The 56,949-nt window shown below is 67.5% G+C and carries 51 protein-coding genes (1 of these 51 only partly in view); 18 read left to right on the top strand and 33 right to left on the bottom strand.

Going from position 1 to position 56,949, the window contains the following annotated elements; translation table 11 throughout:
- The 7 genes in view from ACV229_RS25150 to ACV229_RS25120 are tightly spaced (at most 58 nt apart) and all read right to left on the bottom strand, a layout consistent with a single transcriptional unit that may run on beyond the window.
- Positions 1-1,064 carry the 5' portion of an HlyD family secretion protein gene (locus ACV229_RS25150; protein ID WP_448085812.1) on the bottom strand. 145 nt of this gene lie to the left of the window's left edge, so the window shows 1,064 of its 1,209 coding nt (coding positions 1-1,064); the start codon lies at positions 1,062-1,064; the stop codon falls past the left edge of the window.
- Positions 1,065-2,738 (bottom strand): efflux transporter outer membrane subunit, encoded by a 1,674-nt coding sequence (locus ACV229_RS25145; RefSeq protein ID WP_448085811.1) that lies wholly within the window; start codon positions 2,736-2,738, stop codon positions 1,065-1,067.
- 50 nt (positions 2,739-2,788) lie between these two features.
- On the bottom strand, positions 2,789-3,727 hold the full coding sequence (locus tag ACV229_RS25140) for a glycosyltransferase family 2 protein (RefSeq protein WP_448085810.1): 939 nt from the start codon (positions 3,725-3,727) through the stop codon (positions 2,789-2,791).
- Between the two features lie 22 nt (positions 3,728-3,749).
- Complete coding sequence (locus ACV229_RS25135; RefSeq protein WP_448085809.1) at positions 3,750-5,351, bottom strand: DHA2 family efflux MFS transporter permease subunit; 1,602 nt, start codon at positions 5,349-5,351, stop codon at positions 3,750-3,752.
- Entirely contained in the window at positions 5,348-6,652 is a 1,305-nt protein-coding gene (locus ACV229_RS25130; protein ID WP_448085808.1) for a glycosyltransferase, read from the bottom strand. The genes ACV229_RS25135 and ACV229_RS25130 overlap by 4 nt, the downstream gene beginning before the upstream one ends.
- A 16-nt stretch (positions 6,653-6,668) precedes the next feature.
- A complete protein-coding gene (locus ACV229_RS25125) occupies positions 6,669-7,238 on the bottom strand; it encodes a methyltransferase family protein (protein WP_448085807.1) in 570 nt (189 codons plus the stop codon).
- 58 nt (positions 7,239-7,296) lie between these two features.
- Positions 7,297-8,223, bottom strand: coding sequence for an alpha/beta fold hydrolase (locus ACV229_RS25120; protein WP_448085806.1), 927 nt, complete (start codon positions 8,221-8,223; stop codon positions 7,297-7,299).
- Between the two features lie 731 nt (positions 8,224-8,954).
- Here ACV229_RS25120 and betI point away from each other — a divergent pair.
- From betI to betA, 3 genes are read left to right on the top strand one after another with little or no spacing between them, the layout of a single operon-like run.
- Positions 8,955-9,539 carry a transcriptional regulator BetI gene (betI, locus tag ACV229_RS25115; RefSeq protein ID WP_448085805.1) on the top strand — a complete coding sequence of 195 codons (585 nt, stop codon included), beginning with the start codon at positions 8,955-8,957 and terminating at the stop codon, positions 9,537-9,539.
- 32 nt (positions 9,540-9,571) lie between these two features.
- Positions 9,572-11,041 carry a betaine-aldehyde dehydrogenase gene (gene betB / locus ACV229_RS25110; protein WP_448085804.1) on the top strand — a complete coding sequence of 490 codons (1,470 nt, stop codon included), beginning with the start codon at positions 9,572-9,574 and terminating at the stop codon, positions 11,039-11,041.
- Positions 11,042-11,057: 16 nt separating this feature from the next.
- Positions 11,058-12,758 carry a choline dehydrogenase gene (betA, locus tag ACV229_RS25105; RefSeq protein ID WP_448085803.1) on the top strand — a complete coding sequence of 567 codons (1,701 nt, stop codon included), beginning with the start codon at positions 11,058-11,060 and terminating at the stop codon, positions 12,756-12,758.
- Between the two features lie 180 nt (positions 12,759-12,938).
- Here the strand turns inward: betA and ACV229_RS25100 are convergent, their stop codons facing one another.
- The 4 genes from ACV229_RS25100 to ACV229_RS25085 all read right to left on the bottom strand — a co-directional run bounded on the left by ACV229_RS25100 (position 12,939) and on the right by ACV229_RS25085 (position 15,973).
- A complete protein-coding gene (locus ACV229_RS25100; RefSeq protein ID WP_448085802.1) occupies positions 12,939-13,520 on the bottom strand; it encodes a dual specificity protein phosphatase family protein in 582 nt (193 codons plus the stop codon).
- A 6-nt stretch (positions 13,521-13,526) separates the two neighbouring features.
- Positions 13,527-14,021 (bottom strand): hypothetical protein, encoded by a 495-nt coding sequence (locus ACV229_RS25095; RefSeq protein ID WP_448085801.1) that lies wholly within the window; start codon positions 14,019-14,021, stop codon positions 13,527-13,529.
- Positions 14,018-15,160 (bottom strand): MGDG synthase family glycosyltransferase, encoded by a 1,143-nt coding sequence (locus ACV229_RS25090; protein ID WP_448085800.1) that lies wholly within the window; start codon positions 15,158-15,160, stop codon positions 14,018-14,020. Before ACV229_RS25090 ends, ACV229_RS25095 begins: the two co-directional genes overlap by 4 nt.
- Before the next feature lie 180 nt (positions 15,161-15,340).
- Positions 15,341-15,973, bottom strand: coding sequence for a CGNR zinc finger domain-containing protein (locus tag ACV229_RS25085; RefSeq protein ID WP_448085799.1), 633 nt, complete (start codon positions 15,971-15,973; stop codon positions 15,341-15,343).
- Positions 15,974-16,157: 184 nt separating this feature from the next.
- On the opposite strand from ACV229_RS25085, the gene ACV229_RS25080 reads away from it, so the two are divergent.
- Together ACV229_RS25080 and ACV229_RS25075 are read left to right on the top strand one after the other, a co-directional pair.
- On the top strand, positions 16,158-17,012 hold the full coding sequence (locus ACV229_RS25080; RefSeq protein ID WP_448085798.1) for an alpha/beta fold hydrolase: 855 nt from the start codon (positions 16,158-16,160) through the stop codon (positions 17,010-17,012).
- 68 nt (positions 17,013-17,080) lie between these two features.
- Positions 17,081-18,052: a zinc-binding alcohol dehydrogenase family protein gene (locus ACV229_RS25075; protein WP_448085797.1), complete on the top strand. Its 972-nt coding sequence runs from the start codon at positions 17,081-17,083 to the stop codon at positions 18,050-18,052.
- Between the two features lie 48 nt (positions 18,053-18,100).
- Here ACV229_RS25075 and ACV229_RS25070 read toward each other — a convergent pair whose 3' ends face one another.
- From ACV229_RS25070 to ACV229_RS25045, 6 genes are all read right to left on the bottom strand, one after another.
- The gene (locus ACV229_RS25070; RefSeq protein ID WP_448085796.1) at positions 18,101-19,234 is read right to left on the bottom strand and encodes a hypothetical protein; all 1,134 of its coding nucleotides are present in this window, start codon (positions 19,232-19,234) and stop codon (positions 18,101-18,103) included.
- Positions 19,235-19,312: 78 nt separating this feature from the next.
- Positions 19,313-19,816, bottom strand: a complete 504-nt coding sequence (locus tag ACV229_RS25065) for an activator protein (RefSeq protein WP_448085795.1) — start codon at positions 19,814-19,816, stop codon at positions 19,313-19,315.
- A 115-nt stretch (positions 19,817-19,931) separates the two neighbouring features.
- Positions 19,932-20,756: an OmpW/AlkL family protein gene (locus ACV229_RS25060; protein WP_448085794.1), complete on the bottom strand. Its 825-nt coding sequence runs from the start codon at positions 20,754-20,756 to the stop codon at positions 19,932-19,934.
- Between the two features lie 75 nt (positions 20,757-20,831).
- Positions 20,832-22,085, bottom strand: a complete 1,254-nt coding sequence (locus ACV229_RS25055; RefSeq protein ID WP_448085793.1) for a DUF2957 domain-containing protein — start codon at positions 22,083-22,085, stop codon at positions 20,832-20,834.
- Between the two features lie 81 nt (positions 22,086-22,166).
- The gene (locus ACV229_RS25050) at positions 22,167-23,780 is read right to left on the bottom strand and encodes a DUF2957 domain-containing protein (RefSeq protein WP_448085792.1); all 1,614 of its coding nucleotides are present in this window, start codon (positions 23,778-23,780) and stop codon (positions 22,167-22,169) included.
- 699 nt (positions 23,781-24,479) lie between these two features.
- Positions 24,480-24,776, bottom strand: coding sequence for a cupin domain-containing protein (locus ACV229_RS25045; RefSeq protein WP_448085791.1), 297 nt, complete (start codon positions 24,774-24,776; stop codon positions 24,480-24,482).
- Between the two features lie 299 nt (positions 24,777-25,075).
- Here ACV229_RS25045 and ACV229_RS25040 point away from each other — a divergent pair, with 299 nt between their 5' ends.
- The 3 genes from ACV229_RS25040 to ACV229_RS25030 all read left to right on the top strand — a co-directional run bounded on the left by ACV229_RS25040 (position 25,076) and on the right by ACV229_RS25030 (position 28,347).
- Entirely contained in the window at positions 25,076-26,029 is a 954-nt protein-coding gene (locus ACV229_RS25040) for an ABC transporter ATP-binding protein (protein ID WP_448085790.1), read from the top strand.
- Positions 26,026-26,787, top strand: a complete 762-nt coding sequence (locus ACV229_RS25035) for an ABC transporter permease (protein WP_448074964.1) — start codon at positions 26,026-26,028, stop codon at positions 26,785-26,787. Before ACV229_RS25040 ends, ACV229_RS25035 begins: the two co-directional genes overlap by 4 nt.
- 141 nt (positions 26,788-26,928) lie before the next feature.
- Positions 26,929-28,347, top strand: a complete 1,419-nt coding sequence (locus tag ACV229_RS25030) for an MFS transporter (protein ID WP_448085789.1) — start codon at positions 26,929-26,931, stop codon at positions 28,345-28,347.
- Between the two features lie 131 nt (positions 28,348-28,478).
- On the opposite strand, the gene ACV229_RS25025 is transcribed toward ACV229_RS25030, so the two are convergent.
- Positions 28,479-30,014 carry a methyl-accepting chemotaxis protein gene (locus ACV229_RS25025; protein WP_448085788.1) on the bottom strand — a complete coding sequence of 512 codons (1,536 nt, stop codon included), beginning with the start codon at positions 30,012-30,014 and terminating at the stop codon, positions 28,479-28,481.
- Between the two features lie 371 nt (positions 30,015-30,385).
- Here ACV229_RS25025 and ACV229_RS25020 point away from each other — a divergent pair, with 371 nt between their 5' ends.
- Positions 30,386-30,820: a YciI family protein gene (locus tag ACV229_RS25020; RefSeq protein ID WP_448085787.1), complete on the top strand. Its 435-nt coding sequence runs from the start codon at positions 30,386-30,388 to the stop codon at positions 30,818-30,820.
- A gap of 95 nt (positions 30,821-30,915) precedes the next feature.
- Here ACV229_RS25020 and ACV229_RS25015 read toward each other — a convergent pair whose 3' ends face one another.
- The 3 genes from ACV229_RS25015 to ACV229_RS25005 all read right to left on the bottom strand — a co-directional run bounded on the left by ACV229_RS25015 (position 30,916) and on the right by ACV229_RS25005 (position 33,958).
- Complete coding sequence (locus ACV229_RS25015; protein WP_448085786.1) at positions 30,916-31,617, bottom strand: hypothetical protein; 702 nt, start codon at positions 31,615-31,617, stop codon at positions 30,916-30,918.
- A gap of 228 nt (positions 31,618-31,845) precedes the next feature.
- Positions 31,846-32,787, bottom strand: a complete 942-nt coding sequence (dsdC, locus tag ACV229_RS25010; protein ID WP_448085785.1) for a DNA-binding transcriptional regulator DsdC — start codon at positions 32,785-32,787, stop codon at positions 31,846-31,848.
- A 115-nt stretch (positions 32,788-32,902) separates the two neighbouring features.
- A complete protein-coding gene (locus tag ACV229_RS25005; RefSeq protein WP_448085784.1) occupies positions 32,903-33,958 on the bottom strand; it encodes a D-serine ammonia-lyase in 1,056 nt (351 codons plus the stop codon).
- Positions 33,959-33,962: 4 nt separating this feature from the next.
- Between ACV229_RS25005 and ACV229_RS25000 the strand changes: the two genes are divergently transcribed.
- The 3 genes from ACV229_RS25000 (at position 33,963) to ACV229_RS24990 (ending at position 36,622) form a co-directional block, all read left to right on the top strand.
- Positions 33,963-34,250 (top strand): hypothetical protein, encoded by a 288-nt coding sequence (locus ACV229_RS25000; protein WP_448085783.1) that lies wholly within the window; start codon positions 33,963-33,965, stop codon positions 34,248-34,250.
- Positions 34,251-34,723: 473 nt separating this feature from the next.
- Positions 34,724-35,536: a DinB family protein gene (locus ACV229_RS24995; RefSeq protein WP_448085782.1), complete on the top strand. Its 813-nt coding sequence runs from the start codon at positions 34,724-34,726 to the stop codon at positions 35,534-35,536.
- A 186-nt stretch (positions 35,537-35,722) separates the two neighbouring features.
- Positions 35,723-36,622, top strand: coding sequence for an alpha/beta hydrolase (locus ACV229_RS24990; protein ID WP_448085781.1), 900 nt, complete (start codon positions 35,723-35,725; stop codon positions 36,620-36,622).
- 130 nt (positions 36,623-36,752) lie between these two features.
- Here the strand turns inward: ACV229_RS24990 and ACV229_RS24985 are convergent, their stop codons facing one another.
- Both ACV229_RS24985 and ACV229_RS24980 read right to left on the bottom strand, forming a co-directional pair.
- Positions 36,753-36,983 (bottom strand): hypothetical protein, encoded by a 231-nt coding sequence (locus tag ACV229_RS24985; RefSeq protein ID WP_448085780.1) that lies wholly within the window; start codon positions 36,981-36,983, stop codon positions 36,753-36,755.
- A 490-nt stretch (positions 36,984-37,473) separates the two neighbouring features.
- Positions 37,474-38,385, bottom strand: coding sequence for a hypothetical protein (locus ACV229_RS24980; protein ID WP_448085779.1), 912 nt, complete (start codon positions 38,383-38,385; stop codon positions 37,474-37,476).
- 79 nt (positions 38,386-38,464) lie between these two features.
- On the opposite strand from ACV229_RS24980, the gene ACV229_RS24975 reads away from it, so the two are divergent.
- Entirely contained in the window at positions 38,465-38,803 is a 339-nt protein-coding gene (locus tag ACV229_RS24975) for a helix-turn-helix domain-containing protein (RefSeq protein WP_448085904.1), read from the top strand.
- A gap of 310 nt (positions 38,804-39,113) precedes the next feature.
- On the opposite strand, the gene ACV229_RS24970 is transcribed toward ACV229_RS24975, so the two are convergent.
- The 9 genes from ACV229_RS24970 to ACV229_RS24930 form a co-directional block, all read right to left on the bottom strand.
- On the bottom strand, positions 39,114-39,551 hold the full coding sequence (locus tag ACV229_RS24970) for an ExbD/TolR family protein (RefSeq protein ID WP_448085778.1): 438 nt from the start codon (positions 39,549-39,551) through the stop codon (positions 39,114-39,116).
- A complete protein-coding gene (locus tag ACV229_RS24965; protein ID WP_448085777.1) occupies positions 39,548-40,315 on the bottom strand; it encodes a MotA/TolQ/ExbB proton channel family protein in 768 nt (255 codons plus the stop codon). Before ACV229_RS24965 ends, ACV229_RS24970 begins: the two co-directional genes overlap by 4 nt.
- Before the next feature lie 14 nt (positions 40,316-40,329).
- On the bottom strand, positions 40,330-41,151 hold the full coding sequence (locus ACV229_RS24960; RefSeq protein ID WP_448085776.1) for a TonB family protein: 822 nt from the start codon (positions 41,149-41,151) through the stop codon (positions 40,330-40,332).
- A gap of 136 nt (positions 41,152-41,287) precedes the next feature.
- Complete coding sequence (pqqE, locus tag ACV229_RS24955) at positions 41,288-42,427, bottom strand: pyrroloquinoline quinone biosynthesis protein PqqE (protein WP_448085775.1); 1,140 nt, start codon at positions 42,425-42,427, stop codon at positions 41,288-41,290.
- A 1-nt stretch (position 42,428) separates the two neighbouring features.
- Positions 42,429-42,710, bottom strand: coding sequence for a pyrroloquinoline quinone biosynthesis peptide chaperone PqqD (pqqD, locus tag ACV229_RS24950; protein WP_448085774.1), 282 nt, complete (start codon positions 42,708-42,710; stop codon positions 42,429-42,431).
- Positions 42,707-43,426, bottom strand: a complete 720-nt coding sequence (pqqC, locus tag ACV229_RS24945; RefSeq protein WP_448085773.1) for a pyrroloquinoline-quinone synthase PqqC — start codon at positions 43,424-43,426, stop codon at positions 42,707-42,709. The genes pqqD and pqqC overlap by 4 nt, the downstream gene beginning before the upstream one ends.
- A gap of 2 nt (positions 43,427-43,428) precedes the next feature.
- Positions 43,429-44,352 (bottom strand): pyrroloquinoline quinone biosynthesis protein PqqB, encoded by a 924-nt coding sequence (pqqB, locus tag ACV229_RS24940; RefSeq protein WP_448085772.1) that lies wholly within the window; start codon positions 44,350-44,352, stop codon positions 43,429-43,431.
- Positions 44,353-44,425: 73 nt separating this feature from the next.
- Positions 44,426-44,500, bottom strand: a complete 75-nt coding sequence (pqqA, locus tag ACV229_RS24935; protein WP_006485436.1) for a pyrroloquinoline quinone precursor peptide PqqA — start codon at positions 44,498-44,500, stop codon at positions 44,426-44,428.
- Positions 44,501-44,826: 326 nt separating this feature from the next.
- The gene (locus ACV229_RS24930; protein ID WP_448085771.1) at positions 44,827-46,857 is read right to left on the bottom strand and encodes a sigma-54-dependent Fis family transcriptional regulator; all 2,031 of its coding nucleotides are present in this window, start codon (positions 46,855-46,857) and stop codon (positions 44,827-44,829) included.
- 348 nt (positions 46,858-47,205) lie between these two features.
- Here ACV229_RS24930 and ACV229_RS24925 point away from each other — a divergent pair, with 348 nt between their 5' ends.
- Positions 47,206-48,213: an alpha/beta fold hydrolase gene (locus tag ACV229_RS24925; protein WP_448085770.1), complete on the top strand. Its 1,008-nt coding sequence runs from the start codon at positions 47,206-47,208 to the stop codon at positions 48,211-48,213.
- Between the two features lie 180 nt (positions 48,214-48,393).
- Here ACV229_RS24925 and ACV229_RS24920 read toward each other — a convergent pair whose 3' ends face one another.
- Positions 48,394-50,784 (bottom strand): TonB-dependent receptor, encoded by a 2,391-nt coding sequence (locus ACV229_RS24920; protein WP_448085769.1) that lies wholly within the window; start codon positions 50,782-50,784, stop codon positions 48,394-48,396.
- A 439-nt stretch (positions 50,785-51,223) separates the two neighbouring features.
- On the opposite strand from ACV229_RS24920, the gene ACV229_RS24915 reads away from it, so the two are divergent.
- The 4 genes from ACV229_RS24915 to ACV229_RS24900 all read left to right on the top strand — a co-directional run bounded on the left by ACV229_RS24915 (position 51,224) and on the right by ACV229_RS24900 (position 56,660).
- Positions 51,224-52,945, top strand: coding sequence for a methanol/ethanol family PQQ-dependent dehydrogenase (locus ACV229_RS24915; RefSeq protein WP_448085768.1), 1,722 nt, complete (start codon positions 51,224-51,226; stop codon positions 52,943-52,945).
- Positions 52,946-53,064: 119 nt separating this feature from the next.
- Entirely contained in the window at positions 53,065-54,273 is a 1,209-nt protein-coding gene (locus tag ACV229_RS24910; protein ID WP_448085767.1) for a c-type cytochrome, read from the top strand.
- Positions 54,274-54,370: 97 nt separating this feature from the next.
- Positions 54,371-54,685 (top strand): high-potential iron-sulfur protein, encoded by a 315-nt coding sequence (locus ACV229_RS24905; RefSeq protein ID WP_448085766.1) that lies wholly within the window; start codon positions 54,371-54,373, stop codon positions 54,683-54,685.
- A complete protein-coding gene (locus ACV229_RS24900; protein WP_448085903.1) occupies positions 54,651-56,660 on the top strand; it encodes a sigma-70 family RNA polymerase sigma factor in 2,010 nt (669 codons plus the stop codon). The genes ACV229_RS24905 and ACV229_RS24900 overlap by 35 nt, the downstream gene beginning before the upstream one ends.
- Positions 56,661-56,949 lie beyond the last annotated feature (289 nt).

Genomic DNA, 56,949 nt, shown 5'->3' with positions numbered 1-56,949 from the left:
ACCGTCACCCGCATCGACAGCCCGACGCGCAGCGGATGCGCAGCGAGGTCGTCCGGCTCGATCGAGATCACGACGGGCACGCGCTGCACGACCTTGATCCAGTTGCCGGCCGCGTTCTGCGACGGCAGCATCGAGAATGCACTGCCGGTCCCAGCCGAAAAGCCCTGCACGTGGCCGCGATAAGCGACGCGCGAGCCGTAGAGGTCCGACACGATCTCGACCGGCTGCCCGACGCGCATGTGCCGAATCTGCCCTTCCTTGAAGTTCGCTTCGACCCACAGCCGCTTCAGCTGCACGATCGACATCAGCGGCACGCCGGGCCCGACCTGCTGCCCGACCTGCACCGCGCGCTGGCCGACGGTGCCGTCGACCGGCGCGACGATCGTCGTGCGCTTCAGGTTGCGGTACGCGAGCTTGAACTGCGCGGCGGCCTGCACGACGGCCGGGTTCTCGTCGACCGGCAGCTTGCTGCCGAGCGCGCGCGCCGCGTCGAGCTGTGCTTGCGCCGCCGCGAGATTCGCCTGCGCGCCGGCCGCTGCCGCACGCGCGCGCGCCAGCTCCTCGGGCGCGACGATCTCGACCGATGCGCCCTCGCGCGCCGCGAGCGCACGCTGCGCGAGCGACAGGTCGGCCCGCCGCGCATTCACGGCCTCGACGTACATCGTGGTCGAGATCTTCGCGTTCGCGACCTGCCGCACCGCCTGCGCGAGCTGCGCCTTCGCCTGCGCGAACGCGACGGAGGCTTCCGCGTCGTCGAGCCGCACGAGCGTCTGCCCCGCGCGCACCGGGTTCGTGTCGCCGACCAGCACGTCGGTGACGGTGCCCGGAACCTGCGCGGCCACCTGCACGATGCTGCCGGCGACGTACGCGTCGTCGGTGTCCTCGTAGTAGCGGTCACTGAGCAGCCAGAACCCGAGCCACACGAGCGCGGCCAGCAGCACGGCCGCGAAGAAGACCAGGAAGCGCGTGCGGCGCGTTGCGCGGCGCGCGTCGAGCGCGCCGGGCGTGGATTCGGCCTGCTGCAATGCAGGCTTTGGAGCGGTGTGGAGGTTGTCGTGGTGCATTCAGTTGCTTTGCGTGACGATCAGACGGTCGTGCTGGAACTGCGGTATCGCCGGGATGTCGGCGACGCGCGGAGCGCCGGGGGGTGTCGACGGCGCGCGCGTCGTCGCGTGCGCGGCCGTTGCAGCGCTGCGTTTCGCCCGTGCTCCCGGCGTCGCGCGCGTCGCCAAAGCGGATGCCGATGCGGACGTCGATCCGGCATCGAACCCGCCGCCGAGCGCGCCGATCAACCCGACACGCAGCGCGCGCTGCCGGCCGAGCAGGTCGATCAGTTGCGCGCGCTCGTCGATCAGCGTCAGCTCCGCGACATCGACATCCTTCTGCATCAGCACCCCGCGCCGGTGCCGGTCGGCCGCGATCTGCACGATCGTCTGCGCGGCATTCGCGGCGTCCTGCTGCTGCGCGACGAGCGTCTGCGCAGTCTGCAGCGACGTGACGAGCTGCGCGACCTGCCCGAGCGCATCGTCGACGGTCTTGTTGTACAGCCCGATCGCAACGTCCGCCTGCGCGACGTCCGCACCGAGCTTCGCCTTCAGCCGCCCGCGATCGAAGATCGGCAGCGAGATCGCGGGACCGACCGAGCCGGCCAGCGCGTCGCGCGAGAACAGCGACGCGGGCGTCAGCGCGAACACGCCGCCGAGCGCGACGAGGTTCACGTCCGGATAGAACTGCGCGCGCGTCGCGTCGGCATTCGCATACGCGGCCTCGACGCGCAGCCGCGCGGCGACGATGTCGGGCCGGCGGCCAAGCAGGTCGGCCGGCAGCCGCGCGGGCAATGCTGCATCGCCGATCTTGCCGACGCGCGGACGCTGCAGCGCGAGGCCGCGTTCGGGACCGCGCCCCGACAGCACGCCGAGCTGCAGTTGCGCGAGCTTGATCTGCTCGTCGCTCAGCGCGATCTGCTCGAGCAGCCGGCTGCGCTTGATCGACGCGTCGCTCGCGTCGTACGCGTTGTCGAGGCCGCGCGCGGTGCGCTCGCGCAGCACGGTCGTGATCCGCTGGCTGATCTTCAGCTTCTGCTGCAGCAGGTCGCGCGCCGCGTACGCCTGGTCGAGCTGGCAATAGACGGTGACGATCGCGACCGACAGCGTGAGCCGCACCTGGTCGGCCTCGACGCCAGCCGCGTCGCGCAGCGACAGCAGGCTCTTCGTCGCGGCCTTGTTCTTGCCCCACAGGTCGAGCTGGTAGTTCAGCCCGACGAACAGTGACGACGGCGACACGACCGGATCGCCGAAGATCTGCACCGGCACCCGGTAGCCGCCGACCGATACGTCGGCGATGTCGCCCGGCCTCGGCATGCGTGCGCGGCTGACCGTCGCGCCGGCCGTGCCGGTCAGCCCGGTCAGCGCGTCGAACTGCTGGAGCTGCGCCTGCGCGATCCGCAGCCGCGCCTGCGCGACCTGCAGGTCCGGATTGTTCTTCAGCGCGTCCGCGATCAGTTGATCGAGCTGCGGGTCCTGGAACTGCCTGACCCAGTCCGGCGCGGGCCACGCGCCGTTCGCGCCCTGCCCTGCCGTCTGCGCGAGCGCATCGTCGGCCGGCGCGCGCAGCGACAGCGACGGCAGGAACCCCGACGGCACGCAACCGCCGAGCGCCAGCATCGCGGCCAGCGCGGCGACTTTCACACCGTGCGCCGATCCGATTGCCCGATCGATCACCCGATGCGTCTTCAACATCAGGGCCTTCAACATTGGGGTCGTCAACATCGAACGTCGCATCGCCGCCCTCACCCTTGCCGCACGCGTTGCATCCGCGCGGCCAGCCGCGGTCGCGCGCTTTCGAGCGGGCCGAGGCGGCCGAACAGCCCGTCGGCGATGCCGAGCAGGATGCCGTTGAGCTTCGCGCGCTTGTCCCGCTCGACGAGCGCGATCTGCACGATCTGCCACAGCGTCAGCAGGTTCGGCACGATCGCGACCGGAAAGCGCAGCCCGTACTGGATCCCGAGCTGCACCGCATTGCGCGCGCTGTAATAGCGCCGTTGCCACGGATGATTCATCGACGTCATTTCGAATGGGCCGAACGCATGGCGTTGCTTCACGCCGATCCGGTGCGGCAGCACCAGCGACGGCACGACATAGAGCGGCACGTTGCGCGCGAGCGCGCGGAAGCTGTATTCGGTGTCGACGTGATCGATGAACAGCGTCTCGTCGAACGGGCCGAGCGTGTCGTACGCGTCGCGCGACACGACGCAGCCCGACGAGATCAGGAACGCGCAGCGCTGCATCGCGGCGCCCGGCTCGATCGGCAGCCGGCGCAGCGTGATGCCGTTGGTCGACAGTTCCGGCAGGAAGCTGCGCGCGTTCTCGTCGAAGATGCGCGGCCCCGCGAGGAACGCGCGCGGCGCGAGACCGGCGCAGACGTCGCGCATCGTCGGAAAGAACGCGGCCGGCACCGCCGAATCCTGGTCGAACAGCGCGACCGCATCGATGCGCTCGCGAAACAGTGCCGCGAGCCCCGCGTTGTACGCGCCCGCGATGCCGCCGCGATTGCCGTGCTGCAGCAGCGCGATGCCGTCGTGCGCGCACGCGTCGCGCGCGCGCGGGTCCGGCTGCGGCGTGTTGTCGACGACGAGCAGCGCGTCGCATGCATGCCGCAACGCGCCGAGCGCCGCGAGCTGCGCGTCGGTCGGGTGGTAGAGAATCACGAGCGCGCCAAGTGCCGCCATGTCGCCTCCAGAAGGCCGGTTCCTAATGTCCGAAGGACGCCGCGGCGCCCCGCTTCGGCCGCGTCAGCCACATCATCGCGGCGAGCACCAGACACGTGATGCTCGCCATCCAGAACATGTCGCCGGTGGCCATCATGTACGCCTGCTGCATCACGATCTGGTGCAGCGTCGTCAGTTCGCGCGTGCCGCCGATGCCCATCGCGTCGAGCGTATGCACGAAGCGCTGCGTGTTCGCCGACGCGTGCGTGACCGCTTGCGACACGACGTCGTAGTGAAAGGTCGCGCGGTTGTCCCACAGCGTCACGCTCATCGCGGTGCCGAACGCGGCCGACAGCGTGCGCAGGAAATTCGACAGGCTCGATGCGGCGGCGAGCTTGTCGTCGGGAATGCGCGACAGCGTCGCCGCGGTCAGCGGAATGAAGAAGCACGGCAGCCCGACCCCCTGGATCAGTCCCGGCGTGACGATCTGCGCGAACGTCATCTTCAGCGTGAAGTGCGCGTCCCACGCGAGCACGCCGGCGAACACGAGAAAGCCGAACGTCGCGAGCACGCGCGCATCGAAGCGGTGCGCATGCAGCCCGACGAGGATCGAGAACACGAGCGCGAGGATGCCGAGCGGCGCGGTCGCAAGCCCCGCGTGGAACGCGTTGTAGCCCATCACGGCCTGCAGCCACAGCGGGAACACGACGCCGACCACCGAGAAGCTCATCATCCCGAGCGAGATGATCAGCACGCAGAACGAGAACGTGCGGTCGCGAAACAGGCTCAGCTCGACGACCGGATGCGCTTCGCCCGCTTCCCAGATCAGCAGCGACACGATCGCGAGCCCCGCGACGACCGCGAGCGTGACGATCAGCGGCGAGCCGAACCAGCCTTCGTCGTGGCCGAGGTCGAGCATCGCCTGCAGCGCGCCGACGCCGATCACGAGCAGCACGATGCCCGGCACGTCGATCGGGCCGGCCGCGCCGCGCTGCGCGTCGGGCCGCAGCATCGCGGTGCAGACCGCGAACGAGAAGATGCCGATCGGCAGGTTGATCAGAAAGATCCACGGCCACGAGAAGCTGTCGATGATCCAGCCGCCGACCACCGGCCCGAAGATCGGCGCGAGCAGCACCGTCATCGCCCACAGCGCGAGCGCGACCGTGCGCTTCTCCGGCGGGAACGTGCGCAGCAGGATCGTCTGCGACAGCGGCACCATCGGCCCGGAGAACAGGCCCTGCAGCGCGCGGCACACGACCAGCACGTGCAGGTCGCGCGCGAGCCCGCACAGCAGCGACGTCAGCGTGAACAGCAGCACCGCGCCGACGAACAGCCGCAGCTCGCCGACGCGGCGCGCGAGCCAGCCGGTCAGCGGCACGGCGATCGCGGCCGCGACCGAGTACGAGCTGATCACCCACGTGCCCTGGCTGTTCGATACGCCGAGGCTGCCGGAGATCGCCGGCACGGCGACGTTCGTCACCGTCGAGTCGAGCACCTCGATGAAGGTCGCGAGCGACAACGCGAACGTCAGCAGCGCGAGCCGCGCGCCGCGCACGGGCCGCGCGGCCGCGTCGGCGGCGGGCGGCTGCGCCTGCGTCTGTCCCTGTTCCGCGCGGCCGTCGCGGTCCCGAGCGACGGTGCTCATGCGCTCGCCGCAGCGACGGCGGTACGCGCGCCCGGCGGCGCGGTACGCCCCGATGCCGGCACGAACCGCTCGATGAAATCCGCCGCGCGTTCGCAGCCGTCCGGCGCGGCGGCGATCAACGCCCGCGCGCGCTTCGCAAACACGGCGAACGTCGGGTCGTCGAGCACGTGCTTCAGCGCCGCGCCGAGCCGCGCGCCGTCGACCGGACCGTCCGCCGGACTGTCGATACGCACGCCGCAGCCGCTCGCGACGACGCGCTGCGCATTGTCGAACTGGTCGTGCGCGAACGGTGTCACGACTTGCGGAATGCCGGCCTCGCACGCGAGCGCCGCGGTGCCGATGCCGCCGTGATGCACGAGCGCGCGGCAACGCGGCAACAGCGTGCGCATCGGCACGAAGCGGCGCACGAGCAGGCGGCCGGGGTCAACCGGCGCGTCGCCCGGCGTCAGCAGGATGCCGCGCACGCCGGTCGCGCGCAGCGCTTTCGCGACCGCACGCGCATACGCCGCATGATCGACGAGCGTCGAGCCGGCCGTGAACACGACCGGCGGCTCGCCCGTCGCCAGGAACGCGTCGAGGACCGCGTCGTCCGCGCGCTCGCCGACATCATTGAACAGCGGAAAACCGCTTTGCAGGTGCTGCGCGGGCCAGTCCGGCTGCGGCGCCGCGAACCAGTCGGGAAACAGGCACAGCACGCCGCCGGTCGAATGCAGCCAGCGGCCGAGCACGCGCCGCGCGGGCGGCAGCCCGAGATCCGCGCGCACCGCGTTCAGCGCGGGCCCGCACACGCGGTCGAGCACGTGGCGCTCGATCAGCGTCATCAGCGCCGACTTGACCGGCAGCGGCCAGCGCGCGGGAATCGTCAGCCGCTTGTGCGTCGGCGGCGCATGCGCGGACAGCAGCGTCGACGGCGACACCTGCACCGACACGTACGGCGTGCCGTGCAGTTCCTGCATGAAGCGCGCGGAGAACGCCCACAGCGTGCCGACCAGCACCGTATCGCGGTCGGTCAGCGCCCGCAGCATGTCGTAATGCGGCCGCAGCACGGGCGCGATCACCTGCCACAGCGTGCGGAACGACGTGCGCGGATGCCACAGCGCAGGATCCGCCATCGCCGCGTCGTATTCGGCGGCGGTGCCGACCGGCACGAACGCGAAGCCGCAGCGGCGCACGGCCGCCTCGAACGGCGGATGCGTGCAGAACACGACCTGATGGCCACGCGCGGCGAGCGCGCGCGCGACGCCGAGCAGCGGATGCACGTCGCCGGCCGATCCGATCGCGGTCACGATCACCTTCGCCATCGCGCGCCTCGCGGGGTCAGTAGAAGCCGGGGATCAGCGCCGCGACCTCGCGGCGGTACTGCGCATACGCCGGACCGAAATAGCCGGTCAGCCAGCTCTCCTCGATGCGCACCTTGTACGCGAGCGACGCGAACACGAGCAGCACGCCGATCACGCCGCGCCATTCGCCGCCGATCAGCGCGGCGCCGACGAGCGCGAGCAGGCAGCCCGTGTAGATCGGATGCCGCACGAGCGCATACGGACCGCTGCGGACGAGTTCGTGGTCTTCCTTCAGCGTGACCGACACGCTCCAGTTCGTGCCGAGATGCAGCCGCGCCCATACCGAGAACAGCAGTCCCGCGACCAGCACCGCGAGCCCGCACTGCGCCTGCAGGCCGAACCGGTGCCACGCGGGCGTGAGCGCCTGCCACGCCGGATCGGGCAGGATGATCAGCGCGCCGCCGACGATCAGCGGAATCGACTGCAGCGTACGCGACAGCGACGCCTCCTTGCGCACGGTCGCCTTCGCGCGATGCGACGTGGCGATCCAGTACGCGAGCCACGCGGCCCACGGAACGACGATGGCGATGCTCTGAACGATATTCACGGCTGGCCTGCCTCGAGTGGAGTGGAAATCGGTTGCGCGGCGCGGCGGCCGCGCGGCGTCACGACGACAGCGCGGGAATCGGCGTGGCGATCGGTGCGGGAATCGGCGCAGACATGCATGCCGGCGCGATGCCGAGCGGCGCGCCGGCGGCGACCGGCACGGGATCGCAGAAGAAGCCGAGCAGTTCCGCCCGCGTGCAGTCGCGCTGCGCGCGGCCTTCGATGTCGAGGAAATGCCCGGCCGCGGGAATCGTCGCGAACTGCGCGCGCGGCACGTGCGCGGCGAGCTTGCGCACGTCGGCCGGCGTCGTGTATTCGTCAAGCGCGCCGTTGATGAACTTGAGCTCGCAGCGGATGTTCGAGAACTCGCTCAGGTAGCGTTCGGGCTGCAGCGACAGGATCTGGTCGACGTGGAAGGCGACCTGGTCCTGCTCGTCGCGCGGCAGCCGCGTCAGGTAGCGGTAGTTGTACAGCTTCATGATGCGCGGCAGGTAGCGGCCGACCGTGTCGTTCAGCAACTGCGCGGCTTTCAGGTTCTCGCCCGCGGCGATGTGGTCGCGTGCGCGGGTCACGTAGTCGACCATCGCGTCGTTGAGGAACGGCGAGAACGAGCAGATCGCCGCGCGCCGCACGCTCGGGCAGCCGCGCGCGAGCGCGAACAGCGACGCGACGCCGCCCCACGACACCGATACGAGATAGTCGGGTTCGAACCGCTCGACGACATGCTGCAGGATCGCGACCTCGTCGTCCTTCGTCAGGACTGCGCAGCGCGGGTTGTGCTGGCGCGACTGCCCGGCGTACGGCAGGTCGAAGCAGATCGTGTTCAGGCGTTCGCCGAGATACTGGACGGTCTGCCCGAACGACGCCGTCGTCGCGAGCGCGCCGTTGACGAGCACCGCCGTGTCGAACGCCGGGTCGAACACGTTCCGTTCGACGTAAACCTTCAGACCATTCGGCAGCGGGACCACGTGTTTTTCGGTCGGCATGTCGTTCTCCCGGTGGATGCGGCGTTTCGGCGTCGGCGCGTGCCGTGCCGCGCCATCGTGCGCCGCGCGCGCAACGGCAACGCGCCGGCCGGAGGCGCAACCCCGGTCGCGCCCGCAGCCGACGCACATTCAGCGGCGTCGATTCTTTCCTCGTAGTGCGGCGCAATACTAATACGGCATATATTAATCACTCAAGTCAGTCCAACTACCCCCTCTACTCGAGTTGGAAATACGTCATATTCAAATTTTTTCAGTGATTTTTATGGTAGACAAATCCGCATGCGACGCTGCAGCAATCGTTTGTGCCAGCGTTGCATCCGGTGAATCAATCCACGATGTTTTCGTTATTAATCAATGATTTGATGCATTTTAATCGCACCGATTGCTCGCACTTTTCACATCATTTCAGCGACTCGAACAATCGATCCTTTTTCGCACCGCAGCGAAAATCAAACATCTCCACATTCTTTCATGCGGAAAGAAATTGAAAATCCCCAATCATTTGTTGATCACGCGAATCATCGCTGAATCCGTTTTAAACAAACTCCAATTTATTTAACCTTCTTACGATCGCGTTTCCGCACTCGCACATGACGCGATCCGCGCGCTTCCCACCCGTGCAATCTCCGTTTCCACCGTCCGACCCCGCTTTTTTCTTGATTGAACGGTCAATAAAAAACCGCTAAGCTCTCGACTTCCATCCATCAGCCGTTCGTGCGAAGGGAGTCGCGATGCCGAAAGTCGGAATGCGGGAAGTCCGCCGTGCGCAGCTGATCGACGCGACGCTGCGCTCGATCGACGAAGCCGGGTTGCCCGGCACGACGCTCGCGTCGGTAGCGCAGCGCGCGAACATCTCGACGGGCATCGTCAGCCACTACTTCGGCGACAAGGACGGCCTGCTCGAAGCGACGATGCGGCACGTGCTGCGCGATCTGTGGTCGGCCACCACGCGCCGCCGCGTCGCCGCGCGCAAGGATCCGCGCGCCCGGCTGCGCGCGATCGTCGCCGCGAACTTCGACGACTCGCAGATCAGCGCGCCCGTGATGAAGACGTGGCTCGCGTTCTGGTCGCAGAGCATGCACGAGCCGACGCTCAAGCGCCTGCAGCACGTGAACACGCGGCGCCTCAATTCGAATCTGTGCGCCGAGTTCGCGAAGGCGCTGCCGCGCGCAAAGGCGCGTGAGGCGGCGAGCGGCCTCGCCGCGCTGATCGACGGCCTGTGGCTGCGCGGCGCGCTTGCCGGCGGTCCGTTCGACACCCGGGCCGCGCTGCGGCTCGCCCACGATTACATCGATCTGCTGCTCGCGTCCGACTGACGCGGCGCGCAGTCGCCCTCAAGGAGATCCTCATGTCCGTATACGGTTTGCAGCGCCTCTACATCGGCGGCGGCTACGTCGATGCCACCAGCGGCAAGACTTTCGACACCTTCGATCCGGCCACCGGCGAACTGCTCGCGCAGGTGCAGCAGGCGAGCGCCGCCGACGTCGACCGCGCGGTTGCGTCCGCGCGCGAAGGCCAGCGCGAATGGGCAGCGATGACAGCGATGCAGCGCTCGCGCATCCTGCGCCGCGCGGTCGAGCTGCTGCGCGAGCGCAACGACGAACTCGCCGCGCTCGAGACGCGCGACACCGGCAAGCCGATCGCCGAGACGCTCGCGGTCGACATCGTCACCGGCGCGGACGTGATCGAGTACTACGCGGGCCTCGCGACCGCGATCGAGGGGCTGCAGGTGCCGCTGCGCGCCGAGTCGTTCGTCTACACGCGCCGCGAGCCGCTCGGCGTGTGCGCGGGCATCGGCGCGTGGAACTACCCGATCCAGATCGCCTGCTGGAAGACGGCCCCCGCGCTCGCGGCCGGCAACGCGATGGTGTTCAAGCCGAGCGAAGTCACGCCGCTGACGGCGCTGAAGCTCGCGGAGATCTATACGGAAGCCGGCGTGCCGGCCGGCGTGTTCAACGTCGTGCAGGGCGACGGCTCGGTCGGCGCGCTGCTCACCGGCCATCCGGACATCGCGAAGGTGTCGTTCACCGGCGGCGTCGAGACCGGCAAGAAGGTGATGTCGCTCGCGGGCGCGTCGTCGCTGAAGGAAGTGACGATGGAGCTCGGCGGCAAGTCGCCGCTGATCGTGTTCGACGACGCCGATCTCGATCGCGCGGCCGACATCGCGGTGACCGCCAACTTCTTCAGCTCGGGGCAGGTCTGCACGAACGGCACGCGCGTGTTCGTGCACCGCTCGGTCAAGGACGCGTTCACGGCGCGCGTGCTCGAGCGCGTGAAGCGCATCCGCGTCGGCAAGCCGACCGATGCGGACACGAACTTCGGCCCGCTCGTGTCGGCCGCGCAGCTCGACAAGGTGCTCGGCTTCATCGATAGCGGCAAGGCCGAAGGCGCGAAGCTGCTCGCGGGCGGCACGCGCCTCGCAGACGGCCACTTCGCGAACGGCCAGTACGTCGCGCCGACCGTGTTCGGCGATTGCCGCGACGACATGAAGATCGTGCGCGAGGAAATCTTCGGGCCCGTGATGAGCATCCTCGAATTCGAATCGGAGGACGAAGTGATTGCGCGCGCGAACGACACGCACTACGGGCTCGCGGCCGGCGTCGTCACCGAGAACCTGTCGCGCGCGCACCGCACGATCCATCGCCTCGAAGCGGGTATCTGCTGGATCAACACGTGGGGCGAATCGCCGGCCGAGATGCCGGTTGGCGGATACAAGCAATCCGGTGTCGGACGGGAGAACGGCATCACGACGCTCGAGCACTACACTCGAATCAAATCGGTGCAGGTCGAGCTGGGCCGTTACAACCCGGTGTTTTAAAGGAGGTCATACCGTCATGACGACACGCGAATACGACTACATCATCTGCGGCGCAGGCTCCGCGGGCAACGTGCTCGCGACGCGCCTGACGGAAGACCCGGACGTGACGGTGCTGCTGCTCGAAGCGGGCGGCCCCGACTACCGCTTCGACTTCCGCACGCAGATGCCGGCGGCCCTCGCCTATCCGCTGCAGGGCCGCCGCTACAACTGGGCGTACGAGACCGACCCCGAGCCGCACATGGACAACCGCCGGATGGAATGCGGACGCGGCAAGGGGCTCGGCGGCTCGTCGCTGATCAACGGGATGTGCTACATCCGCGGCAATGCGCTCGACTACGACAACTGGGCGACGCACAAGGGCCTCGACAACTGGACGTATCTCGACTGCCTGCCGTACTTCAGGAAGGCCGAGACGCGCGACGTCGGTCCGAACGACTATCACGGCGGCGACGGCCCCGTGTCGGTCACGACCAGCAAGCCGGGTGTGAACCCGCTGTTCGAGGCGATGGTCGATGCCGGCGTGCAGGCCGGCTACCCGCGCACCGACGACCTGAACGGCTACCAGCAGGAAGGCTTCGGCCCGATGGACCGCACGGTCACGCCGCGCGGCCGACGGGCAAGCACCGCGCGCGGCTACCTCGACCAGGCGCGCGCGCGGCCGAACCTCGAGATCGTCACGCACGCGCTCGCCGACCGCATCCTGTTCGACGGCAAGCGCGCATCGGGCGTCACGTACCTGCGCGGCAACGAGCGCGCGACCGCGCATGCGCGCCGCGAAGTGCTCGTGTGCAGCGGCGCGATCGCGTCGCCGCAACTGCTGCAGCGCTCGGGCGTCGGTCCCGGTGCGTGGCTGAAGGAACTCGACATCCCCGTCGTGCTCGACCTGCCGGGCGTCGGCCAGAACCTGCAGGACCACCTGGAGATGTACATCCAGTACGAGTGCAAGGAACCGGTGTCGCTGTACCCGGCGCTCAAGTGGTGGAACCAGCCGAAGATCGGCCTCGAATGGATGCTCGCCGGCACGGGCCTCGGCGCAACCAACCACTTCGAGGCGGGCGGCTTCATCCGCACGCGCGACGACGACCTGTGGCCGAACATCCAGTATCACTTCCTGCCGGTCGCGATCAACTACAACGGCTCGAACGCGATCGAGATGCACGGCTTCCAGGCACACGTCGGCTCGATGCGCTCGCCGAGCCGCGGCCGCGTGAAGCTGCGCTCGCGCGACCCGAACCAGCATCCGAGCATCCTGTTCAACTACATGGCCGAAGCGCTCGACTGGCGCGAGTTCCGCGACGCGATCCGCGCGACGCGCGAGATCATGCGCCAGCCCGCGCTCGACCGCTATCGCGGCCGCGAGCTGAACCCCGGCGCGGACCTGAAGAGCGACAAGGATCTCGATACGTTCGTGCGCGCGCGTGCGGAGACGGCGTTCCATCCGTCGTGCTCGTGCAAGATGGGCTATGACGACATGGCCGTGGTCGACAACGAAGGCCGCGTGCACGGGCTCGACGGCCTGCGCGTGGTCGACGCGTCGATCATGCCGATCATCACGACCGGCAACCTGAACGCGCCGACGATCATGATCGCCGAGAAGATCGCCGACAAGATCCGCGGCCGTCAGGCGCTTGCGCGCGCGAACGCGCCGTATTTCGTCGCGAACGGCGCGCCGGCGCGCAACGTCGCGAAGGTGGTGCGGGCGCCGGAGACGGTCTGACCGGCACGGGCACACTGCCCGCCTTTGCGTGACGGAACGCCGCTGACAGTCGCTGTCGGCGGCGTTTGCTTTTCTGGCGCGGCCCTCGCGCTTGCATTGCGGGGGGATGAACCGGAGGAGAAAGCTCAGCGCATGCGACGCCGGACCTGATCGCGTCCGTCGGGCCTTCGCGCTGCCGGCTTATTCATTGACCTGCTGCCGCAGACGCTCGACGTCGACATGCTGCACGTAATACGTGATGTTCTGCCAGATCGGATGGAACCCGTAGCCGCCGTGCTGCAGTTCGTCGAGCGCCTGTTCCCTCGTCCAGCCCTGGTACACCATCCGATACAGCGCCGATACGAGGCCGGTGCGATCCGCTCCGTGCTGGCAGTGGATCAGCACCGGGCCGTCCTGGCTCGCGGTGCGCAGTGCCTTGAGCGCCGTGACCATGTCTTCGTCGCGGATATACCAGGTGTTGATCGGAATGCGCTGCATCGTGATCTGCGTGCCGGCCAGGATGCTGTCGTCCGAGTGAAACGCACGGAAGCTGATGACCTTGCGAATGCCGAGCTTCTGCAATTGCGGCACATCCTCCTTCGACAGCTGCGCGCTGCGGTACAGCGACGGCGTGATGCGATGCAGGTTGTTCACGTGCGCATCGGACATGCTTTGCGCCCATTGGAGCGGTCGTGCGGCGACGCTGGATGCCGGGTCCGCGTTGGCAGGCTGCACGAGCCCCGTAAGCACGACGGCGATCACGGCAATGGCGGCAAATTTCATGGCGGTTCAAGTGGATCGGTTTTCCCGCGCGCGGGAAAGGAAGAAAAGTACGAGCGCAGCGGCACTCATGGTCCAGTAGTCGGTCGGTGCAACACCGAGCCAGTGGATATGCCACGGCACATTGGCCGGGTTGAAGCGGGCAAGGCCATAGGCCGGATTCAGCACGAACCACAGAAAATCTTCGGTCAGCCAGAACAGCATGATGCACGCGATGATCCGGGCTTCGATGCGCCACGACCACTGCCCGTTGAAGACGGGCGGCAGGTGAAAGAACAGCGCCACGAACGGGAAGACCCACGCGTGGTATCCGGTCATCGGCCGCCCGCCCCAGAAGATGTCGAGCAGCCAGTGCTTCTCGATGCGCCAGGTCGGCAGGTTCGCGGCCCAGCCCGCACTCCCTTCGATCTGGATCTCGACGTTGGCGAAAAAGTAGGCCAGCAACACGACCCACGCGACGACAGACAGCGTACGCCGCGTCGGCACAAAACCGGAAACACTCATGCGGCAGGCTCCAGGCCCAGCACGCGGTCGAGCACGAAGCGTCCGGCATGCGGCCGCCCGAGCGGCACGAGACGCCGGCGCATGTCGGCAAGACGCTCGGGCGCCTGCAGCAGTGCGCGGATCCGATAGACGAGCGCGTCGTCGTCGATCGCCTTGAGCGCCACGCCCTGCTCCAGCAGGAAATCCGCATTGCGCTCTTCCTGGCCCGGAATCGGCGAGTTGACGATCATCGGCAACTGCATCGCCAGGCATTCGGAGGTCGTCAGGCCGCCCGGCTTCGTGATCACGAGGTCGGCGCAGGCCATCAGGCGCTCGACGTGGTGCGTAAAGCCCTGCGGAAAGAGTCGCCCCGGATGTTGCGCGGCGAGCACCTGCAGCGACGCAAGCATCGCCTGGTTCTTGCCGGCCAGCGCGATCAGCTGGAAGTCGGCGTCCATCTCCAGCAGACGCGCCGCCAGCACATCGAGCCCACCGAGGCCGGCGCCGCCGGACATCATCAGGAAGGTCGGGCGCGCGGGATCCAGGCCGAACTCGGCGGCGCAGGCATTGCGATCGAGCGGCTGGCCGAAGGCCGGCATGATCGGGATGCCGCTGACGTGCACGGCGTCGGACGCCATGCCACGCGCGCGCATGCGCCACGCGATCTCGTCGTTCGCGGCGAAGTAGCCGCGCATGTTGGGCACGACCCACATGCTGTGCAGGTCGAAGTCGGTCACCTGCACCCACACCGGCGCATCGACGCGCCCCTTGCGAATCTCGCGCGACAGCAGCTCGGCCGGCAGGAAGTGCGTGCAGATGATCGCGTCCGGGCGCTGCCGTTCGATCTCCGCCATCAGCGACCGGCAATTGAGCCGCTCGATCGCGCGCCGGATCTTCTGCGACGGCGCGCTGGGTTGCACCTCGTCGGTCTTCTGGTACAGGTAGCCCCACAGCGCCGGCTGGCTGCTGACGAGCTTGATGTAGAGATCGGTGTACAGCTTGCGGAAGCCGGCGGAAACGAAATCCATCACGTCCAGGTGCGTGGCGTCGATTCCTGCGGGATGGCTGTCCGCGAATGCGCGGATCGCTTCAGCGGCGCGGGTATGCCCTGCGCCCGCGCTGACGCTCAGAAGGAGAATTTTCTTGCCTTGCTTTGACATCGGGTCGACCGTTTCGAAGAGGGTGATCTGAATGCGGATTCGGTAGCAGCAGCCTCGCGCTTCTGCATCGAATCGTCGGCAGATGCGTGTGGAACGGGTGGCACCGCTGCTTCTCCATTTGCCCCCTTCCGCTCGCGGCATGCCAGTTTGGCATAACACGCCGCCCGTACAGAAGCCGAGTCAGTCGTTCCCCCGTTCCTTGACGCGCTTGCGGTGCGCAGCGACCTTTGCCCGATTGCCGCAGATCGCCATGCTGCACCACCGGCGCGCGTGGCCCCGCGTGTGATCGGCGAACAGCAGCGTACAACGCGGCCCTTCGCAGGCCTTGACGTGCGTGAAGTCCTCGTCGCACACCAGCTTCGCCAACGCTTCGGCAATCGGCATCAGTAGCGATTCCGGCGCGTTCCACCGTCGATTCGCGCGCCATTGGAACAGCGCCGCACCGTCATCCGCAGCGCCGACGATTTCCCCGTATCGCTCGTCCCGCTCGAGCAACCGGTTCAACGGTTCGAGTTCGCGCAGGTCGGCCGCAGCCAGCGGCCGTCCCTTCCTGTCCTGCACGAATTGCCTGAACCACTCGCGCAACACGCGCGCGTCGGCCGCCACGGCATCGAAGTCGGCCGACGAAAACCGCGCCTGCAACGCCGCGAGCGCCACGGGCGCGACCATTCCCGCCTGCTCCAGCCAGGACAGCAACCCGGCGCCATCGCCGATCCAGTCGACCGGCTCATCGACCGGCGTCGCGATCGAGTTCAGGAAATCAAGGCCCGGCGCATCGGCCACGAATATCGCGGGTAACGGTCGGTAGTCCATTTCTGATGACGAATGGGTGATGGAGATAGCCAATCGTAACCATCAAAACACTTCTTGACAAGTTACAAAGCCGATATGTAACCTTCTTATTGCATTTTGACAGGTTACTTTATTTGGAATCCGCGAGGCTGCGCACGCAGTCGACTTACCTGCACGGCCCCCTTGTTCCGCATGGAGAGCAATCATGACCGCCGTTACCCACCATCACGCCGACGTCGACGGTTTCAACGTGTTCTATCGCAAAGCCGGCGACGAGCACGCGCCGAAGCTGTTGCTGCTGCACGGTTTCCCGAGTTCGAGCCACATGTTCCGCGATCTGATTCCGAAGCTGGCCGACCGCTTCCATATCGTCGCGCCCGATCTGCCGGGGTTCGGTCAGTCCGACATGCCGGCGCGTGAACGCTTTGCCTACACGTTCGACAACATCGCGAACGTCATCGACCGCTTCACGGAGATCGTCGGCTTCGACCGCTTCGCCGTCTACGTGTTCGACTACGGCGCACCGACCGGTTTCCGGCTGGCGCTGAAGCATCCGGAGCGGATCGCCGCGATCATCTCGCAGAACGGGAACGCCTACGACGAAGGGCTGAGCGACGGCTGGAACCCGATCCGCAGCTACTGGCAGGACGCGTCGTCCGCCAATCGCGACGCGCTGCGTGCGTTGCTGGCGCCCGAGACCACCGTCTGGCAATACACGCATGGTGTGTCCGACACGGCATCCGTGTCCCCGGACGGTTACTCGCTCGACAATTTCTACCTCGGCCGCCCCGGCGCGGACGAAGTCCAGCTCGACCTGTTCCGCGACTATCGAAGCAACGTCGCGCTGTATCCCGCGTTCCAGGATTACTTCCGCGTGCATCAACCGCCGTTTCTCGCCGTGTGGGGAAAGAACGATCCGTTCTTCCTGCCGGCCGGCGCGGAAGCGTTCAAACGCGACATGCCGGCTGCCGTGGTGCGCTTCTTCGACACCGGGCATTTCGCGCTCGAAACGCACGCGGCGGAGATCGCCGACGCGATCCGGGATTTCCTTTCCCGCTGAGCGACACTCGCTGGAAACCGTGTCCCGCGCCGATGCGGGAGACCTCATCTGATGACGGAGAAACCATCATGCGTGCCATCGTCCTGGAGAAATTCGGCGGCCTCGACAGCCTCGTCTACAAGGACATCCCCGAGCCTGAACCGAAGCCCGGCCATGTCGTGATCGAGATCAAGGCGTTCGGGCTCAACCACGCCGAGTTGCACATGCGTCGGGGCGAATGGGCCGAAGCCGCGCCGGTCAGCGGAATCGAATGCGTGGGCGTCGTGAAGTCGTGTCCGGGCGGCGAGTTTCCGGTCGGCGCGAAGGTCGCCGCGCTGATGGGTGGCCTGGGCCGCACCATCAACGGCAGCTATGCCGAATTCACACGCGCGCCGGTCACCAACGTTGCGTCGATTGAATCGGACCTGCCATGGGCCGATCTTGCAGCGATTCCCGAAACGTATGCGACCGCGTGGACCTGCCTGTTCCGCAATCTCGAGATCCGTCAAGGTCAGTCGCTCGTCATCCGGGGAGCGACCTCGTCACTTGGGCAGGCCGCATTGAAGCTGGCCGTCAATGCAGGCGCACGTGTGATCGCGACGACCCGCAATCGCGAGCGGTTCGCGATGCTAAAGAAGCTGGGCGCCGAGCGCTGCGAAATCGAGCGACGCGACCTGTCGAAACATGTCGCCGACGCGAAGCGGATCGACGCGGTGCTGGATCTCGTCGGCAATTCGGTTGTGCTCGATTCGCTTGCGATGCTTCGCCGCGGCGGCCGTGCATGCCTCGCCGGATGGCTTGGCGGCCTGGACCCGATCCCGGATTTCAATCCGCTGCTGCAGATGGCAAGCGGTGTCCATCTGACGTTCTTCGGCAGTTTCGTGTTCGGGACACCGGGCTTTCCGCTGTCGGATGTGCCGTTGCAGGCGATCGCGGCAGATGCCGCCGCCGGACGGCTCGACGTCAGACCCGTTCGCGTGTTCGGCTTCGACGACATCCATGACGCGCATCGGATCATGGAGGCCAACGAAGCGGGCGGAAAGATGGTTGTCGTCCGGTAACGCAAAACGGATGACGCGCGCGTCCGAGCCGTCGCGCCCGGCCGCGCGTCATTCCGTCTTTCTCCCTACCCGACCGAACCGTGCAGGCATCACGGTCCGAGGCAGCGTGCGCTTCGCGCGCACGATCGGGTTGCGGCGCGACGTGAAGCTCATCGCGTCGCGCAGCCGCTCGAACGCGGCGTCTTCCTCGCGCCCGAAGTTGCCGCACGCCGGCCGCGCGAGCGTCGCTTCGAGCCACGTCCACCAGATGCCGCCGCTGAAGCGGCGCCCGAAGTCGCGCACGACATCCGGCGCGGCGATCACGATCCCCGCCAGCAGGTAATAGGCCCAGAAACTCCCTGCACCGACGACTTGGTCGAGCCGGCACACGGACAGCGCGGCGAGCAGGCCCTCCGTGGTCGCGAGGTCGGGCCGGTCGCGGCGAATCGCCAGCGCGATGCCGTTGTGCGTGCCGCCGTACGCGGAGAGCGGCACGACGTCATGCCGGATCGCGAGCGCGGCGCTGAATTCCACGAGCGCCGTCAATTCGTCGATGCGGCGCGCGTCATCCTGCGGTTGCACGATGCGCGTAACGACGGCATCGATCAGGTCACCCGGCGACGATGTCCCGGCATCCGCCGACGCCAGGCCGCCCGGCTCGCACGCGGCGCCGCCGGCACCCGAAGCGATCCGCTCGAGCGCCGCGCCGCCCGCACCCGAGGCGAGCCGCTCGAGCACAACGCCGCCAGCACCCGCAGCGATCCGCTCGAGCGCGGCCCAGCCGATGCCCGGATCGCTGAACGTGCCCGCGTCGATCACGCCATACGCGGACTCGAACACGGTCCGCGATCCCGGGAAATAGCGTTCGGCCTGCGCCAGCTCGCGCGCATTCGGCACGCGCACGCATGCATCGGCTGAATCGATTGCGTCGGCTGCATCGGGCAGCCCGCGTTCGCCGCCGCCGAGCGCCGCGAGCCACGGCGCGAGCACGCACGCGTCGAGGTCTGCGCTCTGCCGCGGGCCGCCGGCTAGCCGCGCGAGCACCGCGCGCGCCACCGCGGCGATCCGCACGTCGGGATCGGCCGCCGCCGCAACGGCGGCGCCTTCCATCCGGTCCATCAGGTATTGCAGCCACGCGGCCGTGCGCACCCGGTCGGGCGTCGCACCGCGCGTGTCACCATACTGCGCTTCGTGAGTGAGCATGGGTCATCCGTAAAGATCGCCACGAGCCGGAAGGCGGCTGCAAGCACGGTTCGCTCCGCCGCCCCCGGCGCACGACGGTTACTGCACGCGGAATTTCGGCGAAGTCGCCACCGTGCCGCTCACCTTGCAGTCAGGCGTCAGCACGGCGTTGTTGAAGGTCAGCGACGAATTCGGATCGCTCCACGTCGTCACGACCTTGCTCGGGCCGCAGGTGCCGAGCAGCGACACCGTCACCTTCGCGTTGTTGATCGTGAGTTGTGTCGCGCTGTCCGCCTGGCCCGTCCACGGCGCCGAGCTGCTCGCACTGCCGGCGATCAGCCCGCAGGTGCCGCCGCCCGTGAACTGCGTCGACGTGATGTTCAGGATGCCGGTCGACGAGATCGTGCCGTTGAAGGTGGCGGTGCAGTTCGCGCTGATGGTGCCCTTGCTGAGAACCGTGATGCCCGATGCGGAGAACGGCTCGCCGTTCGGATTCATCGGCTGGCCGTCGGCGCGCGACACGGTGACGGCGAACGCGGGTGCGGCGCAAGCCGCGGAGATGGCGAGTGCGGCAACAAGCGATGCGATTTGACGATGGCTCATCTGAACTGCCCTCACTGGACGAATGGCGGCAAGCCGCCGGAAACGCGACGTCGCGGACGGAATGGCCCGCCCGGCCGGTCGCAGGAAACCGCGGCGCCAATGCGGCGCCGACGGTTCAGAACCTGTAGGAAATCCCGACGAACGTGATCAGCGGATCGGCCTTCAGCCGCGTGCGCGTCGTCGCGAGCGTCGAGCCGTCCGCGGCCTTGATCACGAGCGACGAATACGTCTTGAGCGGCATGTACGACAGCGTCGCCGTCAGCCCCCAGTGCTTGTTGAACGCGTAGCTCGCGCCGACGTTGTAGATCGGCGTGAACGACGACGACGCCTTGCCCTCGACCGACGTCGGCCCCGGCTTGCCCGCGCCGGCCGCGAGCACGCTGCCGAGGTTGTCGTTGATGTCCTTCGCGAAATTGCCGTTCAGCTCGATGTTGGTGAACCAGTTGTACGACACGCCGATCCCGACGAACGGGCGGAATCTCGCCGTCGGCGAATTGAAGTAGTACTGCAGAATGATTGCGGGACTCCACTGCCGCGCATTCTTCACGGCAGGCTGGTTCGCCGGCTTGTCCATGTCGACGTTGCCGAGCGACCCGGCCGGGCCGGGCGGCAGGATCATCCCGTGCCCCGTCAGCGCGAACTCGGGCGGAACCCCGAGCACCGACGCGACCGCGATGTGGTCGGTAAAGAAATGCGTGAGCGTGAGGCCGACCGTATCGGCGTTGTTGACCGTCAGGCCCGAGCCCGGCGACGTGAACGAGCCGGGCAGCCGCAGCGGCCCGTTGATCGGCATGCTCGCGAGGTTCGTCGTCATGCCGTTGGTCGAATCCTGCGGCATCACGTGCAGCCAGCCGAGCGTCGCGACGTTGTCGCCCGCCTGCTGGGCCGATGCGAGCGTCGAAACCCCCGCGACGACGCCCGCGGCAATCAGCTTCTTCATCAAGTCTCCCCCTCATTCTGTCCGGGCGGCGCGCACCCGCACGCGGCGCCGCGGTGTCTTCCGGCGCGGCGCGCGTTACTGAACGAACGCGCCGACCGTGAAGTACGGATTGGCCGTGTCGCTCATGTCGAGGAAGCCGAACACGCCGCCCGTGAACACGAACTTGCCGGTCGCCGGGCCCGACGCCGCATCCGCGTGCACCGTCGTGACGACGCCCGGCACCTTCTGCGTGTCGTCGAGGTTCAGCGCGCGCGTGAGCGCGGCCTGCGACGCGTTGAACGGATCGAGCAGCGTCGCCTGCGCACCGACGAGCGCCGTCGCGCGGTAACCGAGCGCGCTGTCCACGCCCGTGTACTCGCCGTTCTGCGAGCCCTGCGCGATCGCCGTGCGCGGGCTCAGGATCGAAATGCCCGATTCGTCGTCCGCGCTCGGCGAGCCTTGCGTGAGGTCCGCGTTTGCCGCGCCCGTGCGGATGAAGACCGGCACGAGCTGGTTGCGCAGCCTGCCGACGATCAGGATCCCCTTGCCGGCCCTCGCCGGATCGAGCGCCGGCAGCGTCGCGGGGATCTGCGGCTGGTAGTTGAGCGACTGGAACGCGGGCGCATCCGGACGCAGCGTGAACGGCTGGTTCACCGTCGCGCTCGACGCGAGCGGCGCGCCGCCGTTCTTCTTGCCGAAGTTGTCGGTCTCCACGTAGCTGCCGTCCGCATGGATCGCGACCTGCGTGTCGAGCGCCACCGGCGCGAAGTTCTGCGACGGCACCTGGTGGTAGCCGAGCTGGTTGTACGTTCCGGCGATCTTCGTCAGGTCGGTCTCCAGCGACGAGAAGCTGATGAACGGGTAATACGGGAACGTCGTCTTCGGAATCCTGCCGACGCCGATCACGCCGTCGAACTGGATCGTCGCGCCCGGAATCGCGCCGCCCAGCACGCCTTCGCCGAGGAACACGCGCGCCGGACGGGCCGGATCGAAGCTCGCGTTCTGCAGCCGGAACGTGCACTGGTTCAGCTTCACCGTCGGCAGGCCCGTTTCGTCGGTCAGCATGCCGTCGACCACATTGGCCGGCGCCGCATCGCGCGTCGGCTGCACGGTGCCCGTGGCGATCGGCACCGGCGACGCGAGGTAGGTGATCCGGTACGTCATCTTCATCGTGTCGAGCTGCGCCTTCACGAGCTCGCCCGAGCCCGATCCGCCGACGAACACCGTGTTGTAGTCGATGGTCTGCGGACACAGCCGGACCACCGGCGCGGGTGGCGGGTCGCCGTCGCCACCGCAGGCGGCCAGCACCGGCGCGAGCGTCGACGCAACCATCCAATGCTTCAAATTCATAGGAATCCTCTTGAATATCGATTCGCCGGCGGCGATGCGTGCGCCGCCGGTGTCAAGCGTTCAATGCGGTTCAGTGCGCGGTTACTGGACGAACGCGCCGACCGTGAAGAACGGGTTGACCTGGTTGTTGTTGACGACCATCGCGTAGACGTTGCCGGCAGTCGCAATCCAGCCCGTGTCGCCCTTGCTGAAGATCGCGACGTTGCCGGTGCTGCTCTTCGCGTTGAAGTCGCCGTTGGCCGTCACCTTGATCTTGCCGGGCGACGCTTGCGTGTAGTCGAGCGAGAAGTTCGCGGTCACTGACGACGTCTGCGGGTCGATGAACGCCGCCGTGCCGCCCTGGAACAGCGTCGACGTGTAGTTCGCGGCGAGCGTCGACACCGCGGTGCCGTCGTTGCAGCTGCCCGCTTCCGGCAGGAAGAACGTGCCGTTGAACGTGCCGGGCAAGTCCGGATGCGGCGTAGTGGAGCTGAAGCTCGGGCCGTCGGTCGCGATGACCCCCGTCGGTCCGCTGGGCGCCACGATGCCGCACGCCGACGCGCTCGTTGCGCCGATGTAGCCGCCTTTCAGCGAATTCGCCGCGATGGCGGCCGTCGACGACAGCATCGAGATGCCGACCTCGGCATCGGCGACGGACGCGAGCAGGTTGCCCGCATCGACGTGCGTGTAGCCGACGCGAATCACGATCGGCACCAGCACGCCGTTCAGCTTGCCGACGATCATGATGCCCTTCGCCTGACTCGGCGCTGCGATCACGAGGGCCGACCCCTGCCCCGCGAGCGGATACGTGACCGTGCCGAGCGGGTTCGCCACCGCGTTGCTGATGAACACGTTGTCGGCCGACCCGTCCGCGTTCTTGCGCAGGCTCCAGGGCGAGCCGGTGGTCTGGCACGAGTAGTCGCTGCCCGGCGTGATCGTGCACGAACCGTCCGCGTTGAACGTCTGGTTCCAGTTGACCACGTCCGGCTCCCAGCCGACCGGCCCGGAGGCACTCTGCGCGTTGCCGCCGACAGGCGACAGGTGGATGCCGAGCTCGTTGTAGTTGCCCGCGACCTTCGTGAAGTCGGTTTCGGTGTCGGTGAAGCCGATGAACGGATAGAAATCGAACGTGCGCGACGGCACCACGCCGAGCACGAAGCCCGGAATCGGTTCGATGCCCGCGAACGCGATCGTCGCCCCCGGAATTCCACCGCCGACGACGCCGTTGCCGACGAACAGCATCGGCGGATCCGCGCGGTTGATCGTCACCGCATACGCGCCGTCGCTCGTCGCGCCGCTGTCGAGCACGAACGCGCAGCGGTTCTGCTCGGCGGTCGGCAGGTTGGTCGGATGGTGGAAGGAACCGCTGATCGTCAGGCCCGCGCGCGTGTCGTTGACCTGCCCCGCCGACGTCGGCACCGACGATTCGACGAACTGCATCTGGTAGGTCAGCTTCGTCGTGTCGAACCGCACCTTCACATACTCGCCGCTGCCGGCGCCGCCCGTATAGGTCGTCGTGTAGTCGAGCGCATCCGGACACAGGCGCGTGACCACCGGCGGCTGCGTGATCGGGCCGCTCGGCCCGCAGGTGCTGACCGAACACTGCGGCACGTTGATCGGGCCCGGGTCGTCCCCGCCGCCGCATCCGGCAATGAACGGCATGGCCAGCACCGCGCACGACAGGACCGCCGCGCGCCAATCAGGAATGCAAATCATCAACCCCTCCTTTTCTCGAACATCAGGTCTCGTTCGGCCGGGCTGCATGGGCCGCCGGTTGGTATCGCTCGGCAGGCTAAGAACCCGCGACATACGGCGGCGGCGCGCAACGCGGCGTCGGCGCCGTACGCCACGACGGACGATGCGGTGGTGCACGGCGGCGGCGAATGCGCGCGCCCTTCCGACGCGCCGTCATCCGGCACGGCGCGTTCAGGGAAATCGGAACGGAATGAAATCCGCGCCCAAGCGACTAAGCGACTAAGCGACTAAGCGGCTAAGCGGCTAAGCGGCTAAGCGGCTAAGCGCCCAAGCGACTAAGCGGCTAAGCGGTTGAGCGGTTGAGCCACCAAGCGGCTAAGCAGTTGAGCAGTCGTGCGGATGAACGGCTAAACGGCAGGACGGGCGTGCGACCGGCGTCGCGCCCGCATGCGATGGATGATTCGGAAACGGCAGTGCGGCTGGCCCCTCGGAGGGTCGTTTCATCTTGGTCTCCGGACGTACGCGTGAGTCGCTATCGTGATGCGTCGTTTCGCAAGACTATGATCTGACGAATAGCCCAAGTAAATGGATGCAGAGTTCCAAACGACCGCGCCGGCGGGATCCCAGCGATGACAAGCCGTTTGACAATTTTTCAAACAGCCTACAGTCGAATATGTCTGACGAATAGCAGCGCCCGGCGAATGCGCGCGGGGCAACGTTTCAAACGTCGATGATCGCCAGCGTGCCTTGGCTGCCGGGCCGGACCGCGTGACGCGTGCCGGCGAGCGCGAGGTACATCTGCCCGGCTTCCACGACGACGGCTTCCCCTTCCACGTCCAGGATCAACTTGCCGTCGAGCACCAGCAGCCCTTCGTTGTAGTCGTGCGTTTCTTCCGCATAGGGCTGCGCGTCCATGCGCAGCACCTTGATCCGGGTCGAGCCGACTTCGCCGACGATTCGGGAACGCCAGGCAGCGGGCAGATCTGCTGCGGTCGACTTGAAATCGATCAGAGGCATGGGTGTTGCTCCTTGAAAGAGCAAGCATTATTGCTAGCGGCGCGTGTGCCGTACCGGTACGGTGCGACGCCGTTCCGGCAGCACAGTCGCTCGGGATCGCCGGCGTCGGCCATTCCGCTGAAAACGGCGCGGATTGTTCGTTTAAGCAGAACAAAACGACGCGTATCGCGCAAATCCGCCCGTATTCGCACCGAATCGCGCGCGTTTGCCGCGCCGCCTTTCCGGCAAAATGCATTTCGATGTGACGGTTGCTAATATGGCGGTCCTGCGATTCCGCGGCTTTTGCGCCACCCGCGAGCATGCAACCGATCCTCTCCGTCACCAATCTGTCCAAGACTTACGCGTCCGGCTTCCAGGCGCTGAAACACGTCAACCTCGATATCCGCCCCGGCGAACTGTTCGCGCTGCTCGGCCCGAACGGCGCCGGCAAGACGACGCTGATCGGCTCGATCTGCGGGATCGTCACGCCGACCGAAGGCCGCGTGACGGTCGGCGGCCACGACATCCGCGACGACTACCGCGCGGCCCGCCGGATGATCGGCCTCGTGCCGCAGGAGCTGACGACCGACGCGTTCGAGACCGTGTGGGCGACCGTGTCGTTCAGCCGCGGCCTGTTCGGCAAGGCGCCGAATCCCGCGCACATCGAGAAGACGCTGAAGGCGCTGTCGCTGTGGGACAAGCGCGACAACAAGCTGATGACGCTGTCGGGCGGCATGAAGCGCCGCGTGATGATCGCGAAGGCGCTGTCGCACGAGCCGCGCATCCTGTTCCTCGACGAGCCGACCGCGGGCGTCGACGTCGAGCTGCGCCGCGACATGTGGCAACTCGTCGACAAGCTGCGAGAAAGCGGCGTGACGATCGTGTTGACCACGCACTACATCGAGGAAGCCGAGGAAATGGCCGACCGGATCGGCATCATCCTCGGCGGCGAACTCGTGCTCGTCGAGGAAAAGCGCGAACTGATGCGCAAGCTCGGCAAGAAGCAGCTCACCGTGCAGCTCGAACGGTCGCTCGCGGCGGTGCCGCCCGCGCTCGCGCCGTTCGGGCTCGAACTCGCGGACGCCGGCTGCGCGCTCGTCTATACCTACGACTCGCAGCGCGACGACGCGAGCATCGGCAGGCTGATCAACGCGCTCGGCGCGGCCGACATCGGCTTTCGCGACCTGCACACGACGCAGAGCTCGCTCGAGGACATCTTCGTCAGTCTGATCGACAACCAGCGCAACGGCGCACGAGAGGCCAACGCACAATGAATTTCCAGGCGATCCGCGCGATCTACCGCGCAGAAATGGCCCGCACGCGGCGCACGCTGATGCAGAGCATCATCGCGCCGGTGATCTCGACGTCGCTGTATTTCGTCGTGTTCGGCTCCGCGATCGGCTCGCGGATCAGCGACGTGAACGGGATCGGCTACGGGTCGTTCATCGTGCCGGGCCTCGTGATGCTGTCGCTGCTGTCGCAGAGCATCTCGAACGCGTCGTTCGGCATCTACTTCCCGCGCTTCACCGGGACGATCTACGAGATCCTGTCGGCGCCCGTGTCGTACTGGGAGATCGTCGTCGCGTATGTCGGCGCGGCCGCGTCGAAATCGATGCTGCTCGGGCTCATCATCCTCGCGACCGCGGGGCTGTTCGTGCCGCTGCACATCCTGCATCCGTTCTGGATGGTGCTGTTCCTCGTGCTGACGTCGATCACGTTCAGCCTGTTCGGCTTCGTGATCGGCATCTGGGCCGACAGCTTCGAGAAGCTGCAGCTCGTGCCGCTGCTGATCATCACGCCGCTCACGTTCCTCGGCGGCAGCTTCTATTCGGTCGACATGCTGCCGCCCGCGTGGCGCATCGTCACGCTGTTCAACCCGATCGTCTACCTGATCAGCGGCTTCCGCTGGTCGTTCTACGGGCTCGCGGACGTGCACGTCGGCATCAGCCTCGGCGCGACCGCGCTGTTCCTCGCGATCCTGCTCGCGATCGTCGCGTGGATCTTCCGCACCGGATACCGGCTGAAGAACTGACGCAACGGCGCTCCGGCGCGCGCGATGACGCATTTGTTCAAGCGCGCGGCGTTTTTCCTCTGATGTGACTGATTGTGGTCGCGTCTACTAAGGGCCTTGAAGCATCTCGCTTCGAGGCCCCTGTTCATTTCAGAGGACGCCATGCCCGCCTCCATCGCGCGCGCCAGCGCCGCCGCCCGGCTCGAACGCCTGCCGTTTTCCGGGTATCACAAGCTGATCTTCTTCATCATCGCGATCGCGTTCTTCTTCGATTCGGTCGACCTCGGCACGATGACGTTCGTGCTCGGCTCGATCAAGAAGGAGTTCGGGCTGTCGACCGCGACGACCGGCCTCGTCGCGAGCGCGAGCTTCTTCGGGATGGTGATCGGCGCCGCGGTCGCGGGGCTGCTCGCGGACCGCTTCGGCCGCCGGCCCGTGTTCCAGTGGAGCATGGTGCTGTGGGGCGCCGCGTCGTACCTGTGCTCGACCGCGCAGAGCGTCGACGCGCTGATCGTCTATCGCGTGCTGCTCGGGATCGGCATGGGCATGGAGTTTCCGGTCGCGCAGACGCTGTTGTCCGAGTTCGTGCCGACCGCGAACCGCGGCCGCCTGATCGCGCTGATGGACGGCTTCTGGCCGCTCGGCTTCATCACCGCGGGCGTCGTGTCGTACTTCGTGCTGCCGCAATTCGGCTGGCGCACCGTGTTCGCGCTGCTCGCGATTCCGGCCGTGTTCGTGCTGATCGTGCGCCGCGTCGTCCCCGAATCGCCGCGCTGGCTCGAGCACGCGGGCCGGCTCGGCGAGGCCGACACGGTGATGCGCGACATCGAGACGAAAGTGATGCGCTCGGCCGGCGTCGCGACGCTGCCGCCGCCCGCGCGTCTGATGGAAGCGCCGGCACCGCGCGGCCGCAGCGCGCTGCGCGAGATCTGGAGCGGCGCGTACCGCCGCCGCACGACGATGGTGTGGCTGCTGTGGTTCTTCGCGCTGCTCGGCTTCTACGGGCTCACGTCATGGCTCGGCGCGCTGCTGCAGCAGGCCGGCTTCGAAGTGACGAAATCGGTGTTCTACACGGTGCTGATCTCGCTCGGCGGCGTGCCCGGCTTCCTGTGCGCCGCGTGGCTCGTCGAGCGCTGGGGGCGCAAGCCGACCTGCATCGCGTCGCTGCTCGGCGGCGGTGCGATGGCGTATGCGTACGGACAGAGCGCGCTGTACGGCGGCAGCACGACGCTGCTGATCTGCACGGGCCTCGCGATGCAGTTCTTCCTGTTCGGGATGTGGGCCGCGCTGTATACGTACACGCCGGAGCTGTACGGCACCGGCGCGCGCGCGACGGGGTCCGGCTTCGCGTCGGCGATCGGGCGCGTCGGGTCGCTGATCGGGCCGTACGTGGTCGGCGTCGTGCTGCCGGTATTCGGGCAGGGCGGCGTGTTCACGCTCGGCGCGCTGTCGTTCGTGGCGGCGGCGGTCGCGGTGTGGACGCTCGGGATCGAGACGAAGGGGATCGCGCTGGAAGCGCTGGCGTCGGCGGACGATGCGCGCGACGGCGGGCGGTACGCGGCGGCAGACAAAGTGTCCTGACGCTGCGGCAATCATGCGTGCCGGCCGGGTGTTCGCCCTGGCCGGCGCGTGTGCCTTCGGGCCTCGGAAACGGATGAACGGCCGGGGGGCACCGGTCCAGCCCCCGCTTCGCGACACGTCCGCCGTGCACGTCACCCGACGCTGAACACCGACACCGCCGTGCGCAGACGCGCGGTCTGCTCGTCGAGCGACGACGCGGCAGCAGCGGCCTGCTCGACGAGCGCCGCGTTCTGCTGCGTGACCTCGTCCATCTGCGTAACCGCCTTGCTGACCTGCTCGATGCCGGTGCTCTGCTCGTCGGATGCCGCCGAGATCTCGCCCATGATGTCGGCGACGTGGCGAATCGACTGGACGATCGCCGTCATCCGGTCGCCCGCGGCGCCGACGAGCTGGCTGCCGTGACCGACCTTCTCGACCGACGCCTGGATCAGCGCCTTGATGTCCTTCGCGGCGGCGGCGCTGCGCTGCGCGAGCGACCGCACTTCCGACGCGACGACCGCGAACCCTCGCCCGCCTTCGCCGGCACGCGCCGCTTCGACCGCCGCGTTCAACGCGAGAATGTTGGTCTGGAACGCGATGCTTTCGATCACCGACGTGATGTCGGCTATCTGCTCCGACTGCTGCGCGATCTGCTGCATCGTCGCCACCACTTCCTGCACCGCCGCGCCGCCGCGTTCGGTCGCGTCCGTCGCGGTCGTGACGAGCCCGTTGGCCTGCCGCGCATTGTCCGCGTTCTGCTTTACCGTCGCCGTGATCTGCTCCATGCTCGCGGCGGTCTGCTGCAGCGACGCGGCCTGCTCCTCGGTACGTTGCGACAGGTCGAGATTGCCCTGCGCGATTTCGCCCGCGCCGATCGCGATCGAATGTGTCGCGGACTGGATTTCGGCGATCATCCCGACGAGCGCCGCCTTCATCTCCGCGAGCGATGCCAGCAGGCTGCCCGGCGCGGCCTTCGCGGCATCGAGCGGCACATCCAGGTTGCCGGTCGCGATCGCGCGTGCGATCTGCGTCGCCTGCGCGGGTTCGCCGCCGAGCGTGCGCCTGATGCTGCGCAGGATCGCCCACGCGATCGCGGCGAGGCTTGCCGCGATGCCGAGCGCAATCGCGCCCAGCATCACCGCGAGCTTCGAGAACGCGGCGTCGATGTCGTCATAGAAGAAGCCGGTGCCGATCCACCAGTCCCAGTCCGGGATCGCCACGACGCCTTGCAGTTTCGGCTCGGGTTCGGCCTCCGGGCTGCGCTTCACGAGAACGTCGACGAGCGCGAAATGCGATTGCGCCATCCCGGCGCGGTACGCCTCGCTGTCGGTCAGGCCGCCGGTCGTGCGGTTGCCCTTGGCCCGGGTGCCGATGAACTTCGCGTTCGGGTGCACGAGATTGACGCCGTCGGCCGTCGTGACCCAGTAATAGCTCCGGGGGGTCGCGTTGAGCCGGGAGAGCGCCTCCTTCGCCTGCTGCTGCGCCTGCTCGCGCGTCAGCGCGCCGCTCGCCTGCAACTCGCGATATGCGTTGACCAGGTGCTCGGCCTTCGTCAGCAGAATGACGATTTCATCGCGCCGGCTGTCGACCAGCGCACCGCGCAACGTGTGCAGCGCCGTCGCGGCCAGCAGCACGACGCCCAGCAGCGCCGCCGCGACGAGCATCAGCAGTTTGGTGGAAAGCCTCATGCGTACGCCTCTATTTGTTAACTATCCGGTACGGATAACGACGTTCGCGGGCCGGACTTGAGGGGCACTTCCTCCATGTAAACCCGCTGCGTGAAATGCGGCGGAGCCTGGTGCCGCAAGTGCGTTGCGCGACGCGAAACGGCGCGCCCCGCTGTCCCGAGTCCCGGCCACATCGAGCGGGTACACGGGCCGCCCGCGCGTGGCGCAACGCCCGTTGCATTTGCCCGCGCCAAGGCACAAGATCGAAGCCGCCGAAATTTTTCCGACACGATGTCGATTTCCGCCGTCGCGGTACGTCGTAGTGTCGAAGGCGCCGCATGCCGACGTGGCCGGCGGGTGCTCGACCTGACCCAATTCAAGGAGAAACGAAGATGCGCGTGATGGTGATCGTCAAGGCGACGAAGGAATCCGAATCCGGCCAGATGCCGGACACCGAACTGCTGGCCGCGATGGGCAAGTACAACGAGGAACTCGTGAAGGCGGGGGTGATGCTCGCGGGCGAAGGGTTGCACCCGAGTTCGCGCGGCAAGCGCGTACGCTTTTCGGGGCCGGGCCGGACCGTGATCGACGGCCCGTTCGCCGAGACCAAGGAGCTGATCGCCGGCTTCTGGATGTGGCAGGTGAAATCGATGGATGAAGCCGTCGAATGGGTGAAGCGCTGCCCGAATCCGATGAAGAGCGATTCCGAGATCGAGATCCGGCAGGTGTTCAGCCCGGAAGACTTCGGCGCGGAATTCACGCCGGAGCTGCAGGAACAGGAAGCGCGACTGCGCGCCGACATCGAGGCCGCGCAGAAAAAGCAGTGACCGCTGAACACTAACCGCGGCGGTGCGATGCGGCGGCGCGGCAATGTCGCCGTGTCGCGCGAAACCCGCCCGCCGCGCACGCGCTCATTCGCCACTCACCCGCCGTTCGCCTTCGCGGCGACCCTCGCCTGCAGCCCCCGCGCCGACGGCGGCTGCGGCGACTGCTGCACGAGCGCGAAACTCACGTTGACCGTCCCGCCTTGACTGGAGATCCGCGCGATATCCCCGCGGCTCGTCGCGAAGCAGCCGAGGAAGGTCGGCGACGTCTCGTCCATGCCGAGCCGGCACGACCAGCCGATGGTCGCCTCGCTTCTGCCCGTATCGCTGAATCCGACGAGCGCGCCCCATCCGCCAGGCCCGTCGGCGACGCCGGGAACGAACTCCGCATGGCGCACCAGCACGGGCTGCCATCCGCATCGGCCCGACTCGTAGCGATCGAGCATCACGCGGAGGTCGAACCGGTCCTGACCGGCCGGCAGGCGGATATTGTCCGCGATGACCTGCGTGGTCTCCGGCGAGCCCATCATGCGGCCGAGCAAGGTCTGCGACCGGCACGCCGGATTGGTGGACGCATAGTCGATGCCGAGCCACAGCTCGACCTTCGGATCCTTGCGGCCGTGAATGACGAGCGCGCGCTGCGGATCGTCCGTTTCCATCGGACGATCCGACAGCGCGTTCTGCGGCGCCTCGACATGGGCTTCGAAGCGCATGATGCTGTCCCCGGCCAGCACCGGGCCCGAGGCGGCAGCCAGCCACCCGATCGCAGCAACGAGAACGACGTGAGCGTGCGCAGACATGGCTTCTCCCTGGCTGTGCGTTCCCCCGACCGGCGTCGCTCGTAGTCCCCGAATCGCCCGATCCGCCCCGTGCGCCCGATGGTCGTCCCGCACGCACGCGGCCGATCCGGCCTGTACCGCCGTTAATGCATTGTGAGCGGCGGCGGCCGGCTCCGTAAACTTGGGACGAACCCCTGAAGCCGTCCGCGCCGTGGCAGGTCATCCCCCCGCCCCGGCCTGCCCGCCGCTTCAGGCGGCCGCGCCTCGCTTGTCGTTCAACCATGCGACGAATACGGATGTGCGCAGCGGCATGGCCGGCATCGCAGGGCAAACCACGTAGTAGCTGTACGGGCTGCGCTGGGAAAACGCGCCGAACGGCAGAACCAGTTCGCCGCGATCGATCCGCTGTTGTACCAGCCGCTGCCGCCCGATCGCGATACCGACGTGGTTCAGGGCCGCACTGACGCACAGGTCCGACTGGTCGAACGTAAAGCTGCGCTCCGGCAGCGCGACGTCCGGCAGGTTGTGACCAGCCCATAGCGCCCACTCCGCATCGTGCGACGCATGATTCCACGCGAGCGAATCGTGCAGCAGCGTGCAGCCGGCGAGGTTTTCCGGGTGGTCCCATAGCGCGTGGCTGTCGGCATACGCCGGGCTGCAGACGGGGGCCATGCGCTCGTCCATCAGCTGGTGGCTGACGAGGCCAGGAAACTCGCCGTTCGCGTAGTCGATCGCGACGTCGATGTTCTGCGTCCGGAAATCGATGTTGTCGTTTCCCACCCGCAGATCGACCGACAGGCCCGGGTACTTCGCCGCGAATTCGGCGAGCTGCGGCACCAGCCAGCATTGCGCCACAGACGGGCGAGCGTAGACGGTAAGACGCCCGTCGACGGTTTCGTCGCTCGTCGGCTCGAGCGCCTCGGCAAGTTCGTCCATCGTGCGCTGCAGGATCCGGAACAGGCGTTCGCCTTCCGGCGTCAGGGAAATCTTCCGGGTCAATCGTTCGAACAGCCGCATGTCGAGCGCGCGCTCAAGGCGCCGGATGCGATGGCTGACCGCGCTCGCGGTCAGGCACAGCTCGTCCGCCGCACGCAGAAAGCTCATGTAGCGCGCCACGGCCAGAAACGTATGCAGGTTCGCGAACTGACTGCTGTCGAGCCGATGAGCAAGCCGTGGCGGCAGGTTGTACATGAAGTCCACTCCCCTTTGTCGTCTTGGTCACGCTATTCCCGCATGGCTCGCGCACGGACGATGCGGGAACGGCTGCGGAACGACGCCTTCCGCATCCGGCCCGCGGCCTTGTCCGTCAGCCCCGCAAAGCCTGCCGCCCTTTGGACAGGTACGCGGACATTTCCGCTTCAGGCACCATGCTGCCCCCGGTCGCCCACGCAACGTGCGTCGCATTGGCGAGAACGTCCGGCGGCATTTGCGCATGCGGATGGCACGTTTCCCGGTCCCGGGCATGCACACGCGCGATGCCCGGCACACCGGCCAGGGCCGAGGGCTCGAGCCGGATCCCCTCCTCCCGCTCGAGCAGCGCGAGCAATGCGAAGAGCTCGTCGTCGCCGACGGTCAAGTACCCGTCGACGAGCCGCTGCATCGCCTTGCCGACAAATCCGGACGGCCGCCCGACGGCGAGCCCGTCCGCCGCGGTCACGTTGTCGATGCCGAAATCCTGCACCGAGACGGCGTCGTGCAACCCCGTGCAGACGCCAAGCAGCATGCACGGCGAATGCGTCGGCTCGGCAAACAGGCAGTGTACTGCGTCCCCGAACGCGAGCTTCAGACCGAACGCCACACCGCCCGGCCCCCCGCCGACACCGCACGGCAGGTAGACGAACAACGGATGCCGGGCATCCACGACAACCCCGGCGGCGGCCAGCTGCAACTTGAGCCGCTCGGCGGCCACCGCGTACCCGAGGAACAGGTTCGTCGAGTTTTCATCGTCGATGAAATGGCACGCCGGATCCTGTGCCGCCTGTCTACGGCCCTCGGTCACCGCCGCGCTGTAGTCCGACGCATGCTCGACCACGGTCACGCCGTGCGCGCGCAGCATGTCCTTCTTCCAGCGGCGCGCGTCCGACGACATGTGAACGGTGACCTGGAAGCCGAGCGTCGCGCCCATGATGCCGATCGACAGTCCGAGGTTGCCGGTCGATCCGACGGCGATCCGGTAGTTCCGGAAAAAGGCGCGCGACGTGTCGCTGTCGAGCGTCGAATAGTCGTCGCCGTCGTTCAGCAGCCCGTTCGCGAACGCGAGATCCTCCGCATGCTTGAGCACCTCGTAGATGCCGCCGCGCGCCTTGATCGAGCCGGAGATCGGCAGTTCGCTGTCGAGCTTGAGCCACAGCCGGCCCGGCAACGCGATGTCGTACCGGTTCCGCGAGCGCCGCTTGCAGGCGCGGCACGGCGCGGATCGGCGACTCGATGATGCCCTGCGCGGCTTCGGTCCGAGGAAACACGCGGGCAATGTATGGCGCGAACCGCGCGAGCCGGGCGCTCGCGTCGTCCACGTCGCGCTTCGTCAGTCCGACGTCGGGCAGCGCTTCGGCGGCAGGCCGCACGGCAGGGTTGAACCAGGTCGTTTCCTCGAGCGCGACCAGATCCCGAATGAGCGGATGGCTTTCCAGCCACTGTCCGACGGATTTTCCTGAAATCATGAATCGTTTCCTTGTTTCGGTGCGAACAGCCGGTCAGTGCACGAGGCGCGACAACGCAGCGGCATTCCGGCGCAATCATGGGCGCCCGGGGCACGCCGACGGTGTCCTCTCGTGCGCGTCCGACAGGTGAACGCCGAGATGTTCATCGCTCCGGCGGAACGCGGAATCCGCCACGCGGTCGAGCTTCCGGAGTCGCGACGCCCGGATTTGACCTGCAAATCTCCGGCGCGGCAAAGGATGAATCGTCAGCCGACGGGTGATGCCAGTTCATCCGTCGGTTCCGGCAGGCAATGGCGAAGGCGACTCACGCGGACAGGCGGGCGGTTTTGCCCTCTTGCCGGACACTGGGAACACACCCGCCGGACGCCGCCGCGCGGATCCCCAGGGCGGAGCCGGCATCGGCAAGTTGACGGATGCCTGCCGAGTAACGTATCGTTTTGATACGTTACTAAACGAGGCCACCCACGATGCATTCCCGTTTCGACCGTTTCCGTACGACGCCGCTCGGCGCACAGCTCGAGGCGCTGATCGAGCAGCCCGAGCGCTACATCGAATTCGCGGCGCTGTCGCGCGTCGGCGTCGCCGCGATCGGCGCGATCCAGGACGAGATCGCGCAGAAATTCCCGGAAATCGCCGCCGACACGACCGCTCGCCAGTTCTGTGGCGCAATGGTCGCCGACGTGATGCGGCGCCGCGGCCATGACGTCGTGCAGGCGCGCGGCCGGATCGGCGGCGCGCTGTTCAGCTACGGCGCGGTGTTCAGCCAATATCCGCAGCGCTTGCCGTTCGCGGACGTCGTCGCCGCGCTCGCCCGGATGCCCGATACGCTCGCCGCGGCCGTCGCTCGCGTGCCCGTGCCCCTGTGGACGCAGCGCCCGGACGGCACGGGTTTCTCGCTGGTCGAGCACGCGTGCCACCTGCGCGACCTCGACGCGGTCTTTGCCGAGCGCATCGACGCGGTGCGCACCGCGGACCTGCCGGTGATCGCGTCCGTCGACGGCACCGCGCTCGCCGCAGCGCGCGACTACCTGCATCAGGACCTCACGGCGGCGCTCGACGCGTTCCGCGGCGCGCGGCAGCGGCTGTGCGCGACGCTCACGACGCTGGACGCAGCGCAGTTGACCCGCTGCGGGCTGCGCGACGGCATCCGCCGCATGTCGCTCGACGACCTCGTGCGCGAGCTGCTCGACCACGACCGCACGCACGGCCTCGAACTCGACGAACTGCTCGCCGAACTGAACCTGCCGCCCGCCACCGACGAAACGACACTGCCCGCATGAATCCGCTCACGCCGGTCGTCGCCATCCACGGCTTCATCGGCACGTTCGACATGCCCGGCTGGCGCGGACCGCACGTCGCGCCGGCTGACAACCCGTAGGGTCTGCAGAAATTTGGTTGAAAGGCGCCCTTGCTAGAGTCGGTTCGCATGGGGTTTCCGAGGAGGCCTGCCCGTCAGGCGGACACGAATGCGACGATTGACGACCATAGCGCGCGCCTTTTGGCTGGTCCTGCTGCTGGCCGTCGCCGGCCCCGCCTGCGCATTCCAGTCGCGGGTCGTGGCGATTCCGAGCGAGACGATGCGCGAAACGTTCGCGGCGACGGTCGTGTTGCCCGATGCATACGTGCACGGCAGCCGCACCGAGCGCTTCCCGGTGGTCTACGCGCTGCACGGCTCGGGCGGCGACCATACCGACTGGACGTCGAACACGCGGATCGGCGAGCTGGCCGACCGCTATCACGTGATCCTCGTGATGCCCGACGGCGGCCACGAGAGCTGGTACATCGACAGCCCGTTCGATTCGGGCAGCCGCTATGAAACCTTCGTCGGCAAGGAAGTCGTATCGTACGTCGACGGGCATTTCCGCACGATTGCGGCAAAACACGCACGCGCGATCACCGGGCTCAGCATGGGTGGCTTCGGCGCGCTGCGCATCGCGCTCGACGAACCCGGCACGTTCGGCGCGGTCGGCAGCATCAGCGGCGCGGTCGATCCGCGCAATTGCGAGGACGAACCGGGCATCGACCACGTGTTCGGCGATCCCGGGCGACACCCGTCGTTCTGGAACCGCAACGCGATCATCGAAAGCGCCCGCACGTTCATGCACGCGCATATGGACCTGACGATCGATTGCGGTCGCGACGATTCCTTTGTCGGCTCGAACCGCACGCTGCACGAGCGGCTCATCGCGCTCGGCGTGCCGCACGACTACGCGGAGCGGGCCGGCGGCCATACGTGGGATTACTGGGCGAACGCGATCCGCTATCAGGTGCGGTTCTTCGCGACGTCGTTCGAGCGCAGTGGTTACGCGTTCCACCATCACGCCGACGTCGCGAGCCACGCGGCCGATACGCCGCACGCGGGCTGACACCCGTCATGCAGCGGCAATGAATGCGTCGTATGACGCCGTACCGTGTCGATTGCGTGAAGGCCGGTTCGATTCGACCGGCACGAGGACGTGAACGCGTCGATCGTTGCGATCGACGCGGGTAGTGGAATCAGTTGCGCTGCTGCGCGTCCGTGTTCACCACGCGATCGAAATATTCCTGCGCACGCGCGAGTTCGTCGAGCGCACGATCGAGCCGGGACATCGCCATTGCATACTCGACCGACGATGTTTCATCGTCGGCCTCGCCGCGCACCGCGCGAAACGCCTGATCGACGTTGCGCGTCGCCTCGACGAAGCGTTGTGCGGCCCAGGCTTCTCGCGAACGGATGTGGGTCGACATCGACACTTCTCCCTCAGGTTGCTGTGTGAAGCAAGCCGACGCTCAGTGTGCGTGGTGCGCATGGCGACGGCATGACCAACTGCCAACTGCCTGTCGACATATCGGCCGCCGCGCGAGCGCGCTTCGTGCCGATTGTCTCTCTGCGCTCGTCGATCCGCCACGACGAGATTGCAACAATGTCTTGCGCGAACCGGAACGGCTGTCGCGCGTGCGCGTGTGATCCGCGCTTCTTTTCCCCTGCTTCTGGCTTCTGGCTTCTGGCTTCTGCCTTCTGGCTTCTGGCTTCTGGCTTCTGGCTTCTGGCTTCCGGCTTCCTGCTCCTGCTCCTGCTCCTGCTCCTGCTCCTGCTCCTGCTCCTGCTCCTGCTCCTGCTCCTGCTCCTGCTCCTGCTTCTCGCCTCTCGCCTCTCGCCTCTCGCCTCTCGCCTCTCGCCTCTCGCTTCTCGCGTCCTTCTCCAGCGCCCTGCTCCTTCAACCGTCGAGCACGCGCGTCACGCGCGGCCGACGCGCGGATGCGTCATTCCGCCGAACGCTTCCGGCTCGCCCGGCGACAGGTCGAACAGATCCTGCGTGAGGCTGCGCGCGTGCTCGGCAGCAGGCCGGCTGCGCAGGCGCGCCGCATGCGACGGCGCGACATACGCCGCCGCGGTTTCGATCGGCGGAACATCGAACAGGTCGCGCGTGAACCCGCGCACGTCTTCCGTCGACGAGCGGCCACGCAGACGCGTGACCAGTTCGACGAACCGGTCGAAGTCGCCGTCGCGGGTCGCCTTGTTTACGTCCGCGAGATCGCGCGCCTTCAGCACGCTCGGCTGCGCGAGCCGCACGAAATACGGCGCCTCGAGCTCGACCGACAGCGCGAGCGGATAGCTCTTGCCGGCCTGCTCCGCGCCGCGCGCGCCAGTCCGGTCCGCGCAATCGACGACCACCGCGCCTTGCGCGGCGCCAAGGCGCTTGCCCGTGCTCACGCTGCGCAATTGGTCCGGATACACGCGCAGACGCGTGCCGATCGTCAGCGCAGTGGATGACGCACACACCAGCGCGTAGTGCTGCTCGCGCGGACGGCCGGACGGCAGTTTCGCGCGGCTCGTGATGAACGTATGCGGCGGCAGTTGCCGCACCTGGCCGCCCGCATCGACCCACGCATTCCACAGCAGCACGTTGCCGCGCCCGACCATGCGCGTGCGCGCCGCGACCGGCGAGAACAGCGCGAGCAGCGAGCCCGTGCGATGCGCGGCGACCTGCGCGCTGCTGCCGAGCGGCTGGTTGATCCCCCACAGAAACCGTCCGCCCCCCAGCCGGCGCTCCCATTCCTTGCGGAGCACCACGGTGGCGAGCTCTTCGCCGGACTCGGTGCCGATCTTGGTCCAGCAAAACGTGCGAGGGAGGTGTTTCAGCGTCATCAACTTTCCAGGGGTGCAGCAGCTTGCCAGCTTCAGCAAGTCATTCAATATCCGTAACTGTATAGGTATAATGCATGACATGGAAGGCCCAGACCAAGATTTTCCCGTTGAAGACCTGTTGCGCCGATTGGCGGCGGATACCCGCTCGTCCAGCGAAATTGCGCGACTTTCCGGGGTCAGCCAGCCAACCGTGTCGCGTCTTCGGCAGTCGAACGGGCGCCGCCTGCGCCGCAGCGCGCCATTCAATAAGCTATGCACTTTCTACGGCGTCGACGTGCACCCGTCGCGCCGCCGCTACAACGAATTGCTGCGCGACGCGATCGTCGACGCGTGGGACGGCTCGGACGAGCACGGGCGCGCGCTGCTGGTCGTGATCCAGGGATTGAAGGACCTGCAAGGCAAGGCCGACGACGGTTGACGTCACGGGTCGGCTCGCCGGGTGCGGCGGCTTGCAGTCAGCCGCGCATCGAGTGGGCGCGAAACGACATCACGCGGGCGGTGACGATCGAGGTCGTCACCGCCCGCGTTGCATCGTGAGAGGGAAATGCGCGTTCGTTGCCGGGGAGCGCGCGGCGGCAGGCGTCAGCGCCCGGTCACATGTTTGGCTCGGCCAGACGGCGCTCCTTGCTCCTCGCACGCGCCCGAAGGAAGTCGTCTTCAGGGACGACCGGCAACGCACATTCGCAAGCCCGTTATCAGCGTGAACAGGCCCTAAGGGAATTGCCAGGTTACGGGCGCGCGGATTGCCGGGGCGAGCCAGGATCGGTGACGAAGCCGATCTTCGTGAGGCCGGCGGCTTGCGCAGCGGACAGCAACTTCGCGACGCCGTCGTAGCGTGCCGCGCGATCCGCCGACAGACGCAGTTCAGGCTGCGGCATTGCGCGGGCCGCGGCCGCGAGCCGCGCGCGCAACTCGGTGTCCGGGATCGCCTGCGCATCCCAGCTCACGCGGCCGCTTGCATCGATTGCGACATCCACGTGCGGCGTGCGCAGATCCTCGCGCTGGCTGCTCGCATGCGGCAACGCAATACGCGCGGCGTGATGCAGCACCGGCAATGTCACCATGAATACCACCAGCAGCACGAGCATCACGTCGATCAGCGGCGTCATGTTGATGTCGGCTGCGAGCGCCAATCCGTCCTCACGGTCGTCGGGTCCGGCGTTCATGCGCGTGCTCCTGCGACGGCCGGCTGCGCTTCGGTCGACATGGCGGTTGACGTATCGGTCGACGCATCGGTCACCCGGTCCGGCCGCCCCGCGGTCGCGGGACCGCTGCCCGTCAGCAGCAACAGGTGCAGCCCGTGTGCGAAACGGTTGAGCCGCGCGACGATATCGCGCGACAGCCGCGCCAGCGTGTTGTAGCCGAGCACGGCGGGGATCGCGACGCACAGCCCGAACGCCGTCATCACGAGCGCCTCGCCGACCGGCCCGGCCACCCGGTCGAGGCTCACATCGCCGGCCGCGCCGAGCGACAGCAGCGCGTGATAGATCCCCCAGACGGTACCCAGCAGCCCGACGAACGGCGCGGTGCTGCCGATCGACGCGAGCAGGCCGAGCCCGCGCTGCATCCGCGCCGCCGATTCGTCGACCGATGTCTTCAGGCTGCGCGACAGCCAGTCGCTCGGGTCGATCCGGTCGTGCAGCCGGTGCCGGCTCGCTTCGTGATGCGCGATCGCCGCTTCACCCGCGCGCACGAGATCGAAGTACGGCATGCCCGGCCCGCCGAACCCGCGCATCCCGCCGGCCATGCCGTCGGCGTCCCAGAAGCGCGCTTCCGCGCGCGCCGCGCGGCGCCGGATGCCGACGAGTTCGATCACCTTGATCACGATCACCGTCCACGACGCGATCGACATCGCGACGAGCAACAGCGCAACCGCACGCGTCATCGGGTCGCCTTGCGCCCACAAATGGCTGATTCCATAGTCCGTCATGATGAAGTGTCCTGTCACTCGTCGAGATTGAACGTGATCGGCGCGCGCGCCCGTGTCGGCATCGGCGCACCGTTCTCCACATGCGGCGCGCAGCGGCTCGCCAGCACCGCTTCGCGCGCCGCCGCATCGAGACGCGGATAGCCGCTGCCGGTCACGACACGCGCGGCGACGACCCGGCCTGTTGCATCGGTCTCCAGCTCGACGAGCACGGTGCCGTGCTCGCCCATGCGCAGCGACTGCGGCGGGTAGTCGGGTTTGGTCAGCGCGCATTCGGGATGCGCGACGAAGCGCGGTGTCGCGGGGGCTTGGGCTTGAGCTTGAGCTTGGGCTTGGGCTTGGGCTTGGGCTTGGGCTTGGGCTTGGGCTTGGGCTTGCGTCTGCGTCTGCGTCCGCGCCGCATCGTTTCGCGGCACACCGTGTCGCTCGGCTTCGGCGGCGCCAGGAACCGGCCGCGACGGTGCAGGCGCGTCATGCACCAGCGGCCGGGCTCGAGCAGGTACGGTCGGCTTTGTCGCTGACAACTCGCTGCTCGCCGACGGTCGGGGCACGGACATCGCGCGATGCATCGCACGCGACGCTGCTGGCGACTCCGCCGCTGTCGCAGTCACTGTCGAAGTCTCAGGCGTCGGCGCAATCAGCGCCGCCACCATTACCTGCCGCTGCACCGGCACGCTACGCACGACCTGTTCGCGTGCAAGCAGCACAAACACACCCACATGCAGCACGCACACACCCGCGACGACCGACGCGACGCGCATCCTGCGATGACCCGCGCGACCGCTGAAGACGTCGCTCGCCCCGGCGGCCTCTCGCACATCGAAGGCAGCGGTGCTCATCGCAAGCCCCGTCCCGCGTTCGCCAACCCTCTCGCCTGCGCACGAACTCGCCGCCATGAAGAGGACTGCATATCGATCGTCCCGATATCCATCGCTTCGCCTCGTTCGCTCCCGCCGTCGTCGTCGCCGTCTGTCGTCAGCCGTCGCACGCCGCCCCGCATTGCGCGAGTGAATTCTCCTTGCTGCGAAAGATCAGCGGCTGTTCGTCGCGCGGCGCGGTTCGCCGCGCGAATTGCACCGCCTGCTCGACCTGGCCGTGATGCGCGGACTTCGCACACACCGGATCGGCTTCCTTCGGATCGCCGGCCAGCAGGTACGCCTGGCACCGGCATCCGCCGTGATCCGCATGCCGCTCGTCGCATGTGCGGCACGGCTCGCGCATCCAGCCGTCGCCGCGAAACGCGTTGAATGCGTCGCTGTCGTACCAGATCTCCTTCAGCGACCGGTCGCGCACGTTCGGCAGCGCAAGCCCCGGCAGCGACCGCGCGGCGTGGCACGGCAGCGCGATGCCGTCCGGTGCGACGCCGAGAAACACCGAGCCCCAGCCGTTCATGCACGCCTTCGGGCGCTGCTCGAAATAGTCGGGCACGACGAACAGGATCCGGCAACGCTCGCCGACCAGCTTCCGATAGCGGTTGACCGTTTCCTCGGCCTCGCGCACCTGTTCGACGGTCGGCATCAGCTGGTCGCGGTTCAGCATCGCCCAGCCGTAGTACTGCGTGTTCGCCAGCTCCAGGTAATCGGCGCCGAGATCGAGCGCCATCTCGATGATCTGGCCCACGTGCGGCAGGTTGTAGCGATGCAGCACGCAGTTGAGCACCATCGGGTAGCCGTGCGCCTTGATGAGCCGCCCGACGCTGCGCTTCAGCTCGAACGTGCGCGTGCTGGTCAGGAAGTCGTTCAGCTCGCGCGTCGAGTCCTGCAGCGACAGCTGGATGTGGTCGAGCCCGGCGGCCTTGAGCCGCTCGATGCGCGACGCGTTCAGCCCGATGCCCGACGTGATCAGGTTCGTGTAGAAGCCGAGCCCGCGCGCATGCGCGACGAGCGTCTCGAGGTCGCCGCGCTGCAGCGGCTCGCCGCCCGAGAAGCCGATCTGCGCGGCGCCGAGCGCGCGCGCGTCGCGGATGACCGCGCGCCACGCGTCGGTATCGAGCTCCGCGCCGTGCGTCGCGAAGTCGACGGGGTTGTAGCAGAACGCGCAATGCAGCGGGCAGCGGTACGTGAGCTCCGCGAGCAGCCACAGCGGCGCGGACGGACGGGAAGTGTCGGGTGCCATGTCAGTCGAGCCAGCCGCGCAGTCGCGCATGATCGAGGAAGCGGTAGACGTCAGCCGCGAGATCCGACTGGCTGAACAGGCGCTCGAGTTCGCCGATGATGTCGTCCAGTTCGCGCGTGCCGTCGCAGCGCGCGAGAATCTCGCCCGCGCTCGGGTTGAGCTTGACCATCCCTTCCGGATAGAGGAGCACGTAGGCATCCTGGGCCGCCTCCCATTGCAGGCGGTACATGCCCCTCAGGCAGGGGCGCAGCGGCACGCCGCTGGCGGCTTCGATCGCGTTCATGCGGGATAGGCCCTTTCGACGGCGTCGAGCATCGACCATAGAATGTCGAGCTTGAATTGCAGAATGCCGAGCGCGCGCTGCTGCGCTTCCGGCGTCGTGAAATGCTGCAGCGTGACCGCGAGCCCGTGCTCGACGTCGCGCTGCGCGAGCGGCACGCGGCTGCGGAAGTAATGCAGCCCGTCCGGCTCGATCCATGGGTAATGCGACGGCCAGCCCGCGAGCCGGTCGAGGTGGATCTGCGGCGCGAACATCTCCGTCAGCGACGAGCACACGGCTTCCTGCCAGGGCGCGCGCCGTGCGAAATTGACGTACGCGTCGACCGCGAAGCGCACGCCGGGCAGCACGTGTTCGAGCGACCACAGCTCGGCGCGATCGACACCGCACGCCTCGCCGAGCCGCACCCACGCCTCGATGCCGCCTTCGTTGTCGCCCTGGCCGTCGTGGTCGATCAGCCGCTGGATCCACAGCCGCCGCGTGTCGCGATCGGGGCAGTTCGACAGGATCGCCGCATCCTTGAGCGGGATGTTGATCTGGTAGTAGAAGCGGTTCGCGACCCAGCCGCGAATCTGCTCGGGCGAACACGCGCCGCTGTTGAGCCGCCGGTTGAACGGGTGATGGATGTGATAGCGCGATTCGAGCGCGTGCAGGCGCGCCTCGAATTCGGCAGGAGTCCATGGCGTTGCGTGCAACGCCGTAGCGGGGATCGGTGCGTTCATCGTCATACCTCGAATTGCATGCCGTCGTGCGCGACGTCGATGCCATGCGCGCGCAGGCGCGCGTGCTCGGCGGAATGCGGGTCGAGAATCGGGTTCGTGTTGTTGATGTGCGTGAGCACCTTGCGCGTGCGCGCGGGCAGCACGTCGAGCCAGTCGATCATGCCGGGCTGCCCGTGTTCCGCGCACTGCGCGAGATGCCCCATGTCGGCCGCGTGCTTGCTCGACAGGCCGAGGTCGATCATCTCGGTGCCGGTCCAGAACGTGCCGTCCACCAGCACGAGATCGGCGCCGTCCATCGCCGCGCGCACGTCGTCGGTGACGGCAGCGAGACCCGGCGCATAGAACGCGCGCCGGCCGCTCGCGACGTCTTCGATCGACAGCGCGATGTTGTCGCCGGGCGCGGCCGACGCGCGCCGCGGCGAATAAGGCGGCGCCTTGCTGTCGACAGGAATCGCGGTGAAGCGGATCCCGCGCGCCGCCGGCACCGTGAACGGCTCGTCGAGCGCGATCGTGTGCGCATCGACGCCGCAGTAGTGGCCGAGCAGCGGCACGAGCGGCAACCCGGTCGACAGGTCGTCGAGCACCGGCGCGCTCGCGTAGAGCGGCAGCGGCGTCGAACGCTCGCGCAGCATCAGCAGGCCCGTCACGTGATCGATCTGCGCATCACACAGCACGACGGCGGCGATTCCGCTGTCGCGGATCGCGCGCGCCGGCTGCAAATCCGGATCCGCGCGCAACTGGGAAAGAATGTCGGGCGACGCGTTGACGAGGACCCAGTCGATGCCGTCGTCGCTGACCGCGATCGACGACTGCGTGCGCGGCATCACGTGGCCGCTTCCGCTGCGCGCGCGGCGACAGTTCGCGCAATTGCAGTTCCATTGCGGCAGGCCGCCGCCGGCTCCCGAGCCGAGTATCTTGATCTTCATGGGCGTCAGCTCCCGAGGCCGCCCGCGTCACCCGCGGCAAAACGGGCGGCACGGGCAGCGCATCGCGCGGCGATCAGCGGTTGGCGATGTACATCGTGATTTCGAAGCCGAAGCGCAGGTCGGTGTAAGACGGGGTCGTCCATTGCATGATGTGTCTCCTTGTTGAGTTGGTGAGTCGCGTTGGTGAGTCGAACAACCGCTGCAATCCGGCGGTCGATTCCTCTTCAGCAAGGAGCGTGCCGATGTCGTACTTTGCCCGCGCGACGCCGGCACATCGCCGTCACCCGGGCACCGGGATGGAATTCTTACGAATAGCCGACAGAACGCGCGCGCATGCGATCCGCCGCCCCGGCGGCACGACACGCGGGGGCGGTGACAGGTGTTGAATCGTTGAACACCGGTGTTGCAACGGGTGTTGCAACTTGACACACCGGCTGTGACGGATCGCGTGGCCGCTATTGCGCGGCCTGCGCGTCAGCTTTCGTCGGACGGGTGGCGGTCCGCATCGGCCGCCGGCATCTTCCGGTAGATCGTGTTGCGCGAGACGCCGAGCGCGCGCGCGGCGGCGGACACGTTGCCGCCATGACGCGCCAGCGCGGCGGCAATCGCGGACGCGGCGACGTCCTGCAGACGCGCGTCGGCGGGCGGGATCGGATCCGCGGCGCACGGTGCGGCGGACAGTGCGGCGGACGAATCGTGCGCGGCCTGCTCGGCCTGAGCATCGCCGCGCCGCAGGTCATCGAAGAAATCGTCCGGCAAATGCTCGCGCCGGATCTCGCCATCGTCGTCGACCATCGCCGCCGCCGTGCGCAGCAGGTTGCCGAGCTGGCGGAAGTTGCCGGGCCACGTGCAGCGCACGAACAGCGCCATCACGTCCGGCGCGACGGACAGCGGCGGGCAGTCGGGGCCCGCAAACGCTTCCCGTTGCAGCATCTTCTGCACGACGACCGCGAGATCCGTGCGGTCGCGCAGCGGCGGCAGGCGCACCACGAGGCCGTTCAGCCGGTAGTAGAGATCCTCGCGGAAGCGGTTCTGCGCAATCATGTCGCGCAGGTCGCGGTGCGTCGCGCAGATGATCGCGATGTCCACGGCGATCGTCTTCGTCGACCCGAGCGGGTTGACGAGCCGCTCCTGCAGCACGCGCAACAGCCGCACCTGCAGCGGATACGGCATGTCGCCGATCTCGTCGAGGAACAGCGTGCCGCCGTTCGCCTGCAGCAGCTTGCCGATCGCCCCCTTGCGGCGCGCGCCGGTGAACGCGCCCTCTTCGTAGCCGAACAGCTCGGATTCGATCAGCGTCTCCGGAATCGACGCGCAGTTGACCGCGACGAACGGCCCGTCGCGCCGCGGCGAGTCGTTGTGGATCGCCTGCGCGAGCAGCTCCTTGCCGGTGCCGGTCTCGCCGGTGATCAGGATCGGAATGTCCTTGCCGATCACCTTGCGCACCTTCGCGATCACGCACGCGACCTGCGGATCGCCGGTGTCGAGATAGTTGAGCCGCGACAGCCCCGCCGATGTGCCCGGCATCGGGGCCGGCACCGCGCTCACGCGCGCGGCCGGCGCGCCTGCGTCGTGGACGTCCGTCGGCCGACTGCCTTCGGCGAGCGTCGCGCGCCGGAAGCGCACGCGCGCGCAGACCACCGCGCCATTGCCGAGATTCAGCATCAGGTGCGGGTCGGTACTGGCGCGCATGCGGTCGATCAGCTGCGCGCTCGTGATGTCGAACAGCGACGACAGCGTGTGCGCGCGCAGCGCGGCGAGCGGCATGCCGAGCTGGAACTGCGCGCTGCGATTGGCCGACAGGAAGCGGCCGTCGGCGGTGAACGCGACGATCCCCTCCATCAGCGTGCCGAGGAACTCGGGACGGCCATGGAACGACACCTGCAGCGTTTCCTGAAAGGTCGTCGTGAACAGATGATTCTCGATCATCTGCACCGACATCTTCGCGAGCGCCATCGTGTGCTGGTGATAGCTGCGGTGGTCGCCCGTCACGTCGAGCACGCCGATCGCGTCGCCGTACGGGTCGAGGATCGGCACGCTCGAACAGGTCAGGAAGCGGTTCGCGGCCAGGAAGTGCTGGTCGCCGTGGACGACCATCGGGCACAGCTCGGCGAGCGCCGTGCCGATCGCGTTGGTGCCCTGCCGGTTCTCCGCCCAGTTCGCGCCCGGGCGCAGCGCGACCTTCTCCGCGCGGCGCAGGAAGTCGTCGTCGCCGATCGAATGCAGGATCAGGCCTTCCGCGTCGGTCAGCACGATCATGCTCTGCGTGTTGACGATCTGCTCGTGCAGCGTCTCCATCACCGGCATCGCATGCACGCACAGCACGCGGTTCTGCTCGCGCTTCAGGACCAGCCCCGCGCTCGACAGCACGTCGTAGTCGGGGCGTGCCGATACCTGCAGGCCAAACGTCTCGGACCGCTCATGGGCTTTCTGGATCGACGGTGCGGGCCAGCCAGCGGGATGCGCGGCCCGTGATCCGGCCGCCTGATCTGCGTCATCGCGCATTGTCTCCTCCGGGGATCCTTCCGGTCATCTGCCGGACTCTTTGCCGTCATTGCAAGCAAGCATCGGGCCACGCGAGCGTCGCGGCGCGGATGGACGCTCCTGTGACGGTCATGCAGCGCAAAATGAAAGTTTGATGTAAGGCATCGACCAGTCGTGCTCACGCTTGTCGAGTCGCCGGACAGGTCGGCCTTCGTGATACAGCGATTGCAAGGCTCGCGGCTACCCGTGCGAATCCCGATCTTCGCGGCTGGCGTGATTCTGGCTTTGCTCCAGATCAAGCCCGGCAGTTGCTCGGACGCACACGCGGCCGAGTGACGGCTGTCCCTATTTCGCTCAAGCCACAACGACATGACGCCTGCCCCGATTCGAGCCATATCGTCGCCCGCGATGCCGGGGTCGTCTGCCGCGCCTGCCGCACCCGTTCACCGGCGCCTGCACCGCGACGCGCAGTCGATCGCGTTTGCCGTAGCCGGCGCTGCGCACGGCCACCCGGTCGTCGTACTGCACGGCGGGCCCGGTAGCGGCAGCCAGGCCGGCATCCTGCGCCTGTTCGACCTGACGCGCACACGCGTCGTGCTCGTCGACCAGCGCGGCGCGGGCGCGTCCGCGCCGCGCGGCGGCACGCGTCACAACAGCACCGCTCGGCTGATCGGCGATCTGGAGGCGGTGCGCGAGCAGCTCGGCATTGCGCGCTGGGGCGTCGTCGGCGGATCGTGGGGCGCCGCGCTTGCGCTCGCGTATGCGGGCACGCATCCCGCGCGGGTGACCGGCGTCGTGCTGCGCGGCCTGTTCCTGACATCGCCACGCGAAGTCCGCCGCCTGTTCACGACGTCGCGCACGCGCGCGCCCCGCGAATGGCGGCGCCTGTGTGTGGCAGCCAACTGCAGCCAGCCGGATCGTCTGCTGTCGTGCTGCGCGCGGCGGCTGCGTCCCGGCGCGGGCGCGGCCCGGCAGCGCGCGGTGGCGCTCGCGTGGCGCGCGTACGAAAACGCCGTCCTCGCATCGCCGCAAACGCGCCGCTCACCCGCGCACGCGATCCGCTCGCACAAGATCGTCAGCCGGCTGGTCGACAAGTACCGGATCCAGGCGCGTTACCTGCAGCGCGATTGCTGGCTCGGCGAACGCCACGTGCTCGCGCTCGCACGTCGGGCGGCAGATGCAGGCGTGCCGCTGTTCGCCGCGCACGGGATGCACGATCCCGTTTGCCCGGTCGGCAACGTCGCCCGCCTCGCGCGTGCCGCGCCCGAGGTCGAGATCGAGCGCGTGCACGCCGGACATCTGGCAAGCGACCCGGCGTTGGCACGCAGCGTCGCCCGCGCGGTGCGTGCAATGTTCGCGGCGGCGCCGTTCACATGACAGCGCATCTCGCACGGCCGGGCGCCTGCTCACGGAGCACCGGCAACGAGCGTCGGCTCCCAGCGTCGCGCGCGGCGCATGCGATGTTCGCGGCAGCGCTGTTCACGTGACGGTGCAAGCCGGGCACGGCCCGGCGCCTGTTCACGCCGTGACCCGACAACAAGCGCAGCCGCGCAACACTCAATCCCACGCATAACGCACGCCGACCCACGCGCCACGCGGCGCGCCCGGTCCGACGAACTGTTCGTTGACCGGATTCGCGCCGTCGAACGTGTGATTCGGCCCGTTGAAGAAATTCTGGCCGAGCACGCCGAAGCTCGCGTAGCGTTTGTCGAACAGGTTCGTCACGCTCGCGAACACCTCGAACCGCTTCGTGATCCGATACCGCATGTCGAGATCGACGAGCACGTAGCCCGCGATCTTGCCGTTCACGTCCTGGTTGCTCTCGTCGCCGCGCGCGTACACGCCGCTGCGCCACGTGACGTTCGCGCCGATGTCCCACGCGGGCGTCGCCGCGTAGTCGAGCCGCAGCTTCACCGTGTGCGCGGGAATGCCGGGGATATGGTCGCCCGGCTTGACCGTCACGTTGCCGTTCGCGTCCGCCGCCGAGTTCGCCGGGCTGTGTTCGGTCCACGACGAACGGTAGGTCGCATCGACATAGCTGTACGAGAGCCCGACGCCGAGCCGGCCGAGCTGCGTGCGGCCCGCGAGTTCGATGCCCTGGCGCCGCGTGTCGCCGACATTGCGGAAATAGCCCTGCGCACTCGCGGGACTGCTGATGAACTGGATGTCGTCCGTCAGCGTCGTACGATAGGCGGCGGCGCTCCAGGTCGTCGCGGCACCGATGCGGCCGCGCGCGCCGACTTCGAACGTCTTCGAGATCACCGGCTTGAGCGCCGGGTCGGCGATGAAGTCGTTCGGCAGCGAACACGGCGCGGCGGGGTCCGCGCACGCGAGCTCGATCGCGGTCGGCGAGCGCATCCCTTCGTTGTAGGTCGCATACGCGGTGAAACCCACGACCGGGTTCCAGTTGAGCCCCACCGCCGGGTTGAAGCGCGAGAACGTGTGGTTGCCGTCGAGCAGCGGCTGCACGCCGCTCTCGTCGCCGATCTGCGACTTCGACCAGTCGTAGCGGCCCGACAGCGTCAGCGTCCAGTGCGGTGTCAGCGACAGCGCGTCGCTCAGGTACACGCCGAAGTTCGCATTGCGCGTCTTCGCGTTCGTCTGCTGGACGAAATCGCCGACGCCGATCGCCGCGCGCGTGTCGGTGAAATACGCATCCTGCGACGACGCGACGTAGCTCGAGTTCGCGAAATCGGCCGCGACGCCCGCGATCAGCTGGTTCGCCATCCCGCCGAGCTTGCCGAGCAGCGTGAGCTGCAGGCTGCCGCCGTAGCTGTCGGTGACGATCGTCGATTGCGCGTTGGTGCCCTGCACCGTGTCGACCGTGCCGTCCTCGCCGACCGATCCGAAATCGGTGTTGTTGTTGCTGCTGAGGTTGCTGTTGCGTAGATGCCGGTAGTACGCGTTGCCGCTCAGCTCGACGTGCTCGCCGAAAAAGCGGTCGCCCGACAGCGTCACGTATTCGGCGCTGTTGCGGTTCAGGTCCGGATACGTATACGCCTGCTTCCGGTTGTCGAGGAACGAGCGCGGGATCGTCTGGGTGCCGTACAGCGTGTTGTCCGCGCCGCCCGCGGAGATCGACAGCGTCGTGTCCGCATCGGTGTAGCGCAGCTTGCCGAACGCCTGCCGCACGCGGCTCGCGTTGTGGTCCGCCCAGCCGCCGTCGTTCGCGACGTTCGCGGTCGCGTAGTAGTCGAGGTTCGAGCCGATCGTGCCGCCCTGCTCGATGTCGGCGGTCTTGCGGCCCCACGAGCCGCCCGACACTTCCGCTTCGCCGCCCGGATTCGACTTGCCGTTCTTCGTCGTGATCGCGAGCGCGCCGCCGAGCGTATTGCGTCCGTACACCGGATTGGAGCCCGGAATCAGCTGCATCCGGTCGATTGCCTGCGTGGGCAGGATGTCCCAGTTCACGACGTCGCCGAACGCCTCGTTCACGCGCACGCCGTCGACGAATACCGACAAGCCCTGCGGCGTGCCGAGCAGCGGCGACGCGGTGAAGCCGCGATAGTTGACGTCCGTCTGGTACGGGTTGCCCTGCGCTTCCGAGATCGTCACGCTCTGCAGGTTCGCGGCGAAGAAATCGGTCAGCGTCAAGCGATGCTGTGCGTCGAGCTCCGCCGCGCGCACCGTCTGCACGTTCGCCGGCACCTTCGACAGCGGCGTGCCGATTCCGAGCAGCGGCGTCGTGCCGACGACAACCACCGCAGGCAGCGTATCGGCCGACGTTTGCGGCACGGCTGCGGCCGGCGGCGCGGCGCCGGCGGGCGTCGCAGCAGGCCCCACCGTGGCAGCGCCGCCCGCATTCTGCTGCGCGCGCACGCCGGCCGGCGACAGTCCGAACAGCGCGATCGCGCCGAGTGTCGAGCCGAAAATCGCGCTGACTTGCCGCGCGCGCCGGCCGCCTTGCATCGCGTTGCGCCGCCCGACTGCCTTTGGCCTCCTGATCATTTCCGTTGTCTCCGTCTTTATGTTCCGCCGTATCTTGCTGTGCGACGCGCGGCGATATGTTGCCGCGAAGCGATCCTGCGAGAACCGTGCCAGCACCGCCAGCGCGGCGCGCGCAAGCAGCGCCGCCCACGCCGCCACCGTTTCCGTGCGACGTGCGCATGCGGCGGCGCACGTGTCACAGGCGCCGTGTCACCTGTCATGTTTGGCAACACCTCGCGCATCGCGGTGTACCTGAATGCAACACCTTCGTTGACGCCGTTGCGCAATGCCTCCGACGCCGCGCGGCGCGCGATACGCCCGTGTGCCGAACCGTGCGGCCTTCGCCGCGCGATGGCATGCGACTTGCGTGAACGGCAGCGCACTCGGCCCGGAACCCCACACCGTGCCGGCGCGACGAACCGTTCGCGGCGGTGCGACCACAATGACTCAGGAGACAACCATGAAGAAACTCTCGGCTTCAGCGAGCCGGCTGGCGACGATCGGAATCGCGGTGGCTGCCGCCGTCGCGCTGAACCCCGGCCTCGTCGAGGCGGCCGCGGACTACCCGGCCGTGACCTACCAGCGGCTGACCGATGCGCACACCGATCCGGGCTGGCTGACCTACTACCGCACCTACGACGGCCGGTCGCATTCGCCGCTCAAGCAGATCGACACGTCGAATGCGAAGGATCTCAAGCAGGTGTGGGCCTACAAGTTCCCCGCCGACCTGAAGCAGGGCTTCGAAGCGACGCCGATCGTCAACGGCAACTATCTGTTCGTGACGACGCCGAAGGACAACGTCTACGCATTCGATGCGAAGACGGGCAAGCAGCTGTGGAAATACGAGCCGAAGCTCGGCCCGGCAGCGTTCAAGACCGCGTGCTGCGACGTCGTCAACCGCGGCGTCGCGCTGTACGGCAAGAACGTCTATGTCGCGATGCTGAGCGGCGAAATCGCGGCGCTCGACGCGCAGACCGGCACGCTCGTGTGGAAGAAGCAGATGTTCGAGCCGGGCCTCGGCTACTCGTTCTCGCTCGCGCCGCTCGCGCTCGACGGCGCGATCGTCGTCGGCACGTCAGGCGGCGAGTACGGGATTCGCGGCTACATCGTCGCGCTGAATCCGGAGAATGGCTCGGAGGTCTGGAAACGCTACACGATCCCGGCTTCCGGACAGAAGGGCTCGGAAACCTGGCCCGACGGCATGCAGGATCACGGCGGCGGCGCCGCGTGGCTGACCGGCACGTACGACGCCGCGTCCCGCACGCTGTACTGGGGTGTCGGCAACCCCGGCCCGTGGCTCGCGGCGCTGCGCCCCGGCGACAACCTGTATTCCGACTCGCTGCTCGCGCTCGATGCGAAGAACGGCAACCTGAAGTGGCACTATCAGTACACGAACCATGACACGTGGGACTACGACGGCGTGAACGCGGCGGTCCTCGCGGACATCAAGTACAAGGGCAAGGACTACGACGCGATCATCCACGCGGACCGCAACGGCTTCTTCCACGCGATCGACCGCACGACCGGCAAGCTGATCTATGCGACGCCGTTCGTGAAAGCGTTGTCGGTCACCGGCTACACGGCTGACGGCAAGCCGATCCAGGACGAATCGAAGTTCCCGAAGGCCGGCACGACGATCGAAACCTGCCCGAGCTTCCTCGGCGGCAAGAACTGGTGGTCGATCTCGTACGACCAGGAACGCAACATCGCGGTCGTGCCCGCGCTGCACGCGTGCATGAGCCTGACCGGCAAGTCGGTCAGCTACATGGAAGGTCTGCCGTATCTCGGCGAAGGTTTCGAGATCAAGCCTGAACCGGGCAGCGAGGGCTACGGCGAACTGACGGCAATCGACGTGAATACCGGCAAGAAGCTGTGGAGCCACTGGTCGAAGAAGCCGTGGAACGGCGGCGTCGCGACCACCGCGAGCGGCCTCGCGTTCAGCGGCTCGCTCGACGGCCACCTGTACGCGTTCGACACGGCGACCGGCAAGGTGCTCTGGGAGAGCCCGCAGCTCGCGAGCGGCATCATTTCGCAACCCTCGGTGTATGAGGTCGACGGCAAGGAATATGTCGCCGTGCTCGCCGGCTACGGCGGCGCGAACCCGATCTGGGGCGGCCCGATGGCCGACATCGCAAAGGATGTTCCGCGCGGCGGCACGCTCTACGTGTTCGCGCTCGACTGATCGGGATGAAGCCTGTTCACAAGCCCGTCATTAGCGTGAACAGGCCCCAGGCCCCGGTCGCGCCCGCATGCGCCCGATGCGGGCGCGACACCCCAACAGCTTCAACCGGACAAACGATCATGAATGCTCGCCTCACTCCCCTTACCGTCGCCAGTCTGCTCGCCGTGGGCGTGGCGCTGACACCGGCAGCCGCGTCGGCCGGCGTACGCATCTGCACGCTGCCCGGCAGCCCGACCACGGCGCTCGACAAATCCATCGCGCGCGAAGTGTTCCGCACGGCGGGCATCGCCGCATCGTTCAACAAGCGCGGCGTCGACGACGATGGCGGCGACGACGGCATCTCCGCCAGCGAACTGAAGAAGTCGCTCGAACGCGATTGCGATGTGATCGCCGGCTTCCCGCGCTCGGAGATCGCCGATGCGTCGGGGTCCAGAATGACGTTCTCGCAAGGCTACCTGCGCTCCGGCTATGTCAGCGTTTCGCTGCGCGACGCGCAAGCATCGTCCGGCGCCAAGGAAACGATCGCGGCCACGTACGGCAGCCCTTCGCAGCTGATCGCCGCGCAGCAGACGAACGCCCGCTTCGATCTCGAAAACACGAGCGAGAAGACGATCGGCGCACTCGCCACCGGCCGCGCACAGCGCGCAATCGTCTGGTATCCGAGCGTCGTCGCGTATCAACACGCGCACCCGCAACAACGGCTCCAGGTGGCGGCGACGTCGTCGCCGTACTCCGACTGGCAGCTGTCGTTCGCATTCGGGCCGGGCAAGGAAGCACTGCAGAAGCGCATCGACGCGACGCTGTCGCGGATGAACGGCAACGGCCGTCTCGCCGCGCTCACGCGCGGCTGGGCCCTTCCGGAAACGGTCGCGCAGGCGATCGGGGCGCCAGCACCCGGCCGTTTCCTCGACGGCTCGGTCGCATCCGCGCAACCGCAGCCGGCAAAGAGCGGCTTCATCAAGGTTTCGACCACCGAAGGCAGCGACATACCGTCGTTCGACCAGGCGCAGGTGCAGCATGGCAAGAAGGTCTATGCCGACGCCTGCGCGAAATGCCATGGCGACCAGCTCGAGGGCAATACCGCGCCCGCACTGAGCGGGGAAGCCTTCGCTCCCGAAGGCAAGTCGCATATCACTGTCGGCGGTGTGTTCCAGTACATGTCGAACAACATGCCGGCCGACCGCCCCGGCAAGATGACGGCGCAGGAATACGAGGATCTGATGGCGTTCCTGCTTTACTCGAACGGCTACGATCCCGCGAAGAGCAAGCTGACCGCCGATATCGCCAACGCGTCGAAGGCGCCGCTCGTCGCCGGGCCGCGCAAGTAACGCCCCCTCCCCCCTTGTTTCGCTCGATTCGCCGCGCCGGGAAGCATTCCCGGCGCGCGGGCAACCTATTTCTTTTCATTTCATTCAGGAAAACGACATGACCTCCCGCAATCGCAGAACCTTCATCATTCAGACGGCCGGCCTGTGCGCCGCGCTCGCGGCCGGCACCCGTGCATTCGCGGCAGCGCCGCTCGTCGACGAAAACGATGCAGCCGCGAAGACGCTCGGCTACCGCGCGAAGGCAACGACCGTCGACGCGGGCAAGTTCCCGAAGTACCAGGCGGGCCAGACGTGCTCGAACTGCCGCTTCTACAAGGCCGCCGAAGGCGAGTCCTCCGGCACGTGCCCGATGTTCGCGGGCAAGGCGGTTGCCGCTGATGGCTGGTGCAACGTCTATGCAAAGCGTGCTTGAGCGCGAGCGCGGGCACGACAGCACGCCGCGCGACGGTGCGGACGCCGATCGCACGGCGCATCTGCATGCGCTGATCGCGCTGGGCATCGATCGCGGATACGTGACCCGCGGCGAAATCGTCGATGCGCTGCCCGACGATGCCGCCGAAGGCGCGGATTTCGACGCAGCCGCGTCGATGCTCCACGAGTTGGGCATCGAGATGCGCGAGCATGCCGACTCGCGCACCGCGTGGACGCTCGATCGCCATTTCGCGCAAGCAACGGACGTGACGGAAGTGTCGGAAGTGACGTCGCGGCTTGCCGGCGCGTCGGCGCCGCTCGCGCCCGCCGATCTGCTCGCAAGCCGCACGAACGACCCGGTCCGGATCTATCTGCGGGAAATGAGCGCCACACCGCTGCTCGAGCGAGAAGAGGAGATCGCGCTCGCGCTTCATCTGGAAAGCGGTCGCGCAGCATGCATCGAGGCACTGAGCCGCGATCCGGCTGCGCTCGACGTCATCGCGTCGATCGCCGGCGATATCCGGTCGGGTAAGGCAGCGGCTTCGGTCTACGTGACGGGGTTCGTTGGTGACCCCGAATCGCATGCGGGTTTGTCCGCCGATATCCCCGCCGCTTCGTCCACCGATTCACCCTCCGAATCACCCGTCGATTCAGCCACCGATTCGCCCATCGATTCGTCCACGAATTCGCCCGGGAATGAACCGACGCCCGATTCGACTACGGATTCACCCGCACTGACGGGCGAAGCCGACCTCTCGCCGGACAACCCGGTGTGGCGCGATGCCGTCGCAGAATCACTCGAGCGCGCCGGTGCGCTTGCGTCGGCGATGCATCGCGCATTGCGGTCCGACGGCTTCGCCTCGGCCGGTTACCGGTCGCTGATGCGCGAGGCCGCCGCGCTGACCGGCAGGATCCGCTTCACCGCGCGTGCAATCGAACGTATCGGCGACACGATTCGCGAACGCGCAACGCAAGCGCGCAAGTTCGAAAAACGCATCGTCGAAACATGGGCCGAATCGGGCCTACGTGCCGAATCGCCGCACCGCGACCTCCTCACGCCGTGCAACGACGTTCGTGCATGGCTGCACGCATGCATCGCCGCGCATCCCGGCTGCGGCGCTGCCCTCGCCCGCCACGCACCGGCACTGATCGAAGCACGAACCGCGCTCGCGCACCTCGCCGGCCAGTCGGCCCTGCCGCTCGACATCGCGATCGCGATCGACGCGCGTCTGTCGCGCATCGATCGCGCGATTCAGCCCGCGAGAAAGAAGCTGTTCCAGAGCAATCTGCGGCTCGTCGTATCGATCGCCAAACGGTATCCCGATCGCGGCTTGCAGCTTCTCGACCTGATCCAGGAAGGCAATATCGGCCTGATGAAGGCCGTCGATCGCTACGACCACCGGCGCGGCTTCAAATTCGCGACGTATGCGACCTGGTGGGTCCGGCAGGCGATCACGCATGCGATCGCCGATCAGGGCCGCACGATACGCGTGCCCGCGCATACGGTCGACGCGATCAACAAGCTGTCGCGGCTCGCGCGAACGCATGCGCAACAGACCGGCCATGCCGCCGACGCGCCGTCGCTCTCCAGGCAGATGCGGCTGCCGGTCGACAAGGTGCGCGAACTGATGGGCATCGTGCGCGAGCCGATCTCCGCCGACATGCCCGTTTCGTCCGAGCACGACCTGACGTTGACCGACGTCGCGATCGACCACGACACGCCGACCCCTGAAGAGTGCGCGAGCGCCAGCCAGCTTCGCGATGCGGTCGCGGCGCTGATCGACCGCCTGCCGGCTCGCGAAGCGTGGATTCTCCGCTTGAGGTACGGCGTCGACGTCGAAAACGAGTATTCGCTTCGCGAAATCGGCCGTCAGCTGAACCTGTCGGCCGAGCGCGTTCGCCAGATCGAGGCGTCGGCGCTCGAACGGATCCGGCAATTCGAGCACGCGCCGGCGCTTCGATCGTTGATCGCCTGACGCCGCCGCGCGACCCCGTTGTCCGAACGCGACCTGCATCGGACGACCGTTCATCCTCACTGCCCCACGCCGGTTGTTGAGGACTGCAACAGAGCGTGCTGCATTTCTGAACGACATGCCGCATCGCTACCCTGCCCGCAGCATCGTTCGCTCGGTCTGATCGACCGAATCGGACGCTGCTGCCGTGACTTTCGCCGAATGTGTTCATCGATCGCCCATGCTGGCATGCATGTTGCGTTTTATCTGTCGAACGCAGTCCTACACGAAACAATGGAGACATCCTTGTCCA

The organism is Burkholderia sp. MR1-5-21 (assembly GCF_053427715.1).
This window is presented reverse-complemented; position numbering and strand designations above follow the sequence as displayed.

Bases quoted from the DNA above. Each gene is read 5' to 3' on its own strand.
- ACV229_RS25145 (WP_448085811.1), bottom strand. From the start codon at position 2,738: ATGTTGAAGACGCATCGGGTGATCGATCGGGCAATCGGATCGGCGCAC.
- ACV229_RS25140 (WP_448085810.1), bottom strand. From the start codon at position 3,727: ATGGCGGCACTTGGCGCGCTCGTGATTCTCTACCACCCGACCGACGCG.
- ACV229_RS25135 (WP_448085809.1), bottom strand. From the start codon at position 5,351: ATGAGCACCGTCGCTCGGGACCGCGACGGCCGCGCGGAACAGGGACAG.
- ACV229_RS25130 (WP_448085808.1), bottom strand. From the start codon at position 6,652: ATGGCGAAGGTGATCGTGACCGCGATCGGATCGGCCGGCGACGTGCAT.
- ACV229_RS25120 (WP_448085806.1), bottom strand. From the start codon at position 8,223: ATGCCGACCGAAAAACACGTGGTCCCGCTGCCGAATGGTCTGAAGGTT.
- betI (WP_448085805.1), top strand. From the start codon at position 8,955: ATGCCGAAAGTCGGAATGCGGGAAGTCCGCCGTGCGCAGCTGATCGAC.
- betB (WP_448085804.1), top strand. From the start codon at position 9,572: ATGTCCGTATACGGTTTGCAGCGCCTCTACATCGGCGGCGGCTACGTC.
- betA (WP_448085803.1), top strand. From the start codon at position 11,058: ATGACGACACGCGAATACGACTACATCATCTGCGGCGCAGGCTCCGCG.
- ACV229_RS25100 (WP_448085802.1), bottom strand. From the start codon at position 13,520: ATGAAATTTGCCGCCATTGCCGTGATCGCCGTCGTGCTTACGGGGCTC.
- ACV229_RS25095 (WP_448085801.1), bottom strand. From the start codon at position 14,021: ATGAGTGTTTCCGGTTTTGTGCCGACGCGGCGTACGCTGTCTGTCGTC.
- ACV229_RS25090 (WP_448085800.1), bottom strand. From the start codon at position 15,160: ATGTCAAAGCAAGGCAAGAAAATTCTCCTTCTGAGCGTCAGCGCGGGC.
- ACV229_RS25085 (WP_448085799.1), bottom strand. From the start codon at position 15,973: ATGGACTACCGACCGTTACCCGCGATATTCGTGGCCGATGCGCCGGGC.
- ACV229_RS25080 (WP_448085798.1), top strand. From the start codon at position 16,158: ATGACCGCCGTTACCCACCATCACGCCGACGTCGACGGTTTCAACGTG.
- ACV229_RS25075 (WP_448085797.1), top strand. From the start codon at position 17,081: ATGCGTGCCATCGTCCTGGAGAAATTCGGCGGCCTCGACAGCCTCGTC.
- ACV229_RS25070 (WP_448085796.1), bottom strand. From the start codon at position 19,234: ATGCTCACTCACGAAGCGCAGTATGGTGACACGCGCGGTGCGACGCCC.
- ACV229_RS25065 (WP_448085795.1), bottom strand. From the start codon at position 19,816: ATGAGCCATCGTCAAATCGCATCGCTTGTTGCCGCACTCGCCATCTCC.
- ACV229_RS25060 (WP_448085794.1), bottom strand. From the start codon at position 20,756: ATGAAGAAGCTGATTGCCGCGGGCGTCGTCGCGGGGGTTTCGACGCTC.
- ACV229_RS25055 (WP_448085793.1), bottom strand. From the start codon at position 22,085: ATGAATTTGAAGCATTGGATGGTTGCGTCGACGCTCGCGCCGGTGCTG.
- ACV229_RS25050 (WP_448085792.1), bottom strand. From the start codon at position 23,780: ATGATTTGCATTCCTGATTGGCGCGCGGCGGTCCTGTCGTGCGCGGTG.
- ACV229_RS25045 (WP_448085791.1), bottom strand. From the start codon at position 24,776: ATGCCTCTGATCGATTTCAAGTCGACCGCAGCAGATCTGCCCGCTGCC.
- ACV229_RS25040 (WP_448085790.1), top strand. From the start codon at position 25,076: ATGCAACCGATCCTCTCCGTCACCAATCTGTCCAAGACTTACGCGTCC.
- ACV229_RS25035 (WP_448074964.1), top strand. From the start codon at position 26,026: ATGAATTTCCAGGCGATCCGCGCGATCTACCGCGCAGAAATGGCCCGC.
- ACV229_RS25030 (WP_448085789.1), top strand. From the start codon at position 26,929: ATGCCCGCCTCCATCGCGCGCGCCAGCGCCGCCGCCCGGCTCGAACGC.
- ACV229_RS25025 (WP_448085788.1), bottom strand. From the start codon at position 30,014: ATGAGGCTTTCCACCAAACTGCTGATGCTCGTCGCGGCGGCGCTGCTG.
- ACV229_RS25020 (WP_448085787.1), top strand. From the start codon at position 30,386: ATGCGCGTGATGGTGATCGTCAAGGCGACGAAGGAATCCGAATCCGGC.
- ACV229_RS25015 (WP_448085786.1), bottom strand. From the start codon at position 31,617: ATGTCTGCGCACGCTCACGTCGTTCTCGTTGCTGCGATCGGGTGGCTG.
- dsdC (WP_448085785.1), bottom strand. From the start codon at position 32,787: ATGTACAACCTGCCGCCACGGCTTGCTCATCGGCTCGACAGCAGTCAG.
- ACV229_RS25000 (WP_448085783.1), top strand. From the start codon at position 33,963: ATGTCGTACCGGTTCCGCGAGCGCCGCTTGCAGGCGCGGCACGGCGCG.
- ACV229_RS24995 (WP_448085782.1), top strand. From the start codon at position 34,724: ATGCATTCCCGTTTCGACCGTTTCCGTACGACGCCGCTCGGCGCACAG.
- ACV229_RS24990 (WP_448085781.1), top strand. From the start codon at position 35,723: ATGCGACGATTGACGACCATAGCGCGCGCCTTTTGGCTGGTCCTGCTG.
- ACV229_RS24985 (WP_448085780.1), bottom strand. From the start codon at position 36,983: ATGTCGACCCACATCCGTTCGCGAGAAGCCTGGGCCGCACAACGCTTC.
- ACV229_RS24980 (WP_448085779.1), bottom strand. From the start codon at position 38,385: ATGACGCTGAAACACCTCCCTCGCACGTTTTGCTGGACCAAGATCGGC.
- ACV229_RS24975 (WP_448085904.1), top strand. From the start codon at position 38,465: ATGGAAGGCCCAGACCAAGATTTTCCCGTTGAAGACCTGTTGCGCCGA.
- ACV229_RS24970 (WP_448085778.1), bottom strand. From the start codon at position 39,551: ATGAACGCCGGACCCGACGACCGTGAGGACGGATTGGCGCTCGCAGCC.
- ACV229_RS24965 (WP_448085777.1), bottom strand. From the start codon at position 40,315: ATGACGGACTATGGAATCAGCCATTTGTGGGCGCAAGGCGACCCGATG.
- ACV229_RS24960 (WP_448085776.1), bottom strand. From the start codon at position 41,151: ATGAGCACCGCTGCCTTCGATGTGCGAGAGGCCGCCGGGGCGAGCGAC.
- pqqE (WP_448085775.1), bottom strand. From the start codon at position 42,427: ATGGCACCCGACACTTCCCGTCCGTCCGCGCCGCTGTGGCTGCTCGCG.
- pqqD (WP_448085774.1), bottom strand. From the start codon at position 42,710: ATGAACGCGATCGAAGCCGCCAGCGGCGTGCCGCTGCGCCCCTGCCTG.
- pqqC (WP_448085773.1), bottom strand. From the start codon at position 43,426: ATGAACGCACCGATCCCCGCTACGGCGTTGCACGCAACGCCATGGACT.
- pqqB (WP_448085772.1), bottom strand. From the start codon at position 44,352: ATGAAGATCAAGATACTCGGCTCGGGAGCCGGCGGCGGCCTGCCGCAA.
- ACV229_RS24930 (WP_448085771.1), bottom strand. From the start codon at position 46,857: ATGCGCGATGACGCAGATCAGGCGGCCGGATCACGGGCCGCGCATCCC.
- ACV229_RS24925 (WP_448085770.1), top strand. From the start codon at position 47,206: ATGACGCCTGCCCCGATTCGAGCCATATCGTCGCCCGCGATGCCGGGG.
- ACV229_RS24920 (WP_448085769.1), bottom strand. From the start codon at position 50,784: ATGATCAGGAGGCCAAAGGCAGTCGGGCGGCGCAACGCGATGCAAGGC.
- ACV229_RS24915 (WP_448085768.1), top strand. From the start codon at position 51,224: ATGAAGAAACTCTCGGCTTCAGCGAGCCGGCTGGCGACGATCGGAATC.
- ACV229_RS24910 (WP_448085767.1), top strand. From the start codon at position 53,065: ATGAATGCTCGCCTCACTCCCCTTACCGTCGCCAGTCTGCTCGCCGTG.
- ACV229_RS24905 (WP_448085766.1), top strand. From the start codon at position 54,371: ATGACCTCCCGCAATCGCAGAACCTTCATCATTCAGACGGCCGGCCTG.
- ACV229_RS24900 (WP_448085903.1), top strand. From the start codon at position 54,651: ATGGCTGGTGCAACGTCTATGCAAAGCGTGCTTGAGCGCGAGCGCGGG.